The sequence below is a fragment of the Bradyrhizobium sp. MI1.10 genome, assembly GCF_055811035.1.
The window spans coordinates 115,344-172,275 of sequence record NZ_JBVVPN010000017.1 but is presented as its reverse complement, the minus strand read 5'-3'; the positions used below and the strand labels follow the sequence as shown (position 1 = coordinate 172,275).

The window sequence follows — 56,932 nt, the reverse complement described above, 5'->3', positions numbered from 1 at the left end:
GCCTCTCCGGCGCCGTATTCGGCGTACTCCTGTTCGCCGTCATCTACCTCGTGCCGCACGGCGCGAGGCAGATAGCCATGGCGAACCGCGAATCGCAAAAGTCGAAGAAGTTCCTTAGGGAGGAGGGGACTAGAAATACTATCACATAGACGTTTGGGAGACGAGCTTGCTGCGACTACCGCAATTGTGCAGAACGGGCTTGCGCTCGCGCTAGAAGCACCACATCGTGCGCAAGCGGCAAAGAGCTGAGTTAGATGCACGTCGCCGTTCGACGGCTTCTCGGTATGGGTTTCGCACGCTAATAGTGCGGCCAAGCCCTGATGTTCGGCTAAAGCATCCCTGCGGATCTCTCAAAGCAGTGGACGATCTGAAGGTGGGCAGTGCGTGTTTAACTGCCTTGTGCCGGTCGCTTGCTTTCCCATTCCCTCACGGGCTGAAAGAATCATTTGCATTAGGCGCATTTTTCAGCCTAGTGCCCACGCCTAAGCTAGACGAGCGTAAGAAGCATAAGAATGCGCAAGTCAGTTGAGGAGGAAAGTTGTGGGTGGCAGAGCCCGAGCTCACACAGAGCATTCTTTGCCAGAGCCAGAAGGCTTTACGGGCATTCTTTCGCCCTTGCACGCCTCTCCCGCTATTTGCCGACGCGCTCTCGTGTCCAGCTCGCGAGCCGTGCTGCTGTCAACGGTGCGTAGTGGCGCGACACGACTTGCGACGTCCAGCAAAAATTGGTTCCTAAATCCAAACATGGAGATTTTGATGCGTTTGACAAAAGCCCGCCCAGTATTGCTATTGCTCGCCATTGCAACTGTTAGCTCCACCCCGGGCCTTGCGCAAAAACGATACGATGTTGGTGCTTCCGAATCGGAGATCAAGATCGGCAACATGGTGCCTTATAGCGGCCCGGCGTCCGCCTATGGCATCATCGGCAAAACGGAAGAAGCATATTTCCAAATGATCAATGATCGGGGGGGTGTGAACGGTCGTAAGATCAAGTTCATTTCCTACGACGACGCGTACTCGCCTCCCAAGGCCGTTGAGCAGGTTCGCAAACTCGTCGAAAGCGATGAGGTTCTTCTTGTCTTCAGTTCGCTCGGCACGCCATCGAACACGGCTATCCAGAAGTATCTAAACGCAAAAAAGGTACCACAGCTATTCGTTGCAAGCGGCGCTTCGAAGTGGAATGATCCGAAGACGTTCCCATGGACAATGGGCTGGCAGTTGAACTACCAGACCGAGGCAAAGATCTTCGCGAAGTGGATCATGAAGGAGAAGCCCGGCGCTAAGGCTGCCATTCTTTATCAGAACGACGATTTCGGTAAGGACTATCTGAAAGGCGTCAAAGACATGCTCGGCGAAAGGGCCGCTTCCACCATTGTCTTGGAAGAGAGCTACGAAGTCTCCGAACCATCTATCGACTCCCATATCGCGAAGATCAAGGTAGCTAATCCCGACGTTTTGATGATCTTTGCGACCGCGAAATTCGGAGCTCAGGCGATCAAGAAGACGGCAGAGCTCAACTGGAAGCCGCTGCAGATCATCAACAATGGGGCTTCGTTTGTCGGCAGCGTGATGAAGCCTGCAGGGTTCGAGAACGCCCAAGGGGTCTTGTCCGCGGCCTATGCAAAGGATGGCGCGGATCCGCAGTGGAGCGATGATCCTGGTATGAAGAAATGGTCGGAGTTTGTCGACAGATACATGCCGGGCGCAGACAAGACCGATGCCGGCATCGTGCACGGCTATGGCGCAGCCCAAACGCTCGTGAAGATCCTTGAGATGTGTGGCGACGATCTCACTCGCGCGAATGTCATGAAACAGGCCGCCAGCTTGCAAGGCTTTGTTCCGGACACTCTACTACCAGGGGTGAAGATCAACACCAGCGCCGTTTCTTTCGCGCCGATCACTCAGCTCCGCATACAACAATTTAAAGGAGAGAAGTGGGAACTCTTTGGCGACGTGATTGGCGCGGAGGATGTTGCGCGCGAGTAGTCGTCAAGCCTCTCCCAGCAGCGCCTCACAATCTCAGCAGGAAATTCGCTCTGGCCATGCCGTGCGGTGCCTGCCGCCAATAAGCGCGGTGATGCTGCGGGTGGTCCAGGGAGGTGAGCCTAGCGGTCCATACGAATGAACGGCGCGGAGCCCAATACTTGCTCGACCGTGTCGCCCTCGATGGTTGCTAGTGAGAGGAGTACGAGCGGCTATTGTCGTTTCAGTTCGGCAGACTGACCCCATCCTAAGAGGGCGAGGGGCTAACAAGCCTGCTTGCCTCTACTCTCTCTAGCGGAATGGGCCTAGGGAATGGGCGTGAATTTTAGCTCGCCAAGCGGCGCGACCTTGTCGGTCCGTACCATCTTGTATTCCGTGGCGGGGCCGAGCCATTTTTCCCAGATCTGATTGATCTCGCCGCTCTTGTCGAGTGCCGCGAGGGATTCGTTGACCTTTGCGAGAAGGGCCGGCTCGGCCTTTTTCATGCCGATGCCGATCGGCTGAAGGATCATGGGTTCATCGATCATTTTCAGCTGGACGTTCGCGTTCTTGGACTCGTTGACTAGCTTGGTTATCGTCATCGTGTTGGCGACCATTCCGACCGCCTTGTTCTGCTGAACCGCCATGAAAGCCGAGCCGGTATCCTGGAAAGTGAGAGGATCAGAGCCGTTGAGCTTGATCGACAACTCGGAAGTCGATCCCTTGGTCGACGAAAGCCGCTTGCCCGTGAAGTCTGCCTTCTTGGTGCCGGGGTCGCTGGCTTTGACGGCCAGCATTTCCTTCGCGATGTAGTAGGGGTCGCTGAACTGGATCTGTTCTGCGCGGCTAAGGGTATATGCAAGGTTGGCAACGGTGATGTCCACGTGCCCCAATTTCACCTCGGGCACGCGCGCATCGACCGACAATGGCGTGATCTTGGCGACGACGCCGAGAGACTTCGCAATCGCGCCGCATAAGTCGACATCGAAGCCAACCATCTCTCGGGTCTTGGAATCCGGCGCGGCGAACGGAGGCACGTCAGCAAATGTTCCGCAACGCAACTCCTTGCGCTGAATAATGTCCTGTAATTGGTCGGCACGGGCGGCGAAGATTGTCGAGAGGCTGGCAACAACAAGAACGAAATGACTTGCGAAACGTCTGACTGACATGATTGGACTCCTACGGTCGATGGTTGATAGCGGCTTATCGCGCGCGAAGGTCGGCAAGAAAGCGTTGCGCGCGGGGGTGTTCTGGATTGCTGAAGAAACTCTTCGGCTCGGCCATGCTCAGAATGCTTCCCGCATCCATAAACCAGACGCGGTCAGCGACCTCGCGTGCGAATGCCATTTCGTGCGTGACGCACATCATCGTCATTCCGTCTCCTGCCAGGCTGCGCATGACCGCGAGGACCTCGCCGACCATTTCGGGGTCGAGGGCGCTCGTCGGTTCGTCGAACAGCATCGCCGGCGGCTCCATGGCGAGTGCACGCGCAATTGCGACGCGCTGTTGCTGTCCTCCGGAAAGCTGCGCCGGATAGGATCGCGCCTTGTTGACCAGCCCGACGCGATCGAGGAGAAGCATGGCCTTGTCATGCGCGTCGGCAGGCCTGAGGCCGCGGAGGCGGATAGGCGAGAACATGACGTTCTCGAGCGCCGACATATGCGGAAACAGGTTGAAGCTCTGGAAAACAAACCCGATGCGGCTTCGGATCCGATTGAGTTCCTTGCTGCTCATCTTGGCATGAACATTCTGGCCGTCGAACGTCAGCGTTCCGGATTGGATCTCCTCCAGGCGATTGACCGTGCGGATCAGGGTAGACTTCCCCGATCCCGACGGCCCGCATACGACGACGACCTCGCCCTTGCGAACCTGCGCATTGATGTCGACCAAAGCATGATATTCGCCGTATCGCTTGTTGACGTGCGAGAATTCGATCATGTGCGGGTCTCCCGAACTGCTGCGTCGAACATGTTCATAGCTCCGCCGGCAGAGGTTGGCCGTCCTGCACCGCCAAGTCCTTTCCGCGAGCGCCTCCGCTGCCGGCTCGCTTCGTAGCGATCCGGCGCTCAAGCCAGTTTGCGAGCTGCGTGAGGCTCCAGCAGACTACGTAGTAGATGACTGCGAGCAGGAAGAAGACCTCGAACGGCTTGGTGAGCAGCCGGTTGTTGATCTGGTTCGCCGCGAATGTGAGTTCCGGAACGTTGATGACATAACCGAGGGTCGTGTCCTTGATCGTGGAAACAAACTGGCTGAGTATGCTCGGCATCATGTTGTAGAGCGCTTGCGGCAGGATGACGTATCGCATTGCGCCGAGGTGGCTATGGCCGAGTGCTCTGGCGGCGTCGGTTTGTCCCGAGGGCAGCGCCTGGATCCCGGCGCGCACGATTTCGCTCAGGAATGCGGCCTCGTAAATCACCAGGGCGCAAACCATCGTGACGAAGCCGGGAACGACCCGCCCGATCAACAGCGGAACGAGAAAGTACCCCCAGAATATGATCACGAGCAGCGGCACGCCACGCATCGTGTAGACCAGCGCCGTAGCTGGCGCGCGCAACAAGAGCCAGGGCGAAATCCGCGCCAGGGCGACCACAACGCTCAGCGGGAATGCCAGCGAGATGCCGAGCACCGAGAGCAGCAGCGTCGCCGCGATACCGCCCAGCGGTCCGTTGGGATATTGTCCGATCAGCAGAAGCAGCCAATCGTCCTGGATGATATGGTAGACCTCGGTCAGCATCGCTCAGCGTGCTCCGACCGTTTTTGCGCGTTGGCCGAGCCACGCGCCGATTCCCATCAAAACGAGCGAACAGGTGAGATAGACAATTGTCGCAATCAGGAACGTCTCGAAGGTGCGGAAGCTCTGGTTCTCGACCTCCTTGACCGCGTGCGTGAGTTCGGCCGCGCCGATGGCTATGGCGAGTGTGCTGTTCTTAAACAGAGAGACGGTATGGTTGACCAGCGCGGGAAGGGCGTTGGAGAAAGCCTGAGGCAACAGCACATAGCGCATGGTGCCGATGTAGCTATGTCCGAGCGCGCGCGCGGCTTCCTCCTGTCCGGCCACGACCGACCGCAAGCCCGAACGAAGGTCTTCGCTGAAATATGCCGCCTGACAGAGGCCGAGGCCGATGATCGCGAATGTCGCCTCGGCGTAGTGCTCGCTGAGCCAGCTCTGGAAGGCGGACGGCAGCAGGCTGAAGATGCCGAAGTACCAGATCATCAACTGAACGAGGGTCGGTACGTTGCTGTGGTAGGAGACATAGACGCGGACGGCACGCTCCGCGATGCGGCTTGGCATCAGCCGGATCACGAGCAACAGGATGCCCAGGCCCATCGCAAGGATCCATGACCCTACCGCGATGATGAGCGTGACCCAGAAGCCGTCGACCAGCATCCCGGCCAGTTGGGGATTGAGCAGGATTGCGCTGACGTCGAAACCCTGCATCGTCTGCTCAAGAAGTTGGATCAGCGGCCGGCGCGGCCGGCTTCGCGGTCGAAAGCCCGCCGGGTACCTGGAGGGTCGGTGTAATCTCGAGGTGGCCGATATTGACGGCTACCGGGGCGGCAATCGCAAAAGCGATCGCATCGGCGACATCAGAGGCTTGTGGAAGCTCATATCCTTCGATGAACCGTTCGTAGGTGTTTGCCGAAGCGCCATGAACATGCGCGAAAATATCTGTAGCGATCCGGCCCGGACAGATCTCGGTCACGCGCACACGCCGACCGAAGGCATCGATGCGTAATTGGCGCGACAACATGCTGACGGCGGCCTTGGTCGCATGATAGGTGGAGTTTCCGCCGAAATTGTAGGCGCCTGCGATCGAGCTGATATTGATCACGTGGCCCCGATCGCGGGCGACCATTCCCGGCACAACCAGGCGGCACAAATGGAGCACGGCGCGCAAATTGACATCGATGAGAAGATCGATGTCCTCGGCTTCTGCCTTCAGAAACGGGTTGGGGCGATCGACGCCCGCATTGTTGACGAGGACGTCGAACGCGACCTCTTGTGTGAGCCTGGTCACGCTCTTGAGGTCCGTCACGTCAAGCGCATGGGCGATGCAGCCGGTTCGTTCGGACAATTCTCCGAGCGCCTTCGCACTGCGCGCCAGCGCGTGGACTTCGAGATTTTCGCGCCGCAGGCGCTCGACCACGGCGGCACCGATGCCGGACGAGGCGCCTGTCACGAGAGCTGTCTTGTAATCCGAAAAAGGCATCGCTGGCTTCCAGATCGTTGCGGGAGCTTACCGGGCCGCGGGGCGGCGCGATAAGATGGAATGTCTGTGGCGGGATAAGACCGCCTTATGCGTTATCCTGCCGCCGGCCTATCCCGGCAGGCGCGAGACCGGAACGATTCTGCCGCCGATGGCCTCGATCTCCCGCCGGATGCGTCGGGCGAGGTCGAGCGCGCCGGGCGTGTCGCCATGCAGCAGGATGCTTCGCGGCCGCATCGTCAATGGCTTGCCGGAGTAGGTGACAACCTCTCCACGGTCCAGCATGCGCCGCACACGCTCGATCACGGCGCCTTCGTCATGGATCACCGAGTCCGGCAGCTTGCGTGGAACGAGCAACCCGTCATCGTCGTAGGCGCGGTCGGCGAGGAAGGTTGTTGCAACCTTCAGGCCGCAGCCCGCAGCCGCCGCTTCGATGGCACGGCTGCTAGATGAGACGATCAGCAGTCGTGGGTCGAATTCGGCAACCGCCCGGACCAGTATCGCGGCCAGAGCCTCATCGGCTGCAACCATATTTCCAAGCGCGCCATGAAAACTCATATGCGTCATCCGGCCGCCGACTGAGCGCGTGATGCCGTCGAGGGCGCCGAGCTGATAGATCACCATCGCGGCGAGTTCGGCGGCATCGATGTGCATGATGCGGCGTCCGAAGCCCTGGCGATCGGGGAAACCGACATGGGCGCCGATATCCACGTTTCGGGTCAATGCCAGCCTGACCGTGCGGAGCATGATCAGGGGATCGCCGGCGTGAAAGCCGCAGGCCAGATTGGCTGACGACAGCACGTCCAGCAGCGCTTCGTCGTCTCCCATGAGCCACGGGCCGAAGCCTTCGGCAAGATCGGCGTTGAGATCGATGTCCATGGTCGGTGCTACCTGGCGCTGGCGGGGTGAAGTTCGACAAGGCGGGTTCCGAACCCGACGGGGGTCGCGTGGGCAACCAGGAGGGCGCCGACGATTCCGTCTAGCGGCGCGATCACCGGAACCAGAAGAGGTCCGATCCGAAGCAATCCGAGGGCCTGTCCGGCGCGTACCTGAGTTCCCTCGGGGGCGAGCGCAGCTTCATGCAAGGGGTGGCGGTGCAGGAATATCCCCACCGTGGATGCCGCGATCACTTTGCTGGAGAGCATCTGGTCCAACCTGGTGTCGCTTTGCCGGTCGTCAGCCAGATCGTCATGCGCGTGCACGCCACCACTGTCCAGTCGCAGCCGAAACGACGGTCCGGTCAATTCGAGTTCGTCGATGCCGGCCTGGGCCATCCATGCCGAGAGATCGCTGAGATCATCGAAGGACATGTCAGCTGCTCCCCGTGCGGTCGCGATATAGGTCCGCCAGGCGGCGCGCCTCCGCCAGCCAGCGCGCGTTCAGCTCGCCAGCGGCGATCGCTTCGTCCCAGGAAGTTTGCCTGAAGCGGATACGGCTGCCGATCGGCGCCTGGCCGAGCCGCCAGAGGTCGGCTTCGATCACGACGCCGATCTTGGGATAACCGCCGGAAGGCTGTGCGTCGCGCATCTGCACGATCGGCTGTCCGTTTGGTGGCACCTGGATGACCCCGGGCACAATTCCATGGGAGCGGGTTTCGATCGGCGCAATGAGGTGCAGCGGCGCGCCATCCAAACGATATCCGTAGCGGTCGCTCTGCGGCGTGACACGCCAGGGCTCGTTCCACAGGGCCTGATGTGCGGCTTCGGTGTATTGCGCGTATTCGGCGGCCGGCAGGACTCTGACGGCCGGCAGACCGCCTTCCGTCAGAGGTAGATCCAGGGCGGGTGGGCTAAGTCCGAAGCCTCCCCGGCCAGCACCGTTGGCCCTCGCTCCGGCCCGCAGCCTGTCACCGCTGCGAAGCGGCCGGCCTTCAAGACCGCCGAACGTGCCGCGGAGTTGTGTGCTGCGTGAACCGAGCACCAGCGGCACGTCGACTCCGCCGGCGAGGCAAAGATAGGCACGGCTGGCGCGCCATATTCCCTGACGAGGAATGCCCAGGCGCAGAATCTGGCCGGCCGACGCCGTCTGTACCCACCATGGCGGCAGCGGCAGATCGTCGAGAGAAGCCCCGCAATCGGCGCCGGTGATCGCGAAAGCGCAGTCTTCCAGAAAGCGGACCTGGAACGGAAAAATCTGAATCTCGACACCGGCCGCGTGTTCATCGTTTCCCAGCAGGATGTTTCCTGCCGCCAGTGCGAGATTGTCAAGCGCGCCTGACGCTCCAACTCCCCATTTAAGGGCACCGCCACGACCTTGATCCTGCACGGTCGCGAGCGCGCCGGTTTTCATGATCTCGATCATCGGATCACCTTGGCGATCTTGAACTGCAGCCTATCGCCTGGACGAAGCAGCGCCGGAGGGTCGAGTGCAGGATCGAAGAAACGCATGGACGTGCTGCCGATCGTGTTCCAGCCGCTCGGACCGGCCGAGGCTGAAACGCCGGTTTGCGCTCCGCCGATCGAAACCGCTCCGCCCGGAATACTGACGACCGGCGTTTTGCGCCGCGGCGTTGCGAGCCGCTGGTCCATGCCGCCCAAGTAACAATAGCCGGGATGACTTCCCAGCGCGTAGACGACATACGTCGGCGCGCTGTGAATCGCCGCAATTCGATCAATGTCGAGGCCGGTGTGAGCCATCACGTCAGCCATGTGCGGACCACCGTCGCCGCCATAGACGACCGGCAACTCGATGAGGCGTCCCTCGATTCGCATCGGCACGGCCGCAGTCCAGGCCGCGTGCAACCGGTCCTCGATCGGTTTGCAGCGTGCGGGGGGACGCGAGAAGCTCAGCATGAGGTTGTTCATGCCGGGGACTGCTTCGCGTATTTCCGGCCAACCCTCCGCTTCTTTCGCAAGCGTCCAGATGCGCTCTTGCGTGGCAAGGTCGGTTTCGCCGGGCGCCTCAAACAGCAGGGCGCTTGTTCCGAGGACGCTGATGCGTGGCTGACCGGAGATCACATCAGTCCTCCTTCGCGCAATCGTTGCTCCAGATGATGGATGTCAACACTTCCGGCGACGAAGGCCTGGTCCCGCACCAACCGGCGGTGCAGCGCCAGATTGGTGGCAATGCCTTCGACCTGCATCTCATCAAGGGCGATACGCAGTCGGCCGAGTGCATCCTCGCGCGTGTCGCCGTGCACGATCAATTTCGCGATCATCGAGTCGTAGTAAGGCGATACCCGATACCCGGCGCCGGCGTGGCTATCGACGCGCACGCCGTAGCCGCCAGGCAGATCCCACCGTGTTATCGTGCCGGGCGAGGGGACGAAACGTTCGGTATCTTCTGCGTTGATGCGGCACTCGAACGCGTGGCCCCGACAGCGGATATCGGCTTGAGTAAATGTGAGCCGCTCGCCTCTCGCCACGCGGATCTGCTGCTGCACGACATCGATGCCGGTCGTCATCTCGGTAACGGGATGCTCGACCTGCAGTCGCGTGTTCATCTCGATGAAGTAGAAGGCGCCGTCCTCGACGAGGAATTCGAAGGTGCCGAGCCCCAGATAGCCGATTTGCTTGCAGGCTTCGACGCAGCGAGATCCGACCTCCGCCAGCAGAGCTTCTGAAATTCCCGGCGCCGGCGCTTCTTCCAGGATTTTCTGGTGACGGCGTTGCAGCGAGCAATCCCGGCTGCCGAGCCAAACCGCATTGCCGTAGCCGTCCGCCAGCACCTGGATCTCGACATGTCGGGGCCGCGCAAGGAATTTTTCGATGTAAACTTCGGCATTGCCAAAGGATCGACGGGCTTCTTCTTTCGTGACAGACAGTGCGCCGAGCAGGGCAGTCTCCTGCTCGACCACCCGCATGCCACGTCCACCACCACCGCCAGCGGCCTTGACGATGACGGGATAGCCGATCTCGCGCGCGAGATCGCGGATCTGGTCGGGAGCGTCGGGCAGTGCGTGGTCCGGGCCGGGCACGCAAGGTACGCCGGCCGCCCGCATGGCGCGCTTGGCGGCGACTTTATCCCCCATGACCCGAATGCAAGCAGCGCTGGGGCCGATGAAGGCCATGCCCGCTTCTGCGACCCGTTCAGCGAATACCGCATTCTCCGAGAGGAAACCGTAGCCCGGGTGGATCGCCTCTGCGCCGGTGACCTTGGCGGCCATGATGATAGCGGCCTGATTGAGATAGCTTTCACCGGCCGCCGCCGGCCCGATGCAGAGAGCCTGGTCCGCACGGTGCACATAAGGCGCTTGGCGATCTGCTTCGGAATAGACCACAATGGTCCTGAGGCCCAGACTGTGGCACGCCCGCTGAATGCGCAGCGCGACCTCGCCTCGATTGGCTATGAGAACGGATTGAAACATGGCATCAAGCAATGCGCATGAGCAATTGTCCGGCCTCGACCTCGCTTCCAGAAGTCGCCATCACGGCTTCGACGACGCCGTCCCGCCCGGCGCAGATGTTGTTGAACACCTTCATCGCTTCGATGACGCATAGCGTCTCGCCGGCTTTGACAGCCTGACCAACGACGACGAACGGCGATGCGCCGGGAGACGGTGTAAGATGGACGACCCCGAATAGTGGTGCACTCACTTCGGTGTCGGTTTTGCCGGCGATCGCCGAGGCGGCGCCTGGTTCGCGCCGGATGCCTTGGGCGGAAGTCGAGAGAGGCGATCCGGAAACGCGGGTGCGCGAGCCAGCCGCGCCCCGCACCAGCCTGAGCGTCCAGCCGTCCTTGGTCGCCTGCATTTCAGTGAGCTCGGACGATGCCATGGCATCGATGAAAGCCTTGATCTGCTTCAATTCCATGGGCGTATACCCAATTCGGGCCCTCGCGCGGACACGCAGCCAATGTACGAAAGGCTAGCGATGCTTGGGCACTGGCGCCAAGACATAATGGCTTTGTCCCGATAAGGCGCGCTTATGAAGCCGGGCGCTTAGTCGTTCATCCCGATGCGATCTCGCTGCCGTGCAGCGCGGCGATCAGTTCCAGAAGAATATCCCTGATCGCTTGCGCCGGTTCTGAGAGCGGCAGATGGTCGGACTGGCAGAGGGCGAGGGGCGCTTCGATCACCGGGTCGGTGATTCGTGATTGCCAGGCATTGCACGATGCGGCAACTTCGCGAGCCATTGATTCCGGCAGGATCGTGGCTCCAAGACCGTCGGCGATAGCGGCCGTCAGCGTGCTGGCGGATTCAATCTCTGCGACGACCCTGGGCGTCATTCCGGCAGCGGCAAAAGCCTCGTTCACCATCCGGCGCACGACATTGTAGGGGCGCGGAAGAAACAGCTCCAACTCGCCGATCATGCGCAGGGGCACCTGCTCGGGCGGAGCGACCATCTGGTCGGACCCGACCAGGAACAGCTGTTCTTTCAGCAGGGGAACGAACGACAGGCCGTGCACGGCGGTTTGCCCACCGTAGAGCACGGCCATATCCATGCGCCCGTTCATGACAAGTTCGGACAGCGTGTTGCCATAGGTTTCGTTGAGGTAGAGCAATATGCCCGGATGGCGGGCGCGCACCGTCCGCAACAGCGGCAACGCCAATCTGGCCGCAGCCGTGCCGGGAGCCAGTCCGACGGAGACGGCACCCAACAGGCCTTGGCCGGCGGCGTTCATGTCGACTTTCGCCTGGTCGCACTGGCGCAGGATGAGCTGGGCGTGTCGGTAGAGTACCTTGCCAGCTTCCGTCGGCGTGACCCCGCGTTTGGTTCGAAGCAGCAATTGCTGCTTGACCTCGCCCTCCAGCGTCGCCAGTTGCTGGCTGAGCGCCGGCTGCGCCACGTGCAGGATGTCGGCTGCTTGTGTAAGACTGCCGATATCGACGATTTTCACGAAATATTGCAAGCGCCTCAGGTTCACGGATTACTCCCACCGGGCCGTCGCCCTCTACTGCTTGCTCGGCCGGCCTCGGCGCCAGCAAGAACTCTGCCACGTTAGCCGAAATCGCCATCATCTATAAGAGATTCATATCGAGGAAGACCGAACTCGTCTTGGCCTTACCCCGCACCAAAAGATAGCGTCGCGACCCGACAGTATGATCGAGGTCCATGGTGAACTCATCCCGCATCGCAGAGCGCGTCAGGCGAATTAAACCTTCACCCAGCACGGCGGCCGCCGATCGCGCCAACGAATTGCGCCGGCAGGGCAGACAGATCGTCAGTCTGGTGGTCGGCGAACCCGATTTCGACACGCCTGCGCACATTCGCCAGGCGGCGGCGAACGCGATGGATAAGGGTGCGACGCGATACACCCTGATGGCTGGTACCGTGGATCTCAGGCGCGCGATTGCGGCCAAGCTCAAGCGCGAAAACGGGCTGACCTATGCGCTCGACGAGATCATTGCAACGAACGGCGCAAAGAGCGCGATCTATAGCGCGTTCGCGGCCACGCTGGAGCCCGGCGATGAGGTGATCATTCCGGCGCCCTATTGGGTTTCCTACCCCGATATGGCGATTGCCTGTGATGGTACCCCGGTCTTTGTTCCGTGCGAGGAGGCGCAGAATTTCAAGTTGACCGCAGCGCAACTGGAGGGCGCGATCACGGCGCGCACGCGCTGGCTCGTGATCAATTCACCGAGCAATCCGACCGGCGCAAGCTATACGGCCGACGAATATCGCGCGCTTGCTGGCGTGCTGGCGAGGCATCCGCATGTCATGGTGATGACCGATGACATCTATGAGCACATTCGCTACGACGGTGTCAGCGCGCCACACCTTCTCACGGTCGCGCCCGAACTGCGCAATCGCACGCTGGCCATCAACGGTGTTTCCAAGACCTACGCCATGACGGGCTGGCGGATCGGCTGGATCGCAGGCCCGAGCGATCTCGTCCAGGCGATCAACACGTTTCTGTCCCAATCGTCCGGAAACTGCTGTTCGGTCAGCCAGGCCGCAGCCGCGGCGGCCCTCGAGGGCGACCAGGGCTTCGTCGAGCGAAGTGTGGCGATCTACCGGCAACGACGCGACGCCATTCTGCCGCTCGTCAACGCCGTTCCCGGCCTGAGTTGCCGGGCGCCGGATGGTGCTTTCTACCTCTATGTCAATTGCGGAGGCTTGATCGGCAAGACCGCGCCCGACGGCAGACGGCTCGACGCCGACGGCGACGTGGTTCTGTATTTTCTCGAGAGTGCCGGCATCGCGTTGGTTGCCGGAACGGCCTATGGGCTCTCTCCCTATTTCAGGCTTTCGATCGCCACCGACATTGAAACATTGACCGATGGCGTCGCGCGCATCGCGCGGGCCGTGTCGGATTTACGCTAACACTCCACATAGGATTCGAAATCATGCAGATCTCCGGTCTCACGAAGAATGCCTCCGCACCACAGGTGTCGGCCGACATCATCACGGCGCTGCGCGATATACCGGTGGCGCTCCTAAGCGACAATATGCAGCGCAACCGCGGCTCCGTCGGGCTCACGCCGTATCATAAGCCTGCCTCGCTCGCCGGAACGGCCGTCACCGTGCTCACGCGGGGCGGCGACAACCTCGCCATCCTGCGTGCCTTCGAGTTTTGCCGCCCCGGCGATGTCATGGTGATCGACGCCGGTGGCGACACCACGAACGCCGTGATCGGAGGTATTCTATCCTTTTATGGGGCAACGATCGGGCTTGCCGGCATGGTGATCGACGGCGCAATCCGCGACGTAGCGGAAATCCGCGAGCGGACCTTTCCGATCTATGCACGCGGCATCAACCACCGCGGTCCCTACAAGGACGGCCCTGGCGCGATCAATGTGCCAGTCACTGTCGGTGGGATGGTCGTGCATCCAGGCGATCTGATCGTCGGTGACCAAGACGGCCTGCTCGCATTCGCTCCCGGCACGGCTCGCGCGTTGATCGAGAAGGCGCAGAGCCAGCGGACCCGCGAAGAAGCGACGATGGAAGCCATGCGTGCCGGCCGGTGGGACCGCTCCTTCATCGACGCGTTGGAAGCCAGGTGCTCAAACTGACGTGCAACAGGCGGAGCAAGCTGGATCCATGCTAAGGAATTGATTTACTTATGCTTTATCGATTCGCATAACCTTCATTATGGAATATGTTCCTGACAGTTGCACTTGCGAAGCGTCAGCGGTTTGGCTCTCGACTGCCTTGTAAAGCGAGTGTGTCGGTTAGCCCAGCGGGACGTTGAGCAGAGCGGCCTGCGCCGTCAACTTCGTGGTACGCTTTCCGCCGCTACACTTCGCTGGACGCTTCGTCATCGACCTGAACGAGAACGGTACCTTCATTGCTGCCGTTGAACAAGGAGAGCAAGGCACGAGGCAGCACTTCAAAACCTTTGTGGATGTGCTCTCGGTGCACCAACTTACCGGCATTCGTCCACGCGCGGAGATCCTGGATCGCCTCGGCGAATCGGTCTTGATAATTTGAGCAGAGAAACCCCTGCATTCGGATGCTTCCATAGATCAATCGCATCATATTGCGAAGTCCGTCCGGCTGCTTGTCAGTGTCATAGCTCGCGATTTGTCCACACAGTACGATGCGTCCGAAATGCGCCATGTTGTTGACGGCTGTTTGCAGGATCTCCCCCCCGACGTTGTCGTAGTAGATGTCTATGCCTTGCGGAACGAGAGCTCTCAAGCGCTCCGCAACGGGTTCTGTCTTGTAGTCGATGGCTGCGTCGATACCACAGTCACGGACTAGCCATTGGCACTTCTCTGGGCTTCCAGCGATACCGATCACATTCATTCCTTTGATCTTGCCAATTTGGGCGGCGATCGATCCGGTCGATCCTGCGGCTGCCGACACGACGAGGGTTTCCCCGAGTTTGGGTTGGGCAACCATGAGCAGTCCGAAATAGGCCGTCAACGAATTGAGACCGTACCGCCCTAGCGCGTCGAGATAACTCATCCCGATCGGAATCTTAGTCGCGCGGTCCAGATCCGCTGCACGAAGAATGGCGTAATCCTGCCAGCCAGACCGGGCCAGCACGCGATCTCCTACCTTGAAGTTGAGGTTCGCGGACGCAACAATTCGTCCGGCAGCCGATGCCATGACCGGTTCACCCAAAGGCATCGACGGGTACAGGCTGTTTCCGGGCGCCTCCATCCAGTTGCGCATCGTCGGTGAACATCTGAACGCAACGTTACGAACCCGTACATCGCCGTTTTGTAGAGCGGCGTCCGGAACTGAGCTCTCTCGATAGTCAAAATCCTCTGGACGCAACCGCCCGGTCGGCCGCCCCCTCAGAATCCATTGCCGATTTCCTATTGTTTCCGACATTCTCTCTAGCCACTCCAAGCGGATACGGAAGCGCTCGCCTCCGTCAGGCCGACCCCGATTTGGCCCCTCTCGAATCGTCTGTATTCCATGTCCAGCTAGTCTCGCTCTAGAGTGTAATCCGCACGATCGATGTTGCCTTGCGCAAGACCGCAGGCGAAAACGACGCCTCAAGTCGCGAACATCAGCCGTTCTCGATGTTCGGCAAGCCAATTCCTTAAGCAGATAGGCTTCCGTCCCAGGGTGCGTTCGACGAAGTCATTGCGCGCCCATACCACTTCATTGTCTTCCTCATACTGGAAGAAATCCCAAAGATACTTCAGCCGAACCACTCCGAGTTCTTGGTACGCCTGGAAGAAGCTTTCCTTTGTGCCGTCATGTACGATCCTTTCCTGAAAAGCCTCGCTCATGAGCTCCGCCACCTCAGCGAACCTGAGTATATCCTGTCCATTGTTGAGGGTGTGAAACTGACCAATGTGCCGATGATTGTCTGAAAGGAAAAGACGTCCGGCTACTTCCGCAATGTCGCGCGGGTCAATGTAAGGGATCAGACGCTCGGGCCAGATAAGCTTGCGCTCTCTCCGGAGGCCCTCCTTCATCCAGTGGAAATTGTCCATGAATGTCGCCCCTATGTTCAGATAAGTGACGGGCAGTCCGCTCTCGTCGAGAATTTCTTTTGCTATGGGGTGCTGGATGGGAAGACCAAGACCATGCTCGCGAAGCGATCGAGGGATTCGCCTCTGGTTTGCTTCGGGCTGCATTCCGAGAAGGCGTATCACGTGAACGGCAGCCGCTGCCTTCTTCAGCAACACGACGAGATTGGTCATCGCTTCGGTCTCGTCTGCGCCGCTTCTTGTTAGAACGAAGACCCCCTCCATGCCTTCGACTGCTGTTTCGAGTGAGGGAAGATCCAAGTAGCTGGCAACGACGACCTCAGCATGTGGGTGCTCGCGGCGGAGGACATCTCGATTTGCGGGTTTGCTCGTCACAAGCCGCAAGTGAATCTGCGGCGCTTCTTGGTTCAAGAAACGTGCAAGCGGGCTGCCGATGTGGGCCGCCGCACCGAAAATGAGGATCGAACTCGGAATCCTCTTTTGACCTTTAAGCATAATTGGCCTCAACGATCTTGGGTTTGGTGTGGTGATGCATTCTGCGGAAAGAGGAATGCGTAAGAATGCTAAACTAAGGCCTGAAGACGAGCGAACGGTCGAATTGCCGGCCGACTCAAACTTCAAACGTCTTCTGGATCGCCTTGTCGAGCGTCTCGCCGCCCACGAAGCGCTGGCGCAGCTCGCGCTTGAGCAGCTTGCCGCTCGGGTTCTTGGGCAGGGCATCGACGAAGATGACGCGCTTGGGCACCTTGAAGTGCGCCATCTGGCCGGCGCAATGCTTGATGACCGTGTCCTCGTCGAGCTTCTCGCCGCTCTTGACCACGACGATCGCAGTCACCGCCTCGATCCAGCGCGGATCGGGCAGGCCTACGACCGCAACCTCCGACACGGCGGGGATGCGGTAGACCATCTCCTCGACCTCGCGGCTCGCGACGTTCTCGCCACCGGTCTTGATCATGTCCTTGACGCGATCGACCACGGTGATGTGGCCCTCTTCATCGACGGTGGCGAGATCGCCGGAGTGAAACCAGCCACCGGAGAACGCCGCCGCCGTCTTGACCGGATCGTTGTAATAGCCGGAGAGCAGATGCGGCGAGCGGTGCACGATCTCGCCGATTTCGCCGACCTTCACATCCTCCATCGAAGTGTTGACCACGCGCGTCTCGACATTGAGGACGGGCTTGCCCGCCGAGCCGGCCTTGCGCAGCTGGTCCGCGGGACCCAGTACGGTCGCGAGCGGCGCGATTTCGGTCTGGCCGTAGAAATTCCAGAACTTCACGCTGGGCAGGCGGCGCTGGAGCTCGAGCAGCACCTCCACCGGCATGATCGAGGCGCCGTAATAACCCTTCTGCAAGGTCGACAAATCCGTCTTGTCGAAATTGGGCGAGCGCATTATCGCGATCCAGATCGTCGGCGGCGCGAAGAACGATGTGATCTTGTGCGCCTGGATCAATGACAGAATGTTGTCGGCGGTCGGCTTGCCCGTAATCACGCCGGACGCGCCGAGATAGATTTGCGGCCCCAGGAACACGTCGAGCTGCGCGCAATGATAGAGCGGAAGCGCGTGCAGGAATTTGTCGTCCGCGCTCATGCCGCCGTCGATGATGCAACTGACATACTGCCACATCACCGCTTCGTGGGTCAGCATCGCACCTTTCGGCAGCGACTCCGTGCCGCTGGTGTAGACGATCTGGGCGAGATCGCGGCTATCGACGGACGCATCGAGGTACGAGCCGTCGACGTGAAGCAGATCGTCGAAGGTGGTGAGGCCCGCGGGCGCCGTGGCGGGATCCTCGCCCGGCAGCCAGATCATCTTCTCGACCGCGCAATCTCTGGCGCTGGCCGCGCGCGCGGACTCGACGAAATCAGGGCCGGCCGCGAGCAGCTTTGCGCCGGAGCTCTTCAGGATGAAGTTGATCTCGTCCGGATTGAGCATGAAGTTGATCGGCACCAGCACCGCGCCAATCCGGGCCAGCGCGAACCGGAGCGCCGCAAAGGCGTGCGAGTTGCGCGAGAGCACGGCGAAGCGGTCCCCCTTTTTCACGCCGAGGCCAAGAAGGCCGCGACCGAGCCGATTGCAGATCGCGTCCATCTCCGCGAAGGTCCAGTTCACGCTGCCGGAGCTCAAGCCGAGCTTGGCCGGCTCGCGCCGCGCCGACCGCCGCAAAAGATCACCGATGGAATGGTAGCGGGCGTTCGCAACGGTAACTGCAATATCTCCGGTCATCTCTGCTCCTTCAGGTCGCTTTGCCAAAATGTGTCCGGGAAAATCGTCGAGCCCGCCAGGTCCGGACATCTTTCATATACTTTCCACATGGTCTAATTTGTATCAAGAGGGTCCGATAGAGACCTGCCTTACCAGTCAAGGGAGGATGAGTGGCATGATCGCCAGGATCGCAGTCGTGGCCGCGGCCATGTTGGCCGTCAGCGTTCAGGCAAAGGCAGACGACCGACCGCTGAAGATCGGTTGGTTGATGAGCTATACCGGACCGGGCGCTGCTGCTGGCGCTGCCTCCGATGCAGCCATCGAAGTGTTCTTCCGCAAGTTTGGCAAAACGGTCGCCGGTCGCAAGATCGAGATCATAAAGCGCGACACGACGGGGCCTGCGCCCGACGTCGCCCGCCGACTTGCCCAGGAACTGATCGTCAGCGATAAGGTCGAATTCCTTGCGGGAATGGATTACACGCCCAATACGATGGCTGTTGCGCCGCTGTCGACCAGCGCCAAGGTGCCCCTCCTCATCGTTAATTCGGCGACCTCCGGCATCCTTGCCAAGCATCCATTCGCGGTCCGGTTCGGCTTCACCACCACCGAGATGGCGCAGCAGCTCGCCTTCTACGCGGCCAAGCAGAAGCTCAAATCCGTGTACACCTTTGTGCATGAATACGAGCCAGGTCTCGATGCGGAAGCGATGTTCATCCGTGAATACAAGACGGCCGGCGGCACGATCGCTGGATCCGTGCGCGCACCCCTCAAAGCCACGGACTTCTCGGCCTACATCCAGCGGATCAAGGACGCGAATCCGGACGGTGTCTTCGTGTTCATGGCGGCCGGTGAGTTGACGCCAATTTTTCTCCGCCAGTTCAAGGAAGCGGGTCTGGATCCGGCCAAAATCATCGGCATCGGCGATATCACGGAAGAGTCGTCGCTTCCTGCGGCTGGCGACGCCGCTCTCGGTGTCGTAACAGCTTTCCACTATACCCCGACCCATGATTCGGCAGTGAACCGGGAGTTCGCAGAAACGTTTAAGGCTGTCGCCCCAGAGCGACCGCTAGGGTTTATGGCGGTGGTGACCTACGACGTGCTGCGGGCCATCTATAATGCGGTTGACGTGCAGAAAGGTGATCTCAATCCCGAGCGTACGATCGAGCTTCTGAAGCAAACGAAATTCGAAAGTCCGCGCGGCCCGATCGTGATCGATCCCACGACCCGCGAGATCGTCCAGAACGTTTACTTCCGAAAGGTCGAGAAACGCGACGGACAGATGATCAACTCGGAGTTCGCGTCGATTCCCGACGTCAAGGATCCGGGTTCGGCGCGCTAGGGGTAATCATGTTCGGCCTTGTCAACGTCCTGATCGGCGGCATCGCATATGGGTTCGTGCTGTTTCTGATGGCTAGCGGCCTATCCGTTACGCTCGGCCTGATGGGCTTCGCCAATATGGCGCATGCGGCGTTGGCAATGGTGGGAGGCTATACTGCGGCCTTGTTGATCGGCAAGGCAGGATGGCCGTTCCTTGCGGCGGTCGCAGCGGCAGCCGCTACCGCCGCCGCCATGGGTGCGGTCCTCGAGCGCAGTCTTTTCCGGAGGCTCTATAACGCCTCCGAGCTGGAACAGGTCCTACTGACGATCGGCGTCGTGTACGTTTCGATTGCTGCAGCCACGTATTTAGTGGGTCCGGAGCAGATGGCGATCACGGTGCCTTCATGGCTGGACGGAAATCTCCATATCGGCGCTCTCGACGTCAACCGCTACCGCCTGTTCCTGATCGGCTCCGGGGGCGTGCTGCTTGTGTCGCTTCTTGGCCTGATCGATCACACTAATTTTGGCGCCAGGATAAGGGCTGCCGTTTTCAACCAGCGCATGACCGCTTCCTGCGGCATCGACGTCGGAAGATTGTACGCTCTCGCCCTGGCCCTCGGCTCCGCGCTTGCCGGTTTGGGTGGCGCCCTCAGCGTCAAGCTCCTCGGGCTCGACCCGAACTTCCCCGTCAAATTTCTCACCGAACTGTTGATCGTGGTCAGCGTGGGCGGGCTCGGCTCGCTGCGCGGAACCTTCGCTGCCTCCCTCTTGTTCGGAGTGCTTGACGTTGCCGGCAAGTACCTACTTCCCGAAATCGGGGCGTTCATCATCTATGCTACAGCGCTTGCTGTCCTGACGGTGCGGCCGCAAGGCTTGGTTGGCCGTTCGCAATGAGTGATGTCACTCTCGACCTCGCGCGAGCTGCGGTACGCCTCCGCGCAAGATGGACTGTGCTCGAAATTGGCTTCTGGGTCGCAGCTGCGGCTTGCTATATCCTGTTCCCCGGCAAACTCGTTCTGCTGACGCAAATCCTGATCGGCGGCTTGTTTGCGATGTCGCTCGATCTGCTGCTCGGCTACGGCGGGATTGCGTCGTTCGGACATGCCGCCTTCTTCGGGCTTGGAGCCTACACGGCGGGTCTCCTCGGGGCGCATGGCTGGGGCGAGCCGATCTCCGGTGTTCTTGCCGCTGGTCTCGTCGCCGGCGCGCTTGGCTTCGCCTTCAGCGCGCTTATTGCAAAGGTCCGAGGCGCTGCGGTGCTCATGGTGACGCTTTGCATCGGGCTCCTCCTGTACGAAGGCGCGAGCCGCCTGCCTTGGCTCACTGGCGGCGACAGCGGCCTGCAAGGCATCGAGATGTGGCCGCTCCTTGGCCTTTTTGATTTTGATCTCTTCGGCCGCACTGCGTTCTGGTATGCCTATGGCAGCGCGTTGTTTCTCTACCTTGTGGCCCGGCGTTATATTCACTCGCCGGAAGGTCTCGCGCTGCAGGGTATTCGCGAGAACCAAACTCGCGTTCCGATGCTCGGCGTCTCCCTCGCACGCCGCAAGATGATCGCTTTCACGATATCGGCAGCGATCGCCGGCATCTCCGGTGCATTGTTGGCACAGACCACACAAATCGTCGCGCTGGAGACGCTGAGCTTCGAACGGTCTGTTTCAGCCCTCATCATGCTGGTTGTCGGCGGAATAGGCACGCTCATCGGCGGTTTTGTCGGGGCTGCGGCGTTCCTCTGGATGCGCGACCTGCTTTCAACGGTCAATCCGGTCTACTGGATGTTCTGGCTAGGATTGATGCTGATTGCGATCGTCTTGACGGCGAGAGGAGGCTTGCTTGGCATCTTGAGTCTGTTCGCGAGCACGGTCACACGGTGGAGGCGGACAGGATGACGGCTGCGGCCCTGGAGACCCGCGCGCTTTGCAAGCAATTCGGTGCGTTGAAGGTGACCAATGCCGTGAGTCTCCGGCTGAGGTCCGGAGGCCGACACGCGCTGATCGGGCCGAACGGCGCAGGCAAGAGCACACTGATCAACCTGCTCACCGGCGTTCTGGTGCCAAGCAGCGGCAGCATTCTGTTGGAGGGTGAGCCGATCGACCGGCTGACAACCGATCAGCGCGTCGCGCGCGGCCTAGGACGAACTTTTCAGATCAATGCCCTATTCCCGCATCTGACGCCGCTGGAATCGATCATGCTCGCCGTCGCCCGACGCAGAGGGCGGCTCGGCAAACCTCTCCTCGCCTTACATCGGCAGTCCGATACCACGGACGAGGCATTCGAATTGGCCCGTTCCGTAGGCCTTCACCGCGACTGTCTGCGGCGGACCGACGAACTGCCCTATGGTCGACAGCGTCTCCTTGAGATTGCTCTCGCCCTGGCCGGCCGCCCTCGCGTCCTGCTACTTGACGAGCCGGCGGCGGGCGTTCCAGCCGGGGAAAGCTTCGAGCTGATGCAGGCTATCGAGGCGCTCCCAGGCGAGACCGCCGTTCTCTTCATCGAGCACGACATGGATCTCGTCTTCCGGTTCGCCGAGAGAATCACGGTTCTCGTGGCCGGCTCGGTATTTTGCGAAGGCAGGCCGGACGAGATCGCAACCGATCCCGAGGTGCGGCGGATCTATCTGGGAGACGACCGTGACTGAGCCGCTGCTCGAGGTCGGTCAACTTAATGTCGGTTATGGCGAAGGCGTGGTCATCAGCGGACTGTCCCTTGCAATCGAGGCCGGCGGCTCGCTCGCAGTCCTGGGACGAAACGGCGCCGGGAAATCAACTCTGATGCTCGCCATTGCCGGTCACCTCACGCCGCGCTCGGGTCGGATCCGCTTCGGTGGAGAGGAGATCACCACCGTCCCTCCACACAGACGGTGCCGAATGGGCGTTGGTTGGGTGCCGCAAGGCCGTGAGATATTTGCTCCCCTCTCGGTTGAGGAAAACCTACAGATTGCTGCGACCGACGGTCCTTGGACGATCGAGCGCGTTTATGGGATGTTTCCAAGCCTGAGAGCACGACGCACCAATTTCGGCGATCAACTATCGGGCGGCGAACAGCAGATGCTGGCGATCGGGCGCGCCCTGGTGACAAACCCCCGCTTGCTGCTGCTTGACGAGCCGCTCGAAGGCCTCGCCCCCGTGGTCGCCCAGGACGTCGCGCGCTGCATTACCGAGATCACCGAGACGCAGAGCATGGCCGTCATTCTAATCGAGCAGCATGCGGGATTCGCGCTCAGACTGGCTCGACAGGCGATCATCCTGGAGCGCGGTATCGCGGTTCGTCAGGGAGCAAGCAGCGGGGTGGCGGCAGATCGAGTCGCCCTCGAACAATATGTCGGCATCCGGAAGCCCGTTCGCGCCGCGTAAGTCAACGAGCTTGCCTGTTATATTGTCCATATGGTATATTTAGACGAAGGATAAAAAGTGCTTGGGAGAACCGCATGGGCTTTCGTTTCGACCCCGAGGACCGCAGCTTCGTCGACGACCCCTATCCCACCTACAAGGTGTTGCGGGACGACTATCCGGTCTACCTGCACGATCCGAGCGGGTTCTACATCGTCACGCGCAACGAGGACGTGGCGCGCATCCTGAACGACCACCAGGTGTTTTCCTCGGCGCGTGGCAATGCACTGGTCGATTCGCCCCTGCGGGTGGGCAGGACGCTCGGCTCGACCGATGCGCCTCGTCACGACGAACTTCGCCGCGTCGTGATGAAGGGCTTCACGCCTGCGCGTATCGCATCCATGCTGCCCGCGATTCAGCGGGACGTGGCTCGACTGCTCCACGATTTCGGCAGCCGGCGTGAATGTGACTTCATGGCGGATATTAGCCGACCAATTCTTTACGGCGCACTTGGGCGGATGCTCGGGTTGGATGGCGAAGCCGCCGACCGTGCCGCCGTCTTGTCCCGCGACATCTTCCACACCGATACGGGACCGATGGGACCCGCGGCCCGGCCCGGCTTGATGGAAGGCGTCTTTGAATTGCTCACCGAGCAGCTCGAGCGACGCCGCAAGAACCGCAGCGACGACTTGTTCTCGTTCCTGCTTGAAGCGCAGGAGGCAGGCGCGCCACTTTCCGACGGCGAGATCCTGGGCAACATGTCCACGGTACTGCTCGCGGGCAATGCGTCCATTGGACATTATTTCTCGAATTTGATCTACGCGCTGTGGTCCAATCCGGGCGAGCGGCGCAAGTTGCAGGCCGACCCCGGTCTGCTCGATGCGGCCGTGAACGAAGGTGTTCGCTGGGATACTTCCACGCAGGCTTTCGGACGGCAGACCACGAAGGACTTCGAGCTGCATGGCACTGTGATTCCGGCGGACAGCCGGCTCGTGGTCTGCTTCGCGGCCGCCAATCGCGACGAACGCGCCATTCCGGACCCAGACCGCTTCGACATCAACCGGTCAAAAACGCGGCATTTCGGCTTCGGCTCCGGTCCCCACATCTGCCTGGGCGCGCCTGCAGCGCGGGCGATGATACGAACCGTCATGACGCCTTTGCTGTCGGCGCTGGGCGACTATGAGCTCGACATCGCGAACGCTCAACGGGTCGCGCATATGATGGTACGCGGCTTCTACAAGCTCACGATCCGCTGGTGACGGGGGTGAGCACTTTCGACCTTGTCGGCGATGCCTTCGTCAAGGACCCCTACCCGACGTATCTGCGTTTGCGTGCCGAACGTCCGGTCTATTACTGCCATGCCACGAGTCTCTGGTTCGTGAGCCGGCATGCGGATATCGCCCATGCGCTCGGCAATCCCGCGCTGTTCTCGTCTTCCGCCGGCAACGCGCTGAGCGACTCTCCGCTGCGCGTCGGCAAGACTCTGGGCTCGATCGACCCGCCACGGCATGACGAGCTTCGTCGGATCATCATGAAAGGGCTGACCCCGGCCCGCATCGAGCTGGTTCTGCCGTGGATGCGTACCGCGTTGGAAGAGCGCCTGGAAGAGCTCGGCACCCGCCGCCAATGCGACTTCGTCAGTGAGGTCAGCCGTCCCGTGCTGTTCGGCGCACTCGGCAGGATGCTCGGCCTGGGGCCGGATTCCGCGCAGCGCGCAGCCGAGCTGTCGGAGCGATTGTTCCAGCAGGATTCCGGTCCTGCGGGTCCCGCGCTCTCCGAGGAAGAACGTGCCAAGGTCGTCGCCCTGCTAACGGACGAGCTTGCACGCCGGCGCGTCGAACGCGGAGATGATCTTTTCTCAACCCTAATCGCTGTTCAGGAGGACGGAGCCCCCCTGGAAGATGCCGAGATCATCGCCAACATGATGACGGTGCTCCTGGCCGGCAATGCCTCGATCGGCCACTTTCTACCAAACTTAATTCACGCGCTTTGGCGCCACCCCGCGCAGCGATCGCGCGTACTGGCCGACCAGAGCCTGGTCGACACTGCCATCGAAGAGGGCGTGCGCTGGGATACTTCGACACAGTGTTTCGCGCGGATCACATCCGGCCCGGTTACGCTGGGTAGAACCGAGATTCCAGAGCGGAGCCGGGTCGTGCTGCTCTATGGCTCGGCCAATCGGGACGAGAGCGCGATCGCAAATGCCGACAGCTTCGACATTGATCGCGGCAAGGTACGCCATTTCGGCTTCGGCTCCGGCCCGCATATTTGCCTGGGCGCCACCGCAACCCGCGCCGTGCTCCGCACGATTCTGCCGAAGGTGCTGAACACCTTCGGTGACTTCGAGATCGACCTCGCGGCAGCTGTTCGCGTGCGCCACCTGATGGTGCGCGGCTTCAGGAGCCTGCCGCTCGCTTGGTGACCCGTTTCGCGGCCTTGCTGCGAGCCGTTGTCTTGCGCCGCCCAAGGTCCTCCGCGGGCTCGCGAAAGAATAACGCGCAGCAGGCGCGAATGTGCTCATCGACAAACTTTTTGGAAAACGGCGACTGGCCCATCACCTGCTTGACTTCAGCCGAAAGCATGAAGATACGCGTCACGGCACCGATGAACAGATATTGGAGATGATAGGGATCGCCCTCGACGTAGCGCCCTTGCTTCTGGGCAGCCCGGATCAACTTCGCCACGACGTTGAAATAGTTACGCACCCGGTCCTCGACCAGCCAGGTCAGCCGCTCGCTCTCCCGTTTGCCCTCATGTGACATCAGCCAGTGAAAGTTCGGATTGGCCGCGGCGAAGCGGACGAACTGCTCCTGAATAATCCTGAGCTGCCCCAACTCGTCCTTCTCCGAAATGCCCGCGAGGCGGTCCTGGAAGTAACGCCCGAAATTCAGGCTGGTCGTCGAGAGAACGGCCCGCCAAAGCCCGTCCTTGTTCTTGAAATGATAGGTCACGAGCGGATGCTGAACGCCGGCCTTAGCGGCAACCGTCCGGGTCGAGGCTCCCTCGAATCCACGCTCAGCAAATTCCTCGAAGGCCGCCTCGAGGATCCGTTCCCGCGTGTCAAGCGAGCGCTGTTGGCGTCGACGCTGGTTGACAACCTCGTCCAAACTCTCCTTGGTCAGATCCGTCGCCAAAGCAGCTCCGCGTGGCATACCATCTCCACCTGAAGCCTATCCGCCGCAGCGCCGAGTTTGTCAACCACTGACCAGGAGGGCTCGAGGGAACGAAGCCACGCGACCCTGGCGTGAGCCGCTGGCATCAATTCCGAGTCGCCGCTGCTAGCTGCGGCGGACACTATGACCAGGCCGCGAAGCCGATTCCCGTGCCTGTCCCCGCGGGGGTTCTGTATCCGGGATAATATTGCGCCCAATCGTTGACGAGATGCTCGGACATGGCCGCGACCATCACCCAGTTGAGAATTTCGGACGAGCCGGAGTTCAATTCGCCCCTGGTCAGTGACCTGAGGACGGCCGCATCCCTGCGCTTGATGGCGTCGAGGACCTTGCGATCGAGCGTCTCGTCGACGACGAAATGGCTCAGACCGCCGCTAGCCACCACAGCAACCCTGGCATCCAGCTTCGACTGCGAAATCAGCTTCGCGATCGCTTGTCCGACGCCATAGGCGCGCCGCGCGGTCGGAGCATTGGGCGGATAGTAGGTGTTCAGCAGGACCGGCAGAACCGGAATGGACTTTCCCTTGAACAATCTTTCGATGATGAACCCATAGGCGTGGCCAAACCCCGCCTTATGGGGATCATCCACCTTCGCTGCGGCGCCCATATCCACGTCGTTCTCGATCAGACCGTGAATGAGTTCCCGGGCTAGCTCCGGGCAGCCCCGGAACGAATGGACTGCATCCATGGCATATCCCTTCATGACCGTGCCGACCCAATTCGGCGTCTGCGGCGTGAGATGGCGCTCGTGCGTCAGGATCTCCTCTCCATAGAAAATGGAGATCGCCGGCATATTGGACAGGCTGAACAATTCGGCCTGATCGTCACCAACTATGAGGACCACATCAGGCGCAGCCTCTTCCAGACGGTCGGCCATATGATCGAGCGCCTTTTGCGATGCGGCCTCGATCTCCAGGAACTTCGCTTCGGTCGCCAGAGCCGCATAGGGCGCGCCGTTTTCGCGGGCGAGCTCATCATAGGACACGTACCGGCCATCGGAGAGATTGAGGGCCTTGTTTTTTAGATCGTCGGCAGCGCGCTCACTCCAGCGTTTTCCCTCCAGGGCAAGCATGGGGGTGTGCGATGCGGCCAGGCCGAGAACGATTTTCGCCATTGGACACTTCCTCTTATTATTTTTACCAGATGGACCATATTGTACCGAGTGAGCGCGAATGGCAATCGCCTCGCCGCAATCCTTCGGGCTTGCGATGGCTCTTTTTTAAATATACCATGTGGATTATTTAGTGGCCGGCCAAGACCAACGCAGAACCATCAAGGGAGCAACGTCCGCATGATCATCGACGCCCACGCTCATCTCGTCGCACCGCCGAGCTTCTACGCGCACCGCGGGAACCTTCAGGTCGCACGCGGACAATACGGCGTTTATCACGCAAGAATCCCTGACGCGGAGCTCGAGAAATCTGCGGCTCAGAACGTGCAGATCATGGATGGTGTGGGCACCGACCTCCAGGTTCTCTCACCCCGTCCGTTCATGATGCTGCATGGCGACAACCGCTGGGATGACGTCGTCAGCTGGGCGCAGGACAACAACGATATGATCGCGCGGACGATCAAGCTCCACCCCAAACGGTTCCGCGGCGTCGGCGGCCTGCCTCAAGCCACGGGCGTGCCCGTCGAGAAGATGTTCGACGAGATCAAACGGTGCATCAACGATCTCGGCTTCCTCGGCGTGCTGATCAATCCGGACCCGTCGGAGGGCGCCGGTAAGTCACCGCCGATGGGCGATCCGTACTGGTATCCCCTGTACGAGTTCCTGTGTGAGCACGACATTCCCGGTCACATCCACAGCTGCGCCTGCTGCGGTCGCGAGACTTATGACGAGCACTTCATTACTGAGGAGAGCCTCGCCATCACCTCGATCTCGCGATCCGATGTATTCAAGCGCTTTCCCCAGTTGAAGCTCCTCGTCAGCCACGGCGGAGGCTCGATCCCGTATCAGGTCGGACGCTGGCGCTCCAATCGCCAGATGTTCGCAGCCGCCTCGGGCGCCAAAACCGAGACCTTCGACGAGACGCTCAAGCGCTTCTGGTTCGATACGGTGCTGCACTACAAGAAATCGCTCGAGCTACTGTTCGACGTGGTTGGTGCCGACAGATGCGTCTTCGGCACCGAGCGGCCCGGCAGCGGCGGCGGCATCGATCCGACCTCGGGCAAACCCTACGACGACATCCGCCCGGTGATCGAATCGATCACCGAGATGAGCGAAGGGGACAAGAAGGGTATCTTCGAAGGCAACGCGCGCCGTCTGTTCGCGCGGCTTGACGTCTGACCGGTTGGGGGAGGAGCAGAAATGACTGCACGCCGCAGCATCGAAATCGACGGTTTCAGCCATGGCGCCCAGCCGATACCCGCAGCGTCTCGCGTCGGCAATATCGTCATGACCGGCGGCGTCTATGGGTTGGATCCCGCGACAGGCAACATTCCCGACGACCTCGAGAAACAGGCTGAACTGATGTTCGACAATCTCAAGCGCATCATGGCGGCAGCCGGAACCTCGATGGATCGCATCGTCAAGATGACGGTTTACGTGAAGGTTCCGGAAGCCCGGCCGGCCGTCAACAAGCATTGGGTCGCGGCCTTCCCCGATGCAGCCTCGCGTCCGGCACGGCACACCTTCCAGAACGATCATCTGCCGGCGAACATGCTGGTCCAATGCGACGCCATGGCGGTTCTCGAGTGACCACTCCAAGGATGACTGACATCGTCGCGAGACTCGTGGCGCTCGACACTTGCGCCGTATCCGACGCGCTTGACAAGCACGGCTTGCCGGGCGCCGTCATCGGGCTATCCGCTCTCACCGTGCTGACACGTGTCGCCGGAAAGGCGGTCACGACGAAGCTCGGCGCACCTCTGCCGAACCTGCCGAAACGCCACCTCGGCGCGGGGGCGGTGATGGCCGCAGAGCGTGGCGACATCATCGTGGTTGAGCATCGCGGACGAAGCGACGTGTCTGGCTGGGGTGGCTTGCTCAGCCGCGGCGCGGTGAAGAAGGGCGTCTCAGCCGTTCTCGTCGACGGTGCCTGCCGCGACATCGACGAAAGTCGCGCGCTTGGGCTGCCAGTCTTCGCGCGCGCGGCCGTACCCGTGACCGCGCGCGGCCGTATCGCGGAACACGCGTTCCAGGAACCGATCACATTTGGCAACGTAGCCGTCAAGCCGGGCGACTATGTCTTGGCTGATGGGAGTGGCGTGGTGTTCGTGGATCAAACCCGCGCCGAGGACATCATCGCTACCGCCGAGGACATTTTCAGGCGCGAGCAGGTGATGGCGGCAGCCATTGATCGCGGCGCGGCGATCGGCGACGTCATGGCCGGAAACTACGAAGATATGCTGAAAAGGTAACGTGGCAGATGACACAGGATACAGCTGAAAAGCTCAAGACATTCGGGGTGACGACCCTGTCAGATGCACTGGACCGCCTGGGCATTGAGGGGCAGTGTCTCGGAATCATGCCGTTTGCGCGCTCGATGCGTCTTGCCGGCCCGGCCTTTACTATCCGGATGATGCCGACCGGCCAGAGCGGCGGTTCAGTCGGCGACTATATCGATGATGTACAGCCTGGCCAGATCGTCGTCATCGACAATGACGGTCGCATGGACGCCACGGTATGGGGCGACATTCTGACCCTGGTCGCCGACCGCCGCGGCATCGGCGGCACCGTTATTGACGGCGTCTGCCGGGATATCGACCGCAGCATCGAACTCGACTATCCGATCTATGCCCGGGCCAATACGATGCGGACCGGCAAGGATCGCGTCACCGCCGACGCTTACAATGTGACGGTGCAAATCGCCGGCATCCGCATCGCGCCTGGCGACTGGCTGGTCGGGGATGGCGACGGCGTGATCTGCATCCACGCGAACCGACTGCAAGAGGTGATTAAGGTCGCCGGAGAGATCGCAGCCGCGGAGGAGAAGATCCGTAAAGCCGTGCTGAACGGCGAACGTCTCGACGAGACGCGAAAGAAGATGCGCTACCATGCCCTGCAAACGCGAGAAAGCGGCGCCAAGGCTTGAACTCAGACACAAGGTCGCAAGAGAGACGATGATCGGTTTTGCGATTCACGCCCTAACCGGCCGCGTCTCGGCGGAGCTGGCCAACCGGTACAGAGGTCTGCGGACGGCAAAATATCAGCGACTGCATGTCGCGCATGGCGGCCGCGGGAGCCTGACTGCGCCCGATGCAGGCGGGCCGGCAACTCCGGCATCCACGGTCAAGACGCGCCCGGGTGACAATCTCCTGGTTCACAAAGCGCTCGATCTCACCCTGCCCCGGGGACGTCGTCGTCGATGCCGGCGGCGACCTGACCAATTCAATCTTCGGCGAGCTGATGGCGGCCTGCGCCGCCGGCCGCGGCATCGCAGGTGTGGCCATTAATGGGGCCATGCGCGATTCCGAATTTGATCGGGCAGGCGCAGTTTCCCTTTGTGCCGCAGGCACAACATCCGGGGCCCCTGCGCAGCGGTCCTGGTGAAATCGGCTGCAGCATTGCGATCGAGGGCATGGTGATCGGGCCGGGCGACCTCATCGAGGGAGACGCCGATGGATTGGTCTGCGTCCCCTGTGCGCTCGCCGAGAGCCTGCTTCCGACCGTTATGGCCAAGTGCGAGGCGGAGACCGCGAGGTTGCGCGATATCCGGTCTGGCAATGGCTGGGACAGGAGCTCGATCGACAAGATACTCAGAGAACTCGGCTGCGAGTTCTGACCCGCGCCGTGGGTCTGACGGGCCGGTCGCGGTCTGACCGTGTGACCATCCTGCCGTAGCGCCTATCAGGTCCTCCCGGCACGTCCGGTTTGAGGTAGCCTTTGCTTGGCCCGATGTGTAAAGAACTCGGGATTCCCAGGTCAAAGGCTACGAATGACCGACCGCGCCCGAACCACCTACCTGATAAAGCTGCTGGAGACAGAGACTCGCCTGATGATGGATTCGATCCTTCGAATCCACGGCTTCACGACCACCCAATATACGGCGATGAGCATCATCGAAAACGCTCGGGCCCCGCATTCTTCGGCGAGTCTGGCTCGGCGCTTGAGAATCACACCGCAATCGGCGAACGAGACGGTGGCGTCGCTGTATGCCAGAAAACTTATCCTGAAGAAGCCGGATCCAGATGTTCCACGCGCCAAGTTGATCATGCTTTCGGCCAAGGGCCGGGTTGCGCTCTCGGACTTGGATCGAGAGGTGGACAAGGCCGAGGCGAAGATGCTCGCAGTTCTGGCTAACGACGAGCTCGAGACGTTCCGGATGCAACTGCGGCGGATCGTCAGCGCCAGTCGAGCCGCCGCAGCCGACGACCGGAAGCGCTCACGAACGGCGTGCGACGATGTCGCCTAGGATCGAACCGACCGCGGAATTCCGCCGCTCACAATGCGCAAATCGCGTCGATGTCTCCGCAACTTCCGATGTGGCGCCTACTCGCTGACGGCACTATCCGACAAGTCCCAATCCTTGCCGTTGAAGTTCTGGATGTACAGCGTGCGGATTGGCGAATAGTCGGTCGGGGTCATTGCGAACGCAACGCCCGGCAGAAAGGCCGGCGCAACGACCCCCTGCAAGCTCGTTGCTTGCTTGAGCAGATTTTCGCGTGTCAGTTCGTCGCCGCAGTTCTCCAGAACGCGCCGGAGGACCACGGCCTGCGACCATGCGGCGAAAGCATAGTAATTGTCGGGAGCAACGTTCGGGAGGTACTTTGCACGGAACTCCTGAAACTCCTTCACGGCGGGGTCACCGGACCATCTCGGAGCATTGGGATCCTTCGAATACACGGCCGCGACGATCCCCTTCGACGCTTCGGTGCCGGCGGCCTGCAGAACCGGCAACGACGCCGAAACGCTGGCGAGAATATGGAGCGGTCTCCATCCAAGCTCTGCTGCTTTCTTGATAGCCTGAGACGTCGCTTTGCCGAGAGAGACATTGAGAAACGTATCTGCGCCGGACTGCGAAAGTCTCACAATCTGGGCTTCGATCGACGGCTCGGTCAAATCGTAGGACAGCTCTGCGACAACGCTTGCCCCACTTTGACTGGCGAGCAGTACTTCCTTGAATGATTTTGCGAAGTCCCGCCCAAAGTCGTCATTTTGATAGAGGATTGCAACCTTCGCACTTGGCTTCGCCTGGAGAACGTATTTTGCGTCAATGCGCGCTTCCGTCGTGTAGAGGGGGAGCCCAGGCGTGGTCCAGGGGAACTGCTTCGGATTATTCCACTTGCTTGATCCGGTGTTCAGCAGGATCTGCGGGATCTGTTTCGCATTCAGGTACTTCTGGACTGCAAGCTGGGGCGCTGTACCGAGAGAACCTGCCAGACCGAGCACCTCTTCCTGCTCCACCAATCTTCGTGTTGCCTCCACCGTTTTCGGCGGGCTGAACGCATCATCCTCGGAGAGGAAGCTGACCTTCCGGCCGTTGACGCCTCCTTTTTCGTTCACCATACCAAAGTAAGCTTCGTAGGTCCGGCCAATGATGCCGTTGATCGAAGCGGGGCCAGAATATGGCATCGTCTGTCCGATCTTGATCTCGGTGTCGCTCGCACCGGGGTCGTAGGTCTTCGGGCCAGCTATTGCGCACGAGCTCCCCACTTCAATCGCGATGAACAAGGCAAGCAATGCTCGTTTACTCATTGATCTCTCCCCTCCCAAAGTGTTGTCTTTGACATGGACAGCGTGCCTCGCCCTCGCCGCATCGGGCTTTGCGGTCAGGTGCCAGGCCTCCAATCCAAGAGGTGTCCGTCAGTCGAAGCGAGCCGCTTCAAGAGGCCCGCGGGCCTGAAAGCTTCGCCGAACTCGTTGTGAAGGGCACTAAGCCGGTCGTAGATCAACGCCGGTCCAACGCGGTCGGCCCAATACACCGGACCGCCCTTCCATGTCGGCCAGCCGTAGCCGTTCTGCCAGACGACATCGATGTCGCTGGGGCGAATGACAACGCCTTCTTCGATCAACTTCGCCGCTTCGTTGATCATCGGCAGAATGAGACGATCTCTCAGTTGGGCGTCTGAAAAGGTCCGTCGCTCGATTCTGTGGTGCTTTGACCCGGCTTCGAAGACTTCAATGGCTTCCTGGTCGAGCCGCGGTGCCCTGCTGGACGGGTCATACGCGTAATAGCCCTTGCCCGTTTTCTGGCCCAGCCTGCCAAGCTCGAACAGGCGGTCGATGATGAAATCCCTGCCGCCCGTTGCCTGACGGAAGCGATAATTGAGTTCGATGCCGCCGGCCATGTCCTGAAGCTCGAACGAGCCCATCGGCAGCCCAAACTCACGGAGCACCCGGTCGACCTGATCAGGAAGCGCACCGTGCAGCAGCAATTCGCCGGCCTGCCGTTCCCTGGCGATCATCAGACGGTTGCCAACGAACCCGTCGCAAATTCCGACCAGTACAGGTACTTTTCCGAGCCGCTTGCCCAAGGCCATCGCGCGCTTGATCGTGCGGCTGTCTGTCTTTGGCCCTCTGACGACCTCGAGCAGCTTCATCACGTGCGCCGGGCTGAAGAAGTGCAGACCGATCACGTCGCCCGGCCGCTTCGTGGACCGGGCGATTTCGTTGACATTGAGGGTCGAGGTATTCGTCGCAAGCGTTGCGCCCGGCGTACAGTAGCGATCGAGTTCTCCGAAAATCTGCTTCTTGAGTGCTATTTGCTCGTAGACGGCTTCGACGACCAAATCCGCTGCACCCACGGCGCTGATCTGCGTCTCGCATCTCAGGGCGGCCATGCACCCAGAGACTTGCTCCCGGGTCATGCGACCGCGCGACACGGACGTCTCGAATACCTTGGCAATCTGAGCGCTTGCTTTCTCCAGGGCGCCCGCATTCGCATCGATGAGCAGGACTGAGATCCCAGCCTGAAGCAATGCAATGGAAATGCCGCTGCCCATGGTACCGGCTCCGATAACGGCCGCGCGTTGGACGTCGGGAGCGACTTCGTCCGACGGCAATCCGGGAACGACCGAGGACTCTCGCAAAGCAGCCCGCGCGTATTTCCGGGCCGCCTGGGCGGCTTCGGTGGTAAACGTCAAAGTCGCAGTCCCGTCCGTTTGCTGGAAGAAAACCTCGACTTGATCTCCAATCTTCAGGTCGAAGACGTCGCAGTCGAGCAGCGCCGTCGGGACACGCGGGCCTTCTGCCAATTCCACGATCGCAGCCGCCGCTGGTCGCTTTGCATTGCGAACGATCGAAAATGAATAGATCCGTCCTCGACCACTCGCGACCTTCAGCTCAGTCGACGCGCTGCCACACAACGGGCAGAGCGGCCGGGGATAGAAGTAAGCCTTGCAGCAGGAGCGGCATCTGCCGACAGCCAACTTGCCCTCTGAAGCCGCCTGCCAGTAAGGGTCCAACCCGTCCAGAACGGGAGCGATCATCTGCGACACTTGCTCACTCCGCTGCGAGAATTGCGGTCCCAGCGACATGCTGTCCGGCCATTGCGCCGCCCGTTCCATGCGCAAGCACCCAGTCATGATTTTTGACCTGAACGGCGGGATGCGCCTCGCCGCGGCATTGGCGCACGGCCTCCAGCAGCTTGGTCATTCCGCCCTTGTTGCCCGGATGATTGCTGCAGAGGCCACCACCGTCCGTATTGAAGGGCAGCCGCCCAACGCCGGAGATCAGGTTGCCCTCGGCAACGAATTTCCCGCCCTCGCCCTTCCTGCAAAACCCCAGGTCTTCCAGCTGCACGACGACCGTTATCGTGAAGCTGTCGTAGAGGGACGCATAGCCGATATCTGCGGGCGAAACGCCGGCTTGTTCGAAAGCCGCCCTGCCCGAGTCCACGCCGGCCGAGGAAACGATGTCGAACCAACCGCCATTCGTATGCCTCAAGGACTCACCAGCACCGGCCACGCGCACGCGTGGTCTCTTCAGCGACTGAGCGATTTCCTTGCGAGCAACCACGATCGCACCGCCGCCGTCGGTCATCACGCAACAATCCATCCGGTGCAAGGGATCCGCCACCATCGGCGAGTTCAGCACGTCCTCCACTGTCACGACCTTGCGCAGCAGTGCCTGCTCATTGTGTTGGGCATGATGGGAGGCGGCAACCTTCACCCAGGCAAGCTGCTCAGAGGTCGTGCCGAATTCATGCATGTGCCGCCTGGCGACCATCGCGTAGCCGTATACAGGCGGCATCGGGACCGGAGGCAGGAACGGCAGGGCCGGCATTGATTTAAAATCAACGCCTGCCAAGCCTGTCCCGCTGGCAGCCGCCAGCGGGCGATCGGCGAGGGTTACCAGGGCTACGTTGCATCGCTCCTGCGCGATTGCCTGCATCGCGTGGTGAAGGTGCAGAATGTATGACGAGCCTCCGGTTTCCGTGCTGTCGAGATATCTGAGTTTTCTGAGGCCAATATATTCGGCGACCGACATGGGCCCGAGGCCGGGGGCATCAGCGCCGCAGAAGTACCCGTCGACGTCATCGAGGGACAGTCCCGCATCGGCAAGGGCGCCCAAAGCGACATCGGCGTGCAGCTTTGCTGAGGAAATGCCGTCTGCGCGGCGAGTGGGATGTTCATAAGCGCCAATGATGTAGCTCGCGTGCGGACCGCTCATGACTCGCCAAGTCCTTGCAAGGACGGTTCGGCTGCAGCCGTCGCATTCGGCTCACGCTTTCTATCAAGAAACTCGCGTATCCGGTCGCGGCTCTTCAGCGCAGAGCCGGTCATCAGGGCTGTCATGGTCTCAGCGAAAAGTCCCTCCGTGGTAGACATCTCACCTATGCGGGCGATTCCGTTGATGATGGCATAGTTGGAGGTGGGCAGATTGGCCGCCACGATCTTGGCCAGCTCGAGCGCACAGTCCAGCCCCCTGCCGGCTGGAGCGGTTCGGTGTCCGAGCCCGAGTTGAATCCCCTCGTTCGCGTCGAAACGTCGGCCGGTCAGCATCATTTCCACGACACGCCCTGTCCCGATAATCCGGGGAATCCGAACCGAGCCGCCGCCGCCGAGGAAGATGCCGCGCTGCCCTTCCGGCAGCTGGAAGAAGGTGGAAGGCTCGCAAATGCGAATATGAGTGGCCGCCGCGAGTTCCAGTCCGCCTCCGATCACTCCTCCCTTGAGGCAACTGAGGACGGGAATGTCGCCATATTGAATGAGGTCGAAGGTGCGGTGCCAGCCACGCGAGTGGCGGATGACTTGTTCAGGTGTGCGGTTCTTGCTGATCAGCTCCGACAGATCGAGTCCGGCGCAGAAGTGCTCGCCTGCGCCCTGCAGGATCACCACGGCGGTGTGCTCCGGCGGCGAGGCGAAGAAATCCGATAGCGCGTCAACCGTCCGATCGTCGAGGGCGTTGCGCTTGTCAGGACGATTCAGCGTCAGAATTGCGATGTTATCGCGATACTCGATCTCGAGGGACTGCGTAGATGATGACATTGGCTATCCTAGTCGACCCGGATGATGCTCTCGTCGGGATGATCGGAATACAGGCGGGCTATGGCTGCGGTGCGGTTCGAATGAACCGCTTTCGCGCTGATGTTACCTTTCGCCGTGACCTCCCCACGATCGAAAGACGGTGGCTCGGCCAAAAGGAGAGCTCGCCTGACATGCATGCTGGTCGCGCCATGTGTCTTGTTGAACGCAATGAGCGCGTCGCGAATTGCGGATTGCATGACGGGCGATTGGATGAGTTCCTCCGCCGAGACTTCCGGCCGCTCAATGAACTGACGACACGCCGCCAGATTTAGCCAGGCGAGGAGGCCAACGAACGCCTGGTCGGCGCCTGTGATCACAAGTTCGCAGACGAGCGGCGATAGTGCTTCGAGCAAGCCGGCGCGAAGCGTTTCCGTATGTACGAATATGCCGCTCAAAAGTTTAAAGTCGTCGGTCAGACGACCCGCAAACAGAAAGCCAGCGGTCAGGTCGCTTTCGTCCACAAAACTGGCAGCATCCCCCATCTTGTAAAAGCCTTCGTCATCGAACGCGGCTCGGCTTGCTTCTTCGTTTCCGAGATAGCCCGGCGTCACGGCGATGCTGCGCGTGCGCACCTCATAACGGCCCTCGCCTGCAGGTACGAGCTTGAGCTCGACGCCGGGATGCGGCAGACCGATCAATCCGACGCGATCAGTCGGCCAATAGACATAAGTCGTGGCTGCAGCCGTTTCCGTCGCCCCATAGCCCGACGTGAACGGGATCTTGCGTCCCGTGTGCCGCACCGCTAGGCGCTGGATACGCGTGTATAGTTCGTCCGGCAAACGCGCTCCCGCATAGCCAAACAGGGTCATTCGAGAGAAAAACTTGCAAGCGAGATCCGGATCGCCCTCCAGCGCTTGCGCCAGCATCGCGTAGCCGATAGGAACGTTGCTGAAGACCGTTGGCGCAATTTCGCGAAGGTTACGGATCGTTTCCTTGAACTCGGTCGGCGTTGGCCGACCGTCGTCAATGTAGAGCGATCCTCCAGCTGCGATGACGAGATTGAACTGGGCACTTCCGCCCATCACGTGGCTCCAGGGCAGCCAATCGAGCACCAATTGCCGCTGGCGACCCTGATCGTTGACCAGCTGCGTGAACATCGAGATCGCTGCGCACATCATCTGCTGAGTCGTGATAACCGCCTTTGGCGAGCCCGTTGAACCGGACGTAAAAAGGTACTTTGCGTGTGTTTCGGGAACTATTGCGTTGATCTCCAGCTCCATCCGCACGCGAACAGGCGTGCGCAGAAAGTCATCCAGCAGGTAGTGGGTCTCGTCGTTCGGCTCGCCGGCCGTCAGCACCCTCGCATCGAATCCCGGCATGCTTCGCAGGGCGCGCAGCGCGCGTTCGAACCGCTCCCCACTTTGAACGAAGATCAAGCCGGGCTTTAGCACCCGGGCCATCTCCTTGAGTTTCGCGTGGTCTTGGCTCGCCAAAGAGTAAGCCGGCGTGATCGGTGCAATCGGCATACGGGCCTGCATCGCGGCCAATGAGAGGGCGGCCAGCTCGAGCGAGTTGCCGCTCAAGGCCATGATCGTGCGACCTCTCATATCCAGGTCGATTAGCGCTTGCGTGAGCGCGTCGATCTGCTTCAATCCTTCTCCATACGTTACGACTTTCCAAGCACGATCGACGCCGCGGCGTTGAGCCAACCATATTTTGTCAAGATAGCGGCTCGCGGTCTCCCTGAACAAGGCTGGAACGCTACTTGGAATCGGTCCAAGAGGCGTTAGATTTCTTACGATGAGCGCGCCGTCGCCTCCTCGGACCAAATCGACCTCACGCGGCAGAAATGGAACGGCGACGAATTCGTCAGCCGCCATCATCGGAGCACGATCCACAGGACGCCGGCAGCGCTCTGCTCCCGCTGCGTCGGACAGACAGAGAGACAGGAGACGGAATCCGCATGTTTCGCCTGAGAAAGCGACTTCATTTCCGACCCCTCCGAGCACATTGCGTATCAGGCGTCCTGAGATAACTATCGCAGGCGTCCTGCGATTGTCAATATGGGATACGGGCCCGAACTGCGGTCTCGCTATGACACGGATTGATTGCCAGAATGGGCCGCGATGTCGCATGCCATATGCCATCTAAATACAGCCGCCGCTGGGGTGGTACCGCACAACTCACAAGGTGGAGCTGAGGCGGCAATCCAAGGGAAGGCGTTGTGGCGACCGCCTGCGCCGTCAGGCTGGCGCAAAGAAAAAACCGTGAGCACCTCACCCCCGATCGCCCCGTCGCCCCCATGGACCGCCGGGACCATCTTCGAACGAACCCGCCAGCCTTGGAGGCCATTTTCCAGCACACTTAAACCCGTCAGCCGTATTCGCCTACGCACCTGATCAGGATCGCTGGAATGTGTGATCACCATCGCCTGGAACACCTGATCTCCATCCCTGGAATGTGCAACCTTGTTGCGGCCCCAACATTTTCCAGCACGATTCCGTGCTTCCGACCCCGGTCCCAAGCACCGGCTCCAACCAGCTTGGTATCCCAACCGCGCGCTCAGTTGCGCCTAGGACCTCTCACCGTCGTGGCCGATTGGAGCGCCAATCAGAGGCCGCAGTTTCTCGGGCGGCGAGTCCGGGGGGCACCAACTCCGGTGGATGACGAGCTCGCATCGAACCCGCCAAAAGCAACCCGACGCTGAAGATCGCCATTGCAGCGACCAGCATTGGCCCGACCATCAGCCAGAAGATCAGCGCGATCGACCATCCGAGACTTAAAAGGCCGCCGCCAGCGATCGGCCCCACGATGGAGCCGATACGGCCGACTCCGAGAGCCCAACCGACGCCCGTCGAGCGCATACCGGTTGGATATATTTCAGCTGTGAGCGCGTTTATTCCGATTTGTGCGCCAACGATGAAGAACCCGACGAGGAAAACACCTGGCGCGAGCAATTGCCAACGTGATCGGTCGATTGCGGCAATGAAGGCAAGGCAACATCCCGCGCCGATATAGGCCAGCGACAACGCCCGAATGGGCCCAAATCTATCGATGATCCGACCGAGCGCAATCGCTCCGACGATCCCCCCAACGTTCGAAACAGCAGTTGTCTTAATCGCTGTTTCTATCCCGAGACCTCCCAGCTTGAACAGCGTGGGCATCCAACTAAGCAGGAAGTACATCACCAACAAGTTCGAGAAGAATGCAACCCAGACAAGAATAGTCAACGCCGCGCGACCTCGCGCGAACAGATTGCGAATAGGAAAACTCGGAAGAGGCGCTTCAGGAAGAACGAACTGCTCGTCTCCGCTAAATGGAGAAGCGGGCAAAATCCGGTTCAGCAAACGCGCCAATTCTGGACCCGCATTACCGCGCCGGGCGAGAAACCCGATTGATTCGGGCAGTGCGAAAAACAACAGAGGGACGAGGGCCAGTGCAACACAGCCACCGACCAGCAGAACCGAACCCCACCCATGGGCGGGGACCAAATAAGCCGCGAGAATTCCGCCGGCAAAGGCGCCGAAGGGAAAGCCGGTGATCATGATGGTCAGAATTGTCGCTCGCGCGCGCGAAGGGGCGTACTCCGACGTCAACGCGATGATGCCGGGCATGGCTCCGCCAAGCCCGATTCCCGTGAAGAACCGAAGCACCAATAATTGAGTGAAGCTTTCGCACCAGACGGTGAGCAAGGTAAATACACCAATGATCGATGTGCACGCGATCAGGATAGGGCGGCGACCGAAACGATCGGTCATGGGACCTAGCACGAAAGCACCGGATGCAAGGCCGGCGAGACCCGCTCCAAAGACCGGCCCGAACGCTGCAGCGTCGAGGTGCCATTGTTCGGAGATTGCTGGGGCTACGAACGCAATCGCCTGAGTATCGAACCCGTCGATTAGCGCGATCAGGGCGCAAAGAACGAACGTGAAGAGCTGACGCTGGCTGATCGGAGCAGAATCGATTGCGCTGACGACATCAATTGAGGCAAACCCACCATCTCGCATTGTCTCAGTTCCCCTTTGTGTTGGTCGAACGCTGCTTGTTGTGCTCGCCTGCGCGACGATCAATGGAACCGAAGGACCGGCTCGTCCCGCGAGACCTCGTCGGCGATGGTGGCTCACGTCCTTCGACTGGCGGACAAACGAATTCGTCACGGCGTGTCACCGACATCGCGGTCGAACTGGTCGGAGGCGAGGTGTGGATTTGGGTAGGTTGGCGATTACAGATCCGGAGCGTCCCGAAAATGCTGTTCTAAGAGAGGTGAGCAAAACGAATGAGAATTAGTCCGTGGCAGCAATCGTTTCGAGTCCCGCCCCTACTGCTTTGCGGGATCAGATGTTATTATCGACGCGGTATTAAGCGGCGTTGCGAGCGATTGCTTCGGCCAACCGTTCCGCAAACCAGCCCGAGACCGTCGCGTCGCGCTCGGACGCATAGTTGTACAGCGTATGCTCACCGTCCCGCCACGTGAGAAGACGCGAGCTCGGGGACCGGTTTCCGATGAGAAACGCCTGCTGTGTGTTCGGAAGCACCAGCGGATCTGCGCCTCCCTCGAGTACGAGAAGAGGACAGAGGATCGGCGCCACGTCTGGCTGGAAGGATAGCGCCTCTACTGTATCCTCCAAACCGGCGAGTTCGCGACGCCCGCACATCGCCGCAAGCTGCTCCTTGGCGGTGCGAAGAGCAGGAGGCTCCTTCGCAGCGTCTGGAGATGTCTGCAGTCGAGAGCGCGTTGGGGCGCCGTTGATACAGCAAGCAGAAATTCGCGGATCGGCGGCTGCGGTAAGCGCGGCGAACAGCCCACCGAAGCTGTTGCCCCAAAGTCCCACGGCACCGGAACCGGAGGCAAGATCAAGTGCAACATCGACGAACCGGCTGAATGCCTTCGTGACCTGTGCATCGAGATAGACCCTACCGTCGAGCCTCGATTGACCCTGGCCGGGACCATCGACGAGTAGGCAAGCAATTCCTTGGGCGCGGAGTGCCTCGGCCATGCTGGAGTAAGCGATAGCCCAACCGTTCAAACCGCCGAACACGATCACCACTGGAGACGGGCCGTCAGACGCCAAGGGAAAGTGCCACGCGTGCAAGGCGCCGGACCCAAACGGCACTTCCAGCTTTCGCGCAGGCGGTGAGACCAGCCCTGCGAATTTTGCAAAGCAACCTATCAATTGTTGGTACAAGCGCGCTTTTCGCTCTCCATCGAGTGCAAACGTCATCTGAGCAAAGTTGAGCGCGGTGGCCGCCGAAAGCCAATATTCGCGGGCTGCAGTCAGATCGGTCGTCTCCTCTGCGCTACGCGCTTTGAGTCGCTCCGCCTCGGCAATATCGACGAGAGCTTGGTCCCACGGCTGGCCCTCCTGCAGTGCTCGGTGGGCCTGCTCTGCTGCCTCGCGCCTCATGCCGTAGTCTAACATGCGGGTGAGCGGCTCGCTTTTACCACGGCGGCAAGTCTGTTTCGGTGGTTCTGAAGTCATGTGTTGGTCCAGCTTTGAATCAGGCGGCGATTGATTGCGCCTCAGAGCGCCAGCAGAGCCGATCCTTCAGTTCGTTCACCAGTCGCGACAAATCTGTGGGTTCGCTGGCGAAGCCGAAGAGATACGTATCGGGCCGCGTAAGCATCGCGACCGCTCCATGACTCCGAAGGTAGTCCAGGTAGCTCCCACCGGCCTCCTCAATCCAGGCCACATTGGTATCTGCATCGTCGCTTAACGTGAGGATTCGGCAGCCTAGATTCTCTAGAAAGGAAGTCTCCACCTGCGAAAGGATGTTGTGCGGATTCGTGACGGATATAAGCGCAAAATTGTAGCCGACATAGTCATCGAGCCTGCCGAGCCGCCCGTTCACCCTCACCTGCGACTGGGGCGGCACGCGTCCGATTTGGAGCCCCGCCGGACCTTGCCTTCCGCGTTCGATCACGCCCGCTGAAAGCGACGGGAACGGTGGTGGTGGCGGCACGAGCTTGAGGCGGAATGCGACATTGCGAAGGGCGGCGACTAGCCGGCTGTGCGTGTTCGCTACTTTCCCAAGTTTCACCGCCGTCTTCATGAGGCTGGTGACGTGGGGACGGCGTTCCGCCTCGTAAGTGTCCAGCAGATCGACAGAGGCGCGGCCCGTCAACACAAGATTGAGTTTCCATGCGATATTCGCCGCATCGCGGATTCCGGAGCATGCACCCTGTCCAAGATAGGGCGGCATGGTGTGAGCCGCATCCCCCCCCGAGCAAGGCGACACCTTGGCGCCAGGTCTCCGCTAGCCTGCATTCGAACGTGTAGACGATCTGCCGTATGATCGAAATATCGTCAGAACTGATCCCGTGATATTGCCCGAGAAGCCTCCAGGCAGTGGAAGGGCTCTGCATGGTGTCCATATCTTCATTCCGCAGGAGCGCGAATTCGAATCGCTGACGCGTCTTCCCGATCGGCATGAACATGTAGCCGCGACGTGGGTCGCAGAACTGCGTCGTCCTGTTGAACTTCGCCGGCAAGTCACGTTTTCGCTCGGAATCGACGTTGAGCCAGCGTTCATTGAACCCGAAGTCCTCCAGCCCGATTCCGAGACTGCTCCTGACCTGGCTGCGTGCGCCGTCGGCGCCGAAGACAAATTTGGCTCTTAGGGTCTCGTTCTTGTCTTGTGTGCGGACTGTAAGGTATGCCTCGTTTAGTTCGAGCCGCACTCCGACCAACGTTACTCCCTGTTTCAGCGTGACGTTGTTAAGTTGCCGGATTTGCTTGTCCATCGCATCTTCGATATCGGGTTGATGGATCGAGATATGAGCCGGAAAACCCATGGAAGGTTCCGGCCTAGCCGAAGAATCAACCAGTGTTCTGCCGTTCGCATCCAAGAATAAGTACGAAGTCAGGGGCGAAGAATCTCTCAGTGCGTAGTCGATGTCACAAGCGAAGCTCAGCACTCGCGCCGTTTCGCCGTCGATATGAGTGAGGCGTGGTAGTCCATATAGTGTCGGCCACCTCTCGACGACCACAACCCGATGTCCCATTTGTCCGAGCAATGATGCTAGTACGAGACCAGTTGGGCCATATCCAACCACAGCGACGTCGAAGCGCTCTTCGTGCACGAGTCTCCCTCCCTTACGTGATCTTCAGGATCACTCACCGCTTCATGTTTGGGAAATCGATTGAATTGATATAAGCCATCCACGTCGTGGATGGGTCGGCTCTCGTCGCGGCTGGGCTTCGGGCCTCCGTCAATTCTCGGCCTGGACAGACGCAGGGCAACCAAAGCTGCGAAGTGCGCCATGGGGGTAACCCGAAGAGTCGTCTTATCCTGTTTCCGGAGAGCTACTCGTGGTCCGATCAGAGTCGCGCGTCGCATGGCCCGGCCGGATGTGCCCGGGAAACCCTTAGGTAAACCCGGATTGATGCCGATGCCTGTGAGTGGCTTGCTCGGCTTGCTCTTAGCGCAAAAAGACTGCGAGCCGATCGGTGGGGGCACGCAGAGCTTCGTCGATATCGCAGGCAAGTGTAAGTGGACTTTCTCAGTGTCCATATGAGTCAGCCCCGGCAAGCCGCAGAGCGTCGGCCAAAGCCGATTACGGCCGCCCGGTCTCGAGCTGGCTAGGAGTGATAACATCGTGAGGCTGGTAGGGTTAGCCTATGACAGCAATATCGCCACGATGATCCTCCCACTGGTTTTGCCGAGACCCCAATGATATTGATGTCATCATTAGAATTGATGGTCGGATAAGTTATATCCAGGCGGTGGATGGAGCAGTCGGGTGCGTTTCAATGGTCTCGATCTGAATCTCCTGGTTGCACTCAACGCCGTGTTGACCGAGCGTAATCTCTCGGTGGCGGCGCGCAACGTCAATCTTAGTCAGCCAGCGATGAGCGCGGCCGTGGCGCGGTTGCGCGCCTATTTCCGTGATGATCTTTTTGTTATGCGTGGGCGTGTGCTGGTTCCGACGCCGTTTGCTGCATCCCTGGCTGCGCCGACGCGGGAGGCGCTGCTGCACATCCAATTGTCAATCACGGCGCGCGACGCCTTCGATCCGACAAAGTCCGACCGCCGATTTCGGGTCGTCGTGTCGGACTTCATGACGATTGTCTTCTTCAGGAAGATTGTAGAGCGGGTAGCGCGGGAGGCGCCTAGGGTAACCTTCGAGTTATTGCAGTTCGACGATCAGCCAGACGAGCCAGTCCGGCGCGGTGAGATCGACTTCCTGATCTTTCCCGAGATCTTCATGTCGCCCGCTCATCCCAAGGAGAGGCTGTTCGAGGAGCGTCTTGTCTGCGTCGGGTGCCGATCGAACCGGCAATTGTCCAGCAAGCTAACGTTCGAGAAATACATGTCGATGGGACATGTTACGGCGCAATTCGGACGGACAAGGAAGCCCTCGATCGAACAGTGGCTACTGCTCGAGCACGGCATTAAGCGCCGGATCGAGGTCGCCGTGCAGAATTTCAGCATGATTCCCCAGCTTCTGCTTGGAACCGAGCGTGTCGCGACCATGCACCAACGTTTGGCGCGGCATTTCGCTACGGCAATGCCGCTCCGCATCGTCGACTTACCCATGTCGCTTCCCGCCTTCACCGAGGCGATCCAGTGGCCGGCGCTTCTTAACAGCGATCCCGCGAGCGTCTGGCTGCGGAAGATCGTGCTAGAGGAGGCAAAACGCATGCGAACTTCGCGCGGCGCGAGGGAGCATAAGTAAGTCAATCGTTGCGCCGGCCGCGCGCCATTGCTCAAGTGAAACGGCCCTTGGTCTCAGGCACGATGAAACTCCCGATCAAGTAGATAACGAAGGCGCTTACCGTGAACGCTGCGAGCGACGTCGGAATATCTGCCGGCGTCCGGCTAGCAAGAGAGACAAAGGTTGGGGTCATGCCGCCGAGCGTAAAGCCAATATTCCAAGACAATCCCGTGCCGCTGGCCCGCAACGCGGTTGGAAAGCGTTCGTTTAGGAAGATGAGGACAGGTGCGTAGCCGGCGTTGCCGATAAAGGCGATTGCGAGGGCGTAGAGGACGATCTCGGTCAGATCCGTCGCCTTCGCCATTCCGAGATAACATAGTGGCAGTAGCACGATGGCCGCCAGCCCGACGATCATAAATGTCCGCTTGCGCCCAAGCCGATCACTCAGTGTCCCGATTAGCACGGATGAGACGAACGCGGCAACGCTTGCGGCCATGAGGATGAGGGCGGCAACATTGTTGGGAACCCTGTTGATGAGTTTCAGGAAGGTCGGCATGTACCCCGAGCTCAGGTAGTACCCAGCCCCGCTGCCGAAAGTAATCGGAAGGTTTACCAGAAGAACTTTGCGATAGGCGGCCGAAAACAACGTCCTCAAAGGCGCCGCAGGCGTATTGATCGCGTTCGCTTCTTTGTCGTGCTGTAGTCTCTTGAAGAACGGGGACTCTTCGAGGTTGAGGGAAATATACAATCCTAGGACGCTGCTGAGCAGGCCGGAGAAGAAAATGAAACGCAAACCCCACTGCGCGTACGCGCCTCCCGGGAAGATCCAGGAGGTCGCTAAGTACACGATGGAGGCGAAGAGCGCGCCGATCGCCGCACCACCGCCGCCCACAAGTCCGGACATGAAGCCTCGGCAATTCGCCGGAACGGACTCGGTTCCGACTGTGTGCGTGGACGCCACGACACCGCCCACGAACACGCCTTGCACCAGTCGCAAGATAAGAAAGAGGATGGGGGCAATTAGTCCGACTTGCTGGATCGTTGGTAAGGCGCCGAAGGCCGCCGTGCTTACACCCACGCCAATCATTGCCACTGTCATAGCGCCCTTGCGTCCGTGCGTGTCTGCGAAGTGACCGAAGATGGCCGAACCAACCGGACGCATGAAGAGCGTCACTGCGAACGAACCATAGACCGCGGCAAGCGACAGGGTCGGATAATCGGAGGGGAAGAACAGCGCACCGATTACGGGCGCCACGTACAGGAGTATGAAAAGGTCGAATAGATCGAGAGCCCAGCCGAGGCATGATGCTATGATCGCCCTCAGCATCTGCCTCTTTTTAGCGAAACGTCCTCGAACTCGATCGTCTCCACGCTAGTAATTGCCATTTCATCCCCCAATGGTGTTCGCGCGGGCAAGTCGCCCGGTAAGTACTGGCTCCGTTCAATCTTCTTCAGCCACACTCTGTACGGTCGGGTTCTCAGACGAACCTGCCGAGAATCTGCGCCAGTTCGCGCCTATCGTCAGGCGACAACGGCAACTGTGGCGCGATTGGTGAACCGACATCAAATCCCTGGATCGAAAGGCCTGCCTTGATGCAGGCTGCTAGATTGTAGCGAGTGAACGCTTCGTTGAGGTGCCACAGCCGCCGCTGCAGCTCCATCGCTTGGTCCCAGCGCCCACTCTTGCACTATTCGTAGAGTTGGACACTCTGTCGGGGAGCAATGCAGGCCGGACCAGCCAACCAGCCCAAGCCACCCATCAGCATCACCGCCGCCGGGATGTGTGACGAGGCCGAAAACACGCCAAGCCGGTCGCCGCACGGTTCTGTGATCGACAGCAGGCGGCCGGTATTGGTCGAAGCGTTCCGACGCGGGCGGCAATCGATCGCCGACGTTGAACCCTGTTGCGCCAGCCCGGCCGCTGACGCGACGCAGGCGACCTCGCCTTTCTGCGGGAAGGGACGAGGTGTCTTGACCTGACGATCTCCTCGTGCATCGGACATCGCGACAGTCCAGAGCCCTTCGCCGCCAGCGCGGATCCATATCGGGGGCTCCGCTCTGACCAATTCTCGATGATCTTATCAGCTGTGTTGGCCGACCTCGGCGTTGCCCTGCTTCCAACCTATTTGATTGAAGAGGACATCCGCCGGCGCCGCAGCCGCGAGCGAAGTGAACCTCCTCTGTGAGCAAGCGGCGGCGACAAGTCACTGAAATCGGCAAGGGGCAGGTCGAGGAGATCGATATGCCCTGCGAAGGCCTGCCGCTGCATACCGAAATTCGCCTGACGAGGAGCCGCGCGATTTGGTCGCCGCGAGGCGCTCCCTCGAGACTCAGAGGAAGCCGATCGAAAGCCAGGGCACGGCTGCGACGATCAGTGTGCCGATCAAGAGCGCGATCATGTAGCCCACGATCGGCCTCATGCCCTCATCCGGGTTGATGCGGCTGATGGCACAGGCCGCGTAGTAGCCGACGCCGAACGGTGGCGCGAACAGGCCAATGCCCATCGCGAGAACGACGACCATCGCGTAGTGGACGTCGTGCACCCCGACCTGCCGCGCGATGGGGAACAGGAGGGGGCCGAACAGGACGATGGCGGGGATCCCTTCCAGCACGCTGCCCAGGATCACGAAGGTCACGATCGTCACCGCCAGGAAGACGGGGACTCCGCCGGGAAGGCTGGTCATGAACTTTGCAAGAGAGGCAGAAAATCCCGACTGAGTCAGCGCCCAAGCCATGCCGGTCGCCGCGCCAATGATGAGCAGGATCGCCCCCGACAGCGAGGCCGTCTCGACCAGCATCGGATAGATTCGGCGCCAGTCGAACTGCCGATAGATGAAGAGACCCGCACAGGCTGAGTACAGGATTCCGATGGTTGAGACCTCTGTTGCCGTCGCAACGCCCTCGACGACAGCGGTCCGGATCACGAATGGCAGCGCGATGGCCGGAATCGCAATCACAAAGGCGCGACCGATCTCCCGCCCCGTCGCCCGTTTGACGTGGGACAGGTCCTCGCGGCGGTATCGCCACCACACCACGGCCGCGAGCATGACCGCGAGCACGACGCCCGGAAGCAACCCGCCGGTGAACAGCGCCGAGATCGACACGCCGGTCACCGAGCCGATTGTGATCAGAACCAGCGACGGGGGAATTGTCTCGGTTTGCGCACCCGTTGCGGCCAGGAGCGCAACAAGATCGCCGGGCTTGGCCCCACGCTGCCGCATCTCGGGAAACAGGACCGGAGCCACTGCCGCCATGTCGGCAGCCTTGGACCCGGAGATCCCCGACACCAGATACATCGCCCCGACCAGAACATAATGCAATCCGCCGCGCACATGGCCCAGCAGGCTGGCCAGGAAGCCGACCATGGCGCGCGCCATTCCCGTCATCTCGATCAGAAGGCCGAGAAAGACGAAGAGCGGCACGGCGAGCAGGATCAGGTGGCTCATGCCCTCATCCATTCGTCCGATCATCACCACGTCGGGTGTGCTGGTTGCCAGGGCGAGATAGCCGACAGTGGCGAGGCCGAATGCGAACGCGATCGGCACGGCGGCAAAGACCATCGCGCCGACCACGAAAACGAAGAAGATCAGAAGGTTCAGATTGCCAAGCGGCTTCAAGACCGGTGCCAGCAGAACGAACGTCCCGATGATGCCTGCGACGATCACCAGGGAGGCCAGTAAGCTGCGCAAGCTCGCGATGCGGATGAGTCGGAGGACGGCAGCGACCAGCATCAGCCCGATCCCGATCGGCAGAGCCGCCGCACGCCAGGTGTTGACGATCTCGAGCGCCGGGGTCGTTACGAACGCCTCGTCGGCGGCGAATTCATAGGCCGGCCAAACGACGAGCACGAGAAATGCCAGCGACGCCGCGGCTGCCGCGACGTCCAGGAACGCGCGAGCCTCCGCACTGAGAACGCCCACGATGGCGGTCATTCGCATATGCTCGCCGCGCTGGAATGCGATCACGGATCCGAGCATGGCGAGCCAGAGGAAGAGAATACCGGCGAGCTCGTCGGACCAGACGATCGGCGAGCGGAACACGTATCTGGCCACGATGCCCGCGGACAGGACCGCGATTTCCGCAAGGACGAGCAGTGCCGCCGGGATTGCGACGACGTGGCCGAGTATCCTGTTCGCTGTCACCACCCAACTGCGCGAGCTCCCTTGAGACCTGCGGGCCGCCATGCCGGCATCGAGCGGCGTATGGCTCGTGCTGCTCATGATAGCTGGCCCGCGGCTTTTTCGAGCTGCGACCACGCCTCCTCGCCAAACTTGCCCTTCCAGTCGGCGTAGAAGCTGGTTTTGGACAGGGCCTGGCGGAAGGCAGTACGATCTACGTCGATGAATTTGAGGCCCTTGGCCGAGAGATCGGCTCGCAATGACAGGCTGAGCTTCGCGATATCTGCGCGCTGATCGACGGCAGAGCGGTCGAGCTCGCGTGTCACGATCTCCTGCACGTCCTTGGGTAGGCGGTCGAAGGCGCGCTTGTTGCCCAGGATCCAGTAGCCATCCCAGACGTGCCCGGTCAGGCTGCACGTGCTTTGCACTTCATAGAGGCGCGCGGTCGCGATGATCGGCAACGGATTCTCCTGGCCGTCGACGACCTTGGTCTGCAACGCGGAATAGACCTCGTTGAAGTTGATCGGCGTCGGCCCGGCGCCGAGCGCCTTGAACAGCGAGGTCAAGAGCGGCGCTGGTGGGACGCGGATCTGAAAATTCTTCAGGTCGTCCGCCGTCCGCACCTCACGGCTGGACGAGGTCACCTGACGGAAGCCGTTGTCCCAGGCCTTCGAGACCGCCATGATCGGGGTCTTGGCAATCTGCGCCCGGATATAGGTGCCGAGGTCGCCGTCCATCGCCTTCCATACGCTGTCATAGTCGGCGAAAGCGAAGCCGGTGTTCACGATGCCCGCACTTGGGACCAGCGTGGCAAGGATCGAGGACGATTGATTGAAGAACTCGACCCCGCCGCTGCGAACCTGGGTCATGAGCTCGGTGTCAGAGCCGAGCTGGTTGGCCGGAAACAGCCTGATCTCCAACCGGCCGCTGGTCGCTTCGTGGATTCGGTCGATGGCCTCCTGGGCTCGGATATTCACCGGGTGCGTCGGATCCTGTCCGGTCGCGAACTTGTACACGAACTCGGCGGCAGACGCTGGGCGGGAGAGAATCCCGCAGAGAGGGACGGCCGTAGCCGCCATGAACAGCGAACGGCGGCTGATGCTTCCGGGCTTCGAGAGTGTCATGTTTTCCTCCTGGTCCGTTGACGTTGCTGCCTGCTGCATCAGCGCATGCTGGCGTGCAGCTTTCCGGGTTCTTCGCTTTCCGGCTCTCGACCACCGGGCACTTGGGCAGGAGCCATCACTCGCCGCCGCAACATGCGACGGGCGTAGCTCCTCACCTGGGCTTGGCTCGATGGCGCTTAGCGCCGGTACTCTAAAGCCACTGCTTGATCTGCCTTGCGACCTCTGCAGTTGAAATCCCGTAGCGGTCGTGCAGTGTCGGAAGTGCGCCGGCGTCAAGAAATTCGTCCGGCAATGCGATCTGGCGGAAAGGCGGATGAACGCCTGAACGCATCAGAAGTGCGGCAACCGCCTCGCCGAGACCGCCAATCGCTGTATGGTTCTCGGCAACGACGACGAGGCGGCCCGACTTACCGGCTTCACGCAAGATCGTCTCGGCGTCGAGCGGCTTGATGGTCGGAACGTGCAGCACCGCGATATCAACGCTGTCGCCCCTCAAGGTTTGCGCGGCCTCGAGCGCACGCATCGTCATGATGCCGGAGGAAATGACCAGGGCGTCCTTCCCGTCACGGATCAGCTTGGCCTTGCCGAGCTCGAATTTGTAGTCGTACTCGTCCAGAACGACCGGCACCTGGCCGCGCAGCAGGCGGGTGTAGACTGGCCCTCCATGCGCCGCGATGGCTGGCACCAACTGCTCGATTTCGTGGGCATCGCAGGGATCGATGACCGTCATGTTCGGCATGGCACGAAACAGCGCGAGATCCTCTGCGGCCTGATGGCTAGGGCCGTAGCCCGAGGTCAGGCCGGGCAATGCACAAACGATCTTCACGTTGCGGTCTTCCTCCGCGATCGTCTGGTGTATGAAGTCGTATGCCCGCCGCGATGCGAACACGGCGTAAGTAGTGGCGAATGGCATGAAGCCTTCGGCGGCGAGGCCGGAGGCGGCGCCGAACAGAAGCTGCTCGGCCATGCCCATCTGGTAATAGCGGTCCGGAAATTCCTTCGCAAAGATGTGCAGGTCGGTGTACTTGCCGAGGTCGGCCGTCATGCCGACCACCTCAGGGCGGTGGCGTGCGAGCTCGACGAGCGCGTGTCCAAAGGGGGCAGGCTTCGTCTTCTGTCCCTCGGACGCGATCGACGCGATCATGGCGGAGGTGGTCAGGCGCGGCTTGCCAGGCTGAGGTGCTGATCTGACGGTTTTCATGCCTGCCTCCCGGCTTCGAGCGCGGCAAGCGCGAGCTGCCATTCGTGCTGCTCGACGCGGATGAAATGGCTCTTCTCGCGCTGTTCCAGGAAAGGAACGCCCTTCCCCATCAGAGTGTCGGCGACGATCATCCTCGGCTTGGGCTCGGGATGGGATTTGGCGGCGTCGAACGCTGCAGCCACGGCATCGAGATCGTTGCCGTCGATCCGCTGCACGAACCAGCCGAAGGCCTGAAGCTTGTCGACCAGCGGCTCGAAGGCCATGACCTGCGTGGAAGGACCATCCGCCTGCTGATTGTTGACGTCGACGATGCCGATCAGATTGTCGAGCTTGTAGTGGCCTGCCGACTGGATCGCTTCCCAGACGGAGCCTTCGTCGAGTTCGCCATCGGAAAATAACGTGTATACCCGCGCCTCGGATCTCTTGCGCTTAAGTCCTAGGCCCATGCCAACGGCGATGCTCAGCCCGAGGCCAAGCGATCCGCCCGACATTTCCATTCCGGGCGTGTAGGAAGCCATGCCTGACATCGGCAGGCGGCTCTCGTCGCTGCCATAGGTTTCGAGTTCTTCCTCCGGAACAATTCCCGCCTCGATCAAAGCTGCGTAGAGTGCGATGGCATAATGTCCGTTGGAGAGCAGAAAGCGGTCCCGGCGCTCCCATGACGGATCTTCAGGCCGGTAACGCATGGCGTGGAAGTAGGCCACGGCGAGAACATCGGAGATGTCTAGCGCCTGCGCGATATAACCCTGCCCCTGGACTTCGCCCATGCGCAGCGCATTGCGGCGGATGTTGTAGGCGCGGTCCGCCAGCTTGGGCGCGTTGATAAGCGTATTGGTGGGCGTTTCCATCGATCTGACCTTATCTCGCTGGCTCAGTGGATAAGCATGCCGCCGTTGACGTCGATCACGGCACCCGTGACGTAGGCAGATAGATCGGACGCTAGGAAGGTGTAGATACCGGCAACGTCTTCTGCCGTGCCGAGGCGATTGAGCGGAATGCCTTCCAGAATTTTCGCTCTCATTTCATCGTTCAGCTTGCCTGCCGTAATATCCGTGCCGATCAGGCCGGGCGTGACGCAGTTGACGCGAATCCCGTCAGGGCCGAACTCCCGCGCCATCGCCTTGGCGAGGCCAAGGACCCCCGCTTTCGCAGCCGAGTAGTGTGGGCCGCCGAAAATGCCACCACCGCGCTGGGCCGAGACGGACGACATGCACGCGATCGACCCGGACTTTCGTGCGCGCATATGCGGGATCACCGCCTGCGACAGAAACAGGATACCCTTGAGGTTGACGTCCTGAATTCGATCCCAATCGGCCGGCGAAATGTCCAGGAACTTGACCGGCTGTGTAATCCCGGCATTGTTGATCAGGATATCGATGCCTGTGAAGGTTTCGACTACTCGGGTGACTGCCTGTTCGCAGAGCGATTTGTCGGCGACGTTGCACGCCAGTCCAATGTGGGACTTTCCAAGCGATGCCGCAGCGTCCGCCGCGGCGCCCGCGTCGATATCCAGAATGGCCACCCGAGCGCCCTCGGCGGCGAACCGCCGCGCGGTTGCGAGCCCGATGCCCCGCGGCGAGGCCGCGCCCGAAATGATTGCCGTCTTACCGCTGAGCAGCATCAATTCCTCCCGCAAATTATTCTTCCTTGCTGGATTAGCAATGACTCGCGGAGGCCTGCCGTACAAACGCACAGTTGTCACGGATCGATGAATCTGGTTCACTTATCGGATGCTCTCGAAGATCCCGATATCCTCGATTCGAGCCTTTGAGGCCGCAGCCCGGACCGGATCGTTTCGCGATGCGGCGAATGAGCTTCACCTGACGCCGAGCGCCGTCAGTCACGCGATCCGCAAGCTGGAGGCCACGCTACGGACCGTTCTGTTCGAGCGCAGTGCGCGCTCTGTGCGGCTCACCCCTGCCGGCGAAAATCTGATGCGTCACACGGGGGCGGCGTTCGATCAGCTCCGCCGCGGCCTTGAGGAAGTCGCCGCGCGCGGACCGCAACTGGTGCGCGTCCACTCCGCCCCAAGCTTTGCTGCGCAATGGCTGGCACCGCGCCTTGCACAGTTTCTCGTTGCGTACCCGAAGCTCGAAGTTCGACTGGCCGCGAGCACGGATTATGCGCGCTTCAGCAACGATGATTTCGATATCGATATCGTCTACGGTCCGCCGCGCGCGGAGGGGGTCGAGGTTGTTCCTCTACCGGAAGAGACGGTCACCCCGCTCTGCTCCCCTGTCCTTGCAAGATCGATAAGGAAGGCCGCCGATCTGCTCAATCAGACGCTGATCCGCTCGGACGTGAAGCAGGTGCAGTGGCACCAATGGTTCACAGCCAACGGCTTGGAAGCCCCCGCGCTTCACGGCATGAGGTTCGACCGCAGCTTTCTGGCGATTGCGACAGCTGCGGAGGGACTGGGCGTTGCGCTGGAATCAACCCTCCTGGCCGAACGCGAACTGGCTAGCGGGCGTTTGGTCGCCCCATTGTCAGGCCGCGCAACCGACATCCGTTATGTCGGTCACCGTCTCATCTATCCGCGCGCCAGCCGGCAGAGATCGGCGGTACGAGCTTTTGCAGACTGGCTGCTGGCGCAACTCGACAGCGGCGACGCCCGCTCCTCGCAATGATCTGCGTGTTTGGTTGGAGTCTGGTTGAGGACAAACCTTTGTGTGGCGCTGAACAGGAAACCTTGCCGCCGGGGCGTTCACGCGGCGTAGAATCTTGGACCATGCATTCTTCACCGGTCACAGCCGCCTTCCATATATCGGTTGCATTCTATGGGACCGGTATTTTCCGCCATCGACCCGCAGTGCGAGCCGCTCTGATCAGCCCGGCCGCTATTTCGTCGTAACGCGTACCGGCAGCGAGCTGAGTGCCCGCAATCCGCTGCTGTCGCGGTATTCCGGCTCGCCGGTCATCTCGATTGATGCCACGCTCGCCGCCAGGGCGGCCAGCACGGCTTCGCCTTCGAGCCGCGCGACCATTTGCCCCACGCAGCCATGGATCCCGGTGCCAAAGCCGATATGGCCCGAGACGCGCCGGGTGATGTCGAACTGGTCGGGCTGCTCCCACCGCGTTTCGTCGCGATTTGCAGAACCAATCAGCAGCAATACTTTCTCGTGCTTACCGATCGGCACCCCTGCGATCTCGGTTTCATGCGGTGTGGTCCGAAAGACGTAAGGTGCGGCGGAATCGTAGCGCAGGCTCTCGTCGAACGCGCCGCGCGCCAGCGAAGGATTGGCAGCCAGAATGGCCCACTGCTCCGGATGACGGACCAAACTAAAGAGGGCCATGCCTGTTGCACTGATAGTCGTATCCAGTCCCGCCGAAAGAAAGGACCGGACGAGCAGAGGCGCTTCGTCATGGGTAATTTCGCCGCTATCGGCGGCCTCGTAGACCTGCGCGCCAAAACTGCCGGGAGCCAAGGCGTCCCGTTGGCATTTCGCGGCAACCCAAGGCAAAACCTCAGGTGCCTTGGCCATCAGAGTTCGAAAATAATCGTTCTCCGGCCCCATGCCGGCAAACACCATTGCGCCGTAGGTCAGGAAATTTTCGCGGCCCTCATTGTCGATGCCCAGGGCTTCCGGAAACACGGTCACCGGAAATATTTCGGCAAGATCGCGGACTGCGTCGAACGATCGCTTTTCGATCAGTTCATCGATCAGCGCGGCGGCCTTGGCCTTGAAGCTGTTCTCAAGGCCCCGCATCGCACCCGGCGACATGATCCGCGCCAGCACCTTTCGGGTGCGTGTATGTAGCGGTGGGTCAGCTTCGAGGACGATGCTCGGCGGACGCCACGGCTTCTCCTTGAAATAATTGATGATGCCAGCACCACCGGCATTGCTGAAGTTCACATGGTCAGCAAAGACCGCCTTGATCTCGGCAAAGCGCGGCACGGCGAAGACGCCGTATTTCTCGAGCCGGACGACGGGTGCCTTCGCACGAAGCTCGGAATAGGCCGGATAGGGGTCGATGCGAGTGTCCCAGTCGAACGGATCGAAATCGCTGCAGGCATATTCGCGTGCCGATGTTGCCACTGCTTGCCTCCGTTTGGTCGCTTCAACTTAATTGACTATAGTCATTTATTTCAGAAAATGGCAAGCTACGAATCGAGTGGCGTCTTTTTGCTCGTGATAACAGTCATGTAGCTGCAGGACAGACCAGGCGGAGATTGGATGTCGGCCGAGAGATCAGGAAACTCCAAGGGGTTGCGGCGCTTTCAGAAGCGCGCGCGCCAAGAAGCTGACAAGCGCGCTTTGCAGGCTCGAATCCTTGAAACAGCGCAAAAGGAGTTCGCGAGCGGCACACTTGAAACCGTTTCGATCCAGAAGATCGCGGATGCCCTCGGTTACTCGAAGGGCACGGTTCTCAAATACTTTCCGACCAAGATCCTGCTGCTGCTGGCAGTGAAGGAGAGGAATCTCGAGGAAATGGCGGATCGGCTCGACCAAGTCCGCGCGCTCCATTCCAGCGGTGAGGTCCGGCTGCGGCGTGTCATGGAGGCCTATATCGATTATTGGGTGGACAACCCCGATCATTTTCGATCGCTGTATTCGATGGCCGGGACAGTTGAGGACAGGCGTTTTCCCGACGGGGTTTATTTCGGTGAAACGGACATCGCACGAAAGGGCTACGGGCTATTTGTGACCTCGATGGCGGAGTATCTTTCCGAATTAGGGGTGGAGGCGACACCAAGGCTGACGGAGCGCCTCGCGACCGCCCTGCTATCGGCGGCGCATGGGGTGATCTCGCTGCCACTGGGGACACCAACGATGAAATGGCCGGATACTCGTGGCAATGGACGATTGGTCCTCGGCAGTCTGATCGACGCTTGGTCGGTGAAGATCAAAGCCGCTCGGTGCACCGAGACCTGGCCGAGAATTTCCATCGGTGATCTTCTTTAGTTCGGCAGCTCCTGCTTGGTGGCAGCCCGACCTATCCTCGCAGCCAAGAAATGGGCTGTCATTCTAAGGGATTCGCTGAGCGTACCGAAACGAGACGGACACCTACGCGACCGAAGCGACGTTTACTGGCCGGCGAGCCATAATGTCCCGAAGTATCTGAAGGTTATTGGAGAGTTCCTTAGGATCATTAGGGGCGCCAAGGCAGACGCGAATTGCGCCAGGATCCCCCTCTCCCACCGCTGAGGCGATGCGGGGGGTAACAAGTATCCCCCGTCCTCGCGCCGCCGCCGTAAATCGATCTGCGGACCACTCCTGCGGCAATGGCAACCATCCGTAGAAGGCTGGGAACTGAAGTTTTGCGGCATTGGGAAAAACGTCTAGGAACACCCGGTAACGCTCGTGCGCCTGGACGCGGCGCTCACGCAGAAGTTCTTCCAGCTTTCCGCTCTCAATCAACCGCACCACAGCCTCGCCTAGCATCGGAGCGACAAACCACGCAGAGGCGTGCAGGAGGAGCTCGGTTTGAGCGATGTAGGCCGGCGGGACTGTCAGTGTCCCTAGCCTGAAGGCTGGCGCAAGGCATTTGGAGTAGGACGTGACGTAGAATGT

General features: G+C 60.7%; 55 protein-coding genes and 2 pseudogenes (2 of these 57 only partly in view). 22 read left to right on the top strand and 35 right to left on the bottom strand.

Annotation, left to right across the window (positions count from 1 at the left end):
- The coding region annotated (locus AC0L3K_RS19760) for a branched-chain amino acid ABC transporter permease (protein WP_473366712.1) crosses the window boundary (this coding region is incomplete at its 5' end): on the top strand, positions 1-149 show 149 of its 1,032 nt. The annotated region extends 883 nt beyond the left edge of the window.
- Positions 150-756: 607 nt separating this feature from the next.
- Positions 757-1,986 carry an ABC transporter substrate-binding protein gene (locus AC0L3K_RS19755; protein WP_473366711.1) on the top strand — a complete coding sequence of 410 codons (1,230 nt, stop codon included), beginning with the start codon at positions 757-759 and terminating at the stop codon, positions 1,984-1,986.
- Positions 1,987-2,288: 302 nt separating this feature from the next.
- Here the strand turns inward: AC0L3K_RS19755 and AC0L3K_RS19750 are convergent, their stop codons facing one another.
- The 12 genes from AC0L3K_RS19750 to nac form a co-directional block, all read right to left on the bottom strand.
- On the bottom strand, positions 2,289-3,188 hold the full coding sequence (locus AC0L3K_RS19750; RefSeq protein WP_473366710.1) for an ABC transporter substrate-binding protein: 900 nt from the start codon (positions 3,186-3,188) through the stop codon (positions 2,289-2,291).
- Positions 3,166-3,900 carry an amino acid ABC transporter ATP-binding protein gene (locus AC0L3K_RS19745; protein WP_473366709.1) on the bottom strand — a complete coding sequence of 245 codons (735 nt, stop codon included), beginning with the start codon at positions 3,898-3,900 and terminating at the stop codon, positions 3,166-3,168. The genes AC0L3K_RS19750 and AC0L3K_RS19745 overlap by 23 nt, the downstream gene beginning before the upstream one ends.
- A gap of 34 nt (positions 3,901-3,934) precedes the next feature.
- Positions 3,935-4,696 carry an amino acid ABC transporter permease gene (locus tag AC0L3K_RS19740; RefSeq protein ID WP_473366708.1) on the bottom strand — a complete coding sequence of 254 codons (762 nt, stop codon included), beginning with the start codon at positions 4,694-4,696 and terminating at the stop codon, positions 3,935-3,937.
- Positions 4,697-4,699: 3 nt separating this feature from the next.
- Entirely contained in the window at positions 4,700-5,401 is a 702-nt protein-coding gene (locus tag AC0L3K_RS19735) for an amino acid ABC transporter permease (protein WP_473366707.1), read from the bottom strand.
- A 7-nt stretch (positions 5,402-5,408) separates the two neighbouring features.
- Positions 5,409-6,173 carry an SDR family oxidoreductase gene (locus AC0L3K_RS19730; protein WP_473366706.1) on the bottom strand — a complete coding sequence of 255 codons (765 nt, stop codon included), beginning with the start codon at positions 6,171-6,173 and terminating at the stop codon, positions 5,409-5,411.
- A 108-nt stretch (positions 6,174-6,281) separates the two neighbouring features.
- Entirely contained in the window at positions 6,282-7,049 is a 768-nt protein-coding gene (locus AC0L3K_RS19725; protein WP_473366705.1) for a LamB/YcsF family protein, read from the bottom strand.
- 8 nt (positions 7,050-7,057) lie between these two features.
- On the bottom strand, positions 7,058-7,480 hold the full coding sequence (locus AC0L3K_RS19720) for an acetyl-CoA carboxylase biotin carboxyl carrier protein (protein ID WP_473366704.1): 423 nt from the start codon (positions 7,478-7,480) through the stop codon (positions 7,058-7,060).
- A gap of 1 nt (position 7,481) precedes the next feature.
- Entirely contained in the window at positions 7,482-8,471 is a 990-nt protein-coding gene (locus AC0L3K_RS19715; RefSeq protein ID WP_473366703.1) for a 5-oxoprolinase subunit C family protein, read from the bottom strand.
- Entirely contained in the window at positions 8,468-9,127 is a 660-nt protein-coding gene (pxpB, locus tag AC0L3K_RS19710) for a 5-oxoprolinase subunit PxpB (RefSeq protein ID WP_473366702.1), read from the bottom strand. The genes AC0L3K_RS19715 and pxpB overlap by 4 nt, the downstream gene beginning before the upstream one ends.
- Positions 9,124-10,476, bottom strand: a complete 1,353-nt coding sequence (gene accC, locus AC0L3K_RS19705) for an acetyl-CoA carboxylase biotin carboxylase subunit (RefSeq protein ID WP_473366701.1) — start codon at positions 10,474-10,476, stop codon at positions 9,124-9,126. Before accC ends, pxpB begins: the two co-directional genes overlap by 4 nt.
- A gap of 4 nt (positions 10,477-10,480) precedes the next feature.
- The gene (locus AC0L3K_RS19700; protein WP_473366700.1) at positions 10,481-10,921 is read right to left on the bottom strand and encodes an acetyl-CoA carboxylase biotin carboxyl carrier protein; all 441 of its coding nucleotides are present in this window, start codon (positions 10,919-10,921) and stop codon (positions 10,481-10,483) included.
- A gap of 136 nt (positions 10,922-11,057) precedes the next feature.
- The gene (nac, locus tag AC0L3K_RS19695; protein WP_473366699.1) at positions 11,058-11,975 is read right to left on the bottom strand and encodes a nitrogen assimilation transcriptional regulator NAC; all 918 of its coding nucleotides are present in this window, start codon (positions 11,973-11,975) and stop codon (positions 11,058-11,060) included.
- A gap of 188 nt (positions 11,976-12,163) precedes the next feature.
- On the opposite strand from nac, the gene AC0L3K_RS19690 reads away from it, so the two are divergent.
- Both AC0L3K_RS19690 and AC0L3K_RS19685 read left to right on the top strand, forming a co-directional pair.
- Positions 12,164-13,375, top strand: a complete 1,212-nt coding sequence (locus AC0L3K_RS19690) for an aspartate transaminase (RefSeq protein ID WP_473366698.1) — start codon at positions 12,164-12,166, stop codon at positions 13,373-13,375.
- 23 nt (positions 13,376-13,398) lie between these two features.
- On the top strand, positions 13,399-14,064 hold the full coding sequence (locus tag AC0L3K_RS19685; RefSeq protein WP_473366697.1) for an RraA family protein: 666 nt from the start codon (positions 13,399-13,401) through the stop codon (positions 14,062-14,064).
- A 223-nt stretch (positions 14,065-14,287) separates the two neighbouring features.
- Here AC0L3K_RS19685 and AC0L3K_RS19680 read toward each other — a convergent pair whose 3' ends face one another.
- The 3 genes from AC0L3K_RS19680 to AC0L3K_RS19670 form a co-directional block, all read right to left on the bottom strand.
- A complete protein-coding gene (locus tag AC0L3K_RS19680) occupies positions 14,288-15,334 on the bottom strand; it encodes an NADP-dependent oxidoreductase (protein ID WP_473366696.1) in 1,047 nt (348 codons plus the stop codon).
- A gap of 167 nt (positions 15,335-15,501) precedes the next feature.
- A complete protein-coding gene (locus AC0L3K_RS19675) occupies positions 15,502-16,440 on the bottom strand; it encodes an NmrA family NAD(P)-binding protein (protein ID WP_473366695.1) in 939 nt (312 codons plus the stop codon).
- Between the two features lie 115 nt (positions 16,441-16,555).
- Positions 16,556-18,169: an acyl-CoA synthetase gene (locus AC0L3K_RS19670; RefSeq protein ID WP_473366694.1), complete on the bottom strand. Its 1,614-nt coding sequence runs from the start codon at positions 18,167-18,169 to the stop codon at positions 16,556-16,558.
- Positions 18,170-18,323: 154 nt separating this feature from the next.
- On the opposite strand from AC0L3K_RS19670, the gene AC0L3K_RS19665 reads away from it, so the two are divergent.
- From AC0L3K_RS19665 to AC0L3K_RS19635, 7 genes are all read left to right on the top strand, one after another.
- Positions 18,324-19,487 carry an ABC transporter substrate-binding protein gene (locus tag AC0L3K_RS19665; RefSeq protein WP_473366693.1) on the top strand — a complete coding sequence of 388 codons (1,164 nt, stop codon included), beginning with the start codon at positions 18,324-18,326 and terminating at the stop codon, positions 19,485-19,487.
- 8 nt (positions 19,488-19,495) lie between these two features.
- Positions 19,496-20,359: a branched-chain amino acid ABC transporter permease gene (locus AC0L3K_RS19660; RefSeq protein WP_473366692.1), complete on the top strand. Its 864-nt coding sequence runs from the start codon at positions 19,496-19,498 to the stop codon at positions 20,357-20,359.
- A 56-nt stretch (positions 20,360-20,415) separates the two neighbouring features.
- Positions 20,416-21,354 carry a branched-chain amino acid ABC transporter permease gene (locus tag AC0L3K_RS19655; RefSeq protein WP_473366722.1) on the top strand — a complete coding sequence of 313 codons (939 nt, stop codon included), beginning with the start codon at positions 20,416-20,418 and terminating at the stop codon, positions 21,352-21,354.
- A complete protein-coding gene (locus AC0L3K_RS19650; RefSeq protein ID WP_473366691.1) occupies positions 21,351-22,103 on the top strand; it encodes an ABC transporter ATP-binding protein in 753 nt (250 codons plus the stop codon). Before AC0L3K_RS19655 ends, AC0L3K_RS19650 begins: the two co-directional genes overlap by 4 nt.
- Positions 22,096-22,818, top strand: a complete 723-nt coding sequence (locus AC0L3K_RS19645; RefSeq protein WP_473366690.1) for an ABC transporter ATP-binding protein — start codon at positions 22,096-22,098, stop codon at positions 22,816-22,818. Before AC0L3K_RS19650 ends, AC0L3K_RS19645 begins: the two co-directional genes overlap by 8 nt.
- A gap of 74 nt (positions 22,819-22,892) precedes the next feature.
- Positions 22,893-24,053: a cytochrome P450 gene (locus AC0L3K_RS19640; protein WP_473366689.1), complete on the top strand. Its 1,161-nt coding sequence runs from the start codon at positions 22,893-22,895 to the stop codon at positions 24,051-24,053.
- Positions 24,054-24,058: 5 nt separating this feature from the next.
- Positions 24,059-25,216, top strand: a complete 1,158-nt coding sequence (locus AC0L3K_RS19635; protein WP_473366688.1) for a cytochrome P450 — start codon at positions 24,059-24,061, stop codon at positions 25,214-25,216.
- On the opposite strand, the gene AC0L3K_RS19630 is transcribed toward AC0L3K_RS19635, so the two are convergent.
- Together AC0L3K_RS19630 and AC0L3K_RS19625 are read right to left on the bottom strand one after the other, a co-directional pair.
- Positions 25,191-25,928 (bottom strand): TetR/AcrR family transcriptional regulator, encoded by a 738-nt coding sequence (locus AC0L3K_RS19630; protein ID WP_473366687.1) that lies wholly within the window; start codon positions 25,926-25,928, stop codon positions 25,191-25,193. The two genes, AC0L3K_RS19635 and AC0L3K_RS19630, sit on opposite strands and share 26 nt — an antisense overlap.
- Before the next feature lie 160 nt (positions 25,929-26,088).
- Positions 26,089-27,081, bottom strand: coding sequence for a DODA-type extradiol aromatic ring-opening family dioxygenase (locus tag AC0L3K_RS19625; RefSeq protein WP_473366686.1), 993 nt, complete (start codon positions 27,079-27,081; stop codon positions 26,089-26,091).
- Positions 27,082-27,258: 177 nt separating this feature from the next.
- On the opposite strand from AC0L3K_RS19625, the gene AC0L3K_RS19620 reads away from it, so the two are divergent.
- From AC0L3K_RS19620 to AC0L3K_RS19590, 7 genes are all read left to right on the top strand, one after another.
- Positions 27,259-28,257 (top strand): amidohydrolase family protein, encoded by a 999-nt coding sequence (locus tag AC0L3K_RS19620; protein WP_473366685.1) that lies wholly within the window; start codon positions 27,259-27,261, stop codon positions 28,255-28,257.
- Between the two features lie 21 nt (positions 28,258-28,278).
- Complete coding sequence (locus AC0L3K_RS19615) at positions 28,279-28,668, top strand: RidA family protein (RefSeq protein ID WP_473366684.1); 390 nt, start codon at positions 28,279-28,281, stop codon at positions 28,666-28,668.
- Positions 28,669-28,703: 35 nt separating this feature from the next.
- Positions 28,704-29,330, top strand: coding sequence for an RraA family protein (locus AC0L3K_RS19610; RefSeq protein ID WP_473366683.1), 627 nt, complete (start codon positions 28,704-28,706; stop codon positions 29,328-29,330).
- Positions 29,331-29,338: 8 nt separating this feature from the next.
- Positions 29,339-30,004 (top strand): RraA family protein, encoded by a 666-nt coding sequence (locus tag AC0L3K_RS19605; protein WP_473366682.1) that lies wholly within the window; start codon positions 29,339-29,341, stop codon positions 30,002-30,004.
- A 164-nt stretch (positions 30,005-30,168) separates the two neighbouring features.
- Entirely contained in the window at positions 30,169-30,462 is a 294-nt protein-coding gene (locus AC0L3K_RS19600; RefSeq protein WP_473366681.1) for an RraA family protein, read from the top strand.
- Positions 30,389-30,694 carry an RraA family protein gene (locus AC0L3K_RS19595; protein ID WP_473366680.1) on the top strand — a complete coding sequence of 102 codons (306 nt, stop codon included), beginning with the start codon at positions 30,389-30,391 and terminating at the stop codon, positions 30,692-30,694. Before AC0L3K_RS19600 ends, AC0L3K_RS19595 begins: the two co-directional genes overlap by 74 nt.
- 153 nt (positions 30,695-30,847) lie before the next feature.
- Entirely contained in the window at positions 30,848-31,324 is a 477-nt protein-coding gene (locus AC0L3K_RS19590; RefSeq protein WP_473366679.1) for a MarR family winged helix-turn-helix transcriptional regulator, read from the top strand.
- 77 nt (positions 31,325-31,401) lie between these two features.
- Here AC0L3K_RS19590 and AC0L3K_RS19585 read toward each other — a convergent pair whose 3' ends face one another.
- The 9 genes and pseudogenes from AC0L3K_RS19585 to AC0L3K_RS19545 form a co-directional block, all read right to left on the bottom strand.
- Positions 31,402-32,607, bottom strand: coding sequence for an ABC transporter substrate-binding protein (locus AC0L3K_RS19585; RefSeq protein WP_473366678.1), 1,206 nt, complete (start codon positions 32,605-32,607; stop codon positions 31,402-31,404).
- Between the two features lie 74 nt (positions 32,608-32,681).
- Entirely contained in the window at positions 32,682-34,340 is a 1,659-nt protein-coding gene (locus AC0L3K_RS19580) for a 3-hydroxyacyl-CoA dehydrogenase NAD-binding domain-containing protein (RefSeq protein ID WP_473366721.1), read from the bottom strand.
- Between the two features lie 13 nt (positions 34,341-34,353).
- Positions 34,354-35,523 carry a thiolase domain-containing protein gene (locus AC0L3K_RS19575; protein ID WP_473366677.1) on the bottom strand — a complete coding sequence of 390 codons (1,170 nt, stop codon included), beginning with the start codon at positions 35,521-35,523 and terminating at the stop codon, positions 34,354-34,356.
- Positions 35,520-36,341, bottom strand: coding sequence for a crotonase/enoyl-CoA hydratase family protein (locus AC0L3K_RS19570; protein WP_473366676.1), 822 nt, complete (start codon positions 36,339-36,341; stop codon positions 35,520-35,522). The genes AC0L3K_RS19575 and AC0L3K_RS19570 overlap by 4 nt, the downstream gene beginning before the upstream one ends.
- Before the next feature lie 8 nt (positions 36,342-36,349).
- Positions 36,350-38,200 carry an AMP-binding protein gene (locus AC0L3K_RS19565; RefSeq protein ID WP_473366720.1) on the bottom strand — a complete coding sequence of 617 codons (1,851 nt, stop codon included), beginning with the start codon at positions 38,198-38,200 and terminating at the stop codon, positions 36,350-36,352.
- 702 nt (positions 38,201-38,902) lie between these two features.
- Positions 38,903-40,327: an MFS transporter gene (locus tag AC0L3K_RS19560; protein ID WP_473366675.1), complete on the bottom strand. Its 1,425-nt coding sequence runs from the start codon at positions 40,325-40,327 to the stop codon at positions 38,903-38,905.
- 351 nt (positions 40,328-40,678) lie between these two features.
- A complete protein-coding gene (locus AC0L3K_RS19555) occupies positions 40,679-41,800 on the bottom strand; it encodes an alpha/beta hydrolase (RefSeq protein WP_473366674.1) in 1,122 nt (373 codons plus the stop codon).
- A gap of 19 nt (positions 41,801-41,819) precedes the next feature.
- Positions 41,820-42,557, bottom strand: coding sequence for an FAD-dependent monooxygenase (locus AC0L3K_RS19550; protein WP_473366673.1), 738 nt, complete (start codon positions 42,555-42,557; stop codon positions 41,820-41,822).
- Positions 42,553-43,374, bottom strand: a pseudogene (locus AC0L3K_RS19545) (FAD-dependent monooxygenase); the annotation flags it as partial. The gene AC0L3K_RS19550 and the pseudogene AC0L3K_RS19545, both read right to left, overlap by 5 nt.
- 687 nt (positions 43,375-44,061) lie before the next feature.
- Here AC0L3K_RS19545 and AC0L3K_RS19540 point away from each other — a divergent pair.
- The gene (locus AC0L3K_RS19540; RefSeq protein ID WP_473366672.1) at positions 44,062-44,997 is read left to right on the top strand and encodes a LysR family transcriptional regulator; all 936 of its coding nucleotides are present in this window, start codon (positions 44,062-44,064) and stop codon (positions 44,995-44,997) included.
- 31 nt (positions 44,998-45,028) lie between these two features.
- On the opposite strand, the gene AC0L3K_RS19535 is transcribed toward AC0L3K_RS19540, so the two are convergent.
- Both AC0L3K_RS19535 and AC0L3K_RS19530 read right to left on the bottom strand, forming a co-directional pair.
- Positions 45,029-46,303 carry an MFS transporter gene (locus AC0L3K_RS19535; RefSeq protein WP_473366671.1) on the bottom strand — a complete coding sequence of 425 codons (1,275 nt, stop codon included), beginning with the start codon at positions 46,301-46,303 and terminating at the stop codon, positions 45,029-45,031.
- A 151-nt stretch (positions 46,304-46,454) separates the two neighbouring features.
- Positions 46,455-46,844, bottom strand: a pseudogene (locus AC0L3K_RS19530) (dihydrodipicolinate synthase family protein); the annotation flags it as partial.
- Between the two features lie 81 nt (positions 46,845-46,925).
- Here AC0L3K_RS19530 and AC0L3K_RS19525 point away from each other — a divergent pair.
- Entirely contained in the window at positions 46,926-47,162 is a 237-nt protein-coding gene (locus AC0L3K_RS19525; protein ID WP_473366719.1) for a LysR substrate-binding domain-containing protein, read from the top strand.
- A gap of 144 nt (positions 47,163-47,306) precedes the next feature.
- On the opposite strand, the gene AC0L3K_RS19520 is transcribed toward AC0L3K_RS19525, so the two are convergent.
- The 5 genes from AC0L3K_RS19520 to AC0L3K_RS19500 form a co-directional block, all read right to left on the bottom strand.
- Positions 47,307-49,160 (bottom strand): TRAP transporter large permease, encoded by a 1,854-nt coding sequence (locus AC0L3K_RS19520; RefSeq protein WP_473366718.1) that lies wholly within the window; start codon positions 49,158-49,160, stop codon positions 47,307-47,309.
- Positions 49,161-49,192: 32 nt separating this feature from the next.
- Positions 49,193-50,218 (bottom strand): TRAP transporter substrate-binding protein, encoded by a 1,026-nt coding sequence (locus AC0L3K_RS19515; protein ID WP_473366670.1) that lies wholly within the window; start codon positions 50,216-50,218, stop codon positions 49,193-49,195.
- A 190-nt stretch (positions 50,219-50,408) separates the two neighbouring features.
- Entirely contained in the window at positions 50,409-51,419 is a 1,011-nt protein-coding gene (locus tag AC0L3K_RS19510) for a transketolase family protein (protein ID WP_473366669.1), read from the bottom strand.
- Positions 51,416-52,267 (bottom strand): transketolase, encoded by an 852-nt coding sequence (locus tag AC0L3K_RS19505; protein WP_473366668.1) that lies wholly within the window; start codon positions 52,265-52,267, stop codon positions 51,416-51,418. Before AC0L3K_RS19505 ends, AC0L3K_RS19510 begins: the two co-directional genes overlap by 4 nt.
- A 23-nt stretch (positions 52,268-52,290) precedes the next feature.
- Positions 52,291-53,040 carry an SDR family NAD(P)-dependent oxidoreductase gene (locus AC0L3K_RS19500; protein WP_473366717.1) on the bottom strand — a complete coding sequence of 250 codons (750 nt, stop codon included), beginning with the start codon at positions 53,038-53,040 and terminating at the stop codon, positions 52,291-52,293.
- Between the two features lie 109 nt (positions 53,041-53,149).
- Here AC0L3K_RS19500 and AC0L3K_RS19495 point away from each other — a divergent pair, with 109 nt between their 5' ends.
- Positions 53,150-54,046: a LysR substrate-binding domain-containing protein gene (locus AC0L3K_RS19495; protein WP_473366667.1), complete on the top strand. Its 897-nt coding sequence runs from the start codon at positions 53,150-53,152 to the stop codon at positions 54,044-54,046.
- A gap of 210 nt (positions 54,047-54,256) precedes the next feature.
- Here AC0L3K_RS19495 and AC0L3K_RS19490 read toward each other — a convergent pair whose 3' ends face one another.
- Entirely contained in the window at positions 54,257-55,456 is a 1,200-nt protein-coding gene (locus tag AC0L3K_RS19490) for a cytochrome P450 (protein ID WP_473366666.1), read from the bottom strand.
- 138 nt (positions 55,457-55,594) lie between these two features.
- On the opposite strand from AC0L3K_RS19490, the gene AC0L3K_RS19485 reads away from it, so the two are divergent.
- The gene (locus AC0L3K_RS19485; protein ID WP_473366665.1) at positions 55,595-56,323 is read left to right on the top strand and encodes a TetR/AcrR family transcriptional regulator; all 729 of its coding nucleotides are present in this window, start codon (positions 55,595-55,597) and stop codon (positions 56,321-56,323) included.
- 102 nt (positions 56,324-56,425) lie between these two features.
- Here the strand turns inward: AC0L3K_RS19485 and AC0L3K_RS19480 are convergent, their stop codons facing one another.
- Positions 56,426-56,932, bottom strand: the final stretch of a protein-coding gene (locus AC0L3K_RS19480) for an aminotransferase-like domain-containing protein (protein ID WP_473366664.1). It continues 885 nt past the right edge of the window; only the last 507 of its 1,392 coding nucleotides appear in the window; its start codon lies off the right edge, out of view; the stop codon is at positions 56,426-56,428.

Bases quoted from the DNA above. Each gene is read 5' to 3' on its own strand.
- AC0L3K_RS19720 (WP_473366704.1), bottom strand. From the start codon at position 7,480: ATGTCCTTCGATGATCTCAGCGATCTCTCGGCATGGATGGCCCAGGCC.
- AC0L3K_RS19560 (WP_473366675.1), bottom strand. From the start codon at position 40,327: ATGCGAGATGGTGGGTTTGCCTCAATTGATGTCGTCAGCGCAATCGAT.
- AC0L3K_RS19685 (WP_473366697.1), top strand. From the start codon at position 13,399: ATGCAGATCTCCGGTCTCACGAAGAATGCCTCCGCACCACAGGTGTCG.
- AC0L3K_RS19575 (WP_473366677.1), bottom strand. From the start codon at position 35,523: ATGAGCGGTCCGCACGCGAGCTACATCATTGGCGCTTATGAACATCCC.
- AC0L3K_RS19495 (WP_473366667.1), top strand. From the start codon at position 53,150: ATGCTCTCGAAGATCCCGATATCCTCGATTCGAGCCTTTGAGGCCGCA.
- accC (WP_473366701.1), bottom strand. From the start codon at position 10,476: ATGTTTCAATCCGTTCTCATAGCCAATCGAGGCGAGGTCGCGCTGCGC.
- AC0L3K_RS19580 (WP_473366721.1), bottom strand. From the start codon at position 34,340: ATGATCGCTCCCGTTCTGGACGGGTTGGACCCTTACTGGCAGGCGGCT.
- AC0L3K_RS19515 (WP_473366670.1), bottom strand. From the start codon at position 50,218: ATGACACTCTCGAAGCCCGGAAGCATCAGCCGCCGTTCGCTGTTCATG.
- AC0L3K_RS19585 (WP_473366678.1), bottom strand. From the start codon at position 32,607: ATGAGTAAACGAGCATTGCTTGCCTTGTTCATCGCGATTGAAGTGGGG.
- AC0L3K_RS19715 (WP_473366703.1), bottom strand. From the start codon at position 8,471: ATGATCGAGATCATGAAAACCGGCGCGCTCGCGACCGTGCAGGATCAA.
- AC0L3K_RS19640 (WP_473366689.1), top strand. From the start codon at position 22,893: ATGGGCTTTCGTTTCGACCCCGAGGACCGCAGCTTCGTCGACGACCCC.
- AC0L3K_RS19520 (WP_473366718.1), bottom strand. From the start codon at position 49,160: ATGGCGGCCCGCAGGTCTCAAGGGAGCTCGCGCAGTTGGGTGGTGACA.
- AC0L3K_RS19510 (WP_473366669.1), bottom strand. From the start codon at position 51,419: ATGAAAACCGTCAGATCAGCACCTCAGCCTGGCAAGCCGCGCCTGACC.
- AC0L3K_RS19740 (WP_473366708.1), bottom strand. From the start codon at position 4,696: ATGCTGACCGAGGTCTACCATATCATCCAGGACGATTGGCTGCTTCTG.
- AC0L3K_RS19665 (WP_473366693.1), top strand. From the start codon at position 18,324: ATGATCGCCAGGATCGCAGTCGTGGCCGCGGCCATGTTGGCCGTCAGC.
- AC0L3K_RS19730 (WP_473366706.1), bottom strand. From the start codon at position 6,173: ATGCCTTTTTCGGATTACAAGACAGCTCTCGTGACAGGCGCCTCGTCC.
- AC0L3K_RS19500 (WP_473366717.1), bottom strand. From the start codon at position 53,040: ATGCTGCTCAGCGGTAAGACGGCAATCATTTCGGGCGCGGCCTCGCCG.
- AC0L3K_RS19565 (WP_473366720.1), bottom strand. From the start codon at position 38,200: ATGGCGGCTGACGAATTCGTCGCCGTTCCATTTCTGCCGCGTGAGGTC.
- AC0L3K_RS19485 (WP_473366665.1), top strand. From the start codon at position 55,595: ATGTCGGCCGAGAGATCAGGAAACTCCAAGGGGTTGCGGCGCTTTCAG.
- AC0L3K_RS19690 (WP_473366698.1), top strand. From the start codon at position 12,164: ATGGTGAACTCATCCCGCATCGCAGAGCGCGTCAGGCGAATTAAACCT.
- AC0L3K_RS19660 (WP_473366692.1), top strand. From the start codon at position 19,496: ATGTTCGGCCTTGTCAACGTCCTGATCGGCGGCATCGCATATGGGTTC.
- AC0L3K_RS19745 (WP_473366709.1), bottom strand. From the start codon at position 3,900: ATGATCGAATTCTCGCACGTCAACAAGCGATACGGCGAATATCATGCT.
- AC0L3K_RS19620 (WP_473366685.1), top strand. From the start codon at position 27,259: ATGATCATCGACGCCCACGCTCATCTCGTCGCACCGCCGAGCTTCTAC.
- AC0L3K_RS19755 (WP_473366711.1), top strand. From the start codon at position 757: ATGCGTTTGACAAAAGCCCGCCCAGTATTGCTATTGCTCGCCATTGCA.
- AC0L3K_RS19570 (WP_473366676.1), bottom strand. From the start codon at position 36,341: ATGTCATCATCTACGCAGTCCCTCGAGATCGAGTATCGCGATAACATC.
- AC0L3K_RS19600 (WP_473366681.1), top strand. From the start codon at position 30,169: ATGCAGGCGGGCCGGCAACTCCGGCATCCACGGTCAAGACGCGCCCGG.
- AC0L3K_RS19650 (WP_473366691.1), top strand. From the start codon at position 21,351: ATGACGGCTGCGGCCCTGGAGACCCGCGCGCTTTGCAAGCAATTCGGT.
- AC0L3K_RS19615 (WP_473366684.1), top strand. From the start codon at position 28,279: ATGACTGCACGCCGCAGCATCGAAATCGACGGTTTCAGCCATGGCGCC.
- AC0L3K_RS19735 (WP_473366707.1), bottom strand. From the start codon at position 5,401: ATGCAGGGTTTCGACGTCAGCGCAATCCTGCTCAATCCCCAACTGGCC.
- AC0L3K_RS19725 (WP_473366705.1), bottom strand. From the start codon at position 7,049: ATGGACATCGATCTCAACGCCGATCTTGCCGAAGGCTTCGGCCCGTGG.
- AC0L3K_RS19535 (WP_473366671.1), bottom strand. From the start codon at position 46,303: ATGCTGAGGGCGATCATAGCATCATGCCTCGGCTGGGCTCTCGATCTA.
- AC0L3K_RS19675 (WP_473366695.1), bottom strand. From the start codon at position 16,440: ATGCTTAAAGGTCAAAAGAGGATTCCGAGTTCGATCCTCATTTTCGGT.
- AC0L3K_RS19700 (WP_473366700.1), bottom strand. From the start codon at position 10,921: ATGGAATTGAAGCAGATCAAGGCTTTCATCGATGCCATGGCATCGTCC.
- AC0L3K_RS19680 (WP_473366696.1), bottom strand. From the start codon at position 15,334: ATGTCGGAAACAATAGGAAATCGGCAATGGATTCTGAGGGGGCGGCCG.
- AC0L3K_RS19505 (WP_473366668.1), bottom strand. From the start codon at position 52,267: ATGGAAACGCCCACCAATACGCTTATCAACGCGCCCAAGCTGGCGGAC.
- AC0L3K_RS19590 (WP_473366679.1), top strand. From the start codon at position 30,848: ATGACCGACCGCGCCCGAACCACCTACCTGATAAAGCTGCTGGAGACA.
- AC0L3K_RS19670 (WP_473366694.1), bottom strand. From the start codon at position 18,169: ATGACCGGAGATATTGCAGTTACCGTTGCGAACGCCCGCTACCATTCC.
- AC0L3K_RS19555 (WP_473366674.1), bottom strand. From the start codon at position 41,800: ATGACTTCAGAACCACCGAAACAGACTTGCCGCCGTGGTAAAAGCGAG.
- AC0L3K_RS19625 (WP_473366686.1), bottom strand. From the start codon at position 27,081: ATGGCGAAAATCGTTCTCGGCCTGGCCGCATCGCACACCCCCATGCTT.
- AC0L3K_RS19605 (WP_473366682.1), top strand. From the start codon at position 29,339: ATGACACAGGATACAGCTGAAAAGCTCAAGACATTCGGGGTGACGACC.